The organism is Dyella koreensis (assembly GCF_044904565.1).
Classification (GTDB): Bacteria; Pseudomonadota; Gammaproteobacteria; order Xanthomonadales; family Rhodanobacteraceae; genus Dyella_D; species Dyella_D koreensis.
Window position 1 is genome coordinate 55421 of record NZ_JADIKD010000007.1, and the last position, 56964, is coordinate 112384.

Here is a 56964-nt window from a genome sequence, read left to right on the forward strand (position 1 = left end):
GCAAGTTCTCGTTCCTGCTGCCACTGGCGAGCAAGCTGGGCATCGGCAAGAAGTGGATGGTGCACGAAGCCGAACCCTACGGCCTGCGCGACGAGCGCATTCGCGCGCAGATCAGTTCGCTGATGCTGGGTGGCGACAGCGCGGCCGCCGGCCTGCCGGGCAACCCTTGGCCGTCGCTGGCTGAGATGTACAAGATGGCGGCGGCGGTGCGGCGCGATCTGCCCAAGGTGACCGCACCCTGCCTGGTTGCGCATGCCACTGAAGATGACATTGCAAGCCTCGACAATGCACGCTTGGTCGAGCGCTCGGTGTCGGGCCCGGTGGAGATGCTGCTGCTCGAAGACAGCTATCACATGATCACCATCGATCGTGAGCGCCGCACGCTGATCGACCGCTCCGCCGAGTTCTTCGGCAAAGTCGCCGATACTTACGAACCCGTCGCGCGCGCCGCGGCCTGAGGAGTTTTCATGACTCCGCTGGCTGTCTTTTTGTGGCTGCTCAACGTCACGCTCGATACCGTCGGCCAGCTTGCCTTCAAAGCCGCCGCCGGTGACCCCGCCGCGGGTGACGGCCTGGCGCGCTGGCGCTATATGGCGTCGCGCCCGTGGTTGTGGGTCGGCCTGATTTCCTACGTCGCCGAGTTCCTGGTGTGGATCGCCTTCCTGTCGCTGGTCGACCTGTCGGAAGGCGTGCTACTCGGCTCGATCAATATCGTGGTGATCATGATCGCGGGGCGCATTCTGTTCCGCGAAAAACTCACCCCGCTGCGCGTCACCGGCATCCTGCTGGTCACGGCCGGCGTATGCATCGTGGGGGTGGCTAGTGGAGGCTGATCGTTCGAAGCCCGCGCGTATGGGGCCTGATCGTATGAAGCGTTTTTACTTCTTCGGCTTCCTGATCCTGGTGGCGTTCGACACCGTGGTGCAGCTGAGCTTCAAATACGCCGGCAACCATGCCTTTCCGCCAGAAGCGAACTGGGCGTGGATCGTGCGCGTGTTCGGCCATCCGTGGATCTATCTCGCGGTGATCGGCTACATCGGCAACTTCTTCACCTGGATGACGCTGCTCAAGCATGCGCCGATCGGCCCGGCTTTCGCGGTGACGCATCTGGAAGTGGTCAGCGTGATGCTCTTCTCGATCTGGCTGTTCAACGAGCCACTGACCTGGCCGCGTGTGCTCGGCGCACTGGTGATCGTCGCCGGTATCGTCTGCCTGGCGCTCGCCGAAAGCGGAGCGCATCCTGAGAACGACGCGCCCACCGAAGCGAAGGGCGCGCTGGGCGTCGCCGCGGGAGACTGAGCGCATGCGCCGCGAGCTGCCGCCTACTGCCGGTCTGCCGCTGCGCTTTCGCGATCTGCTGCCGGGCGGCGCGTCATTCGCCAAGCGTATGGCGTCGTGGCTCGGTGTGGAACAGGTGCAACTGGAATGCTCCGGCACCGCCGCGATGGTGGTGGCGCTGACCGCCATGCACCGGCTGCAGCCGGATCGCCACGAAGTGATCGTGCCCGCCTGGACCTGCCCGCTGGTGGCGTGGGCAATCCATCGCGCAGGCCTCAAGCCACGGCTTTGCGATCTCACGCCAAATCATTTCGACATGGACGCCACGCAGCTTGCCGCACTCTGTGGCAACGACACGCTGGCCATCGTGCCCACGCATCTTGCCGGCCGCGTGGCGGATGTGCAGCTTGCCGTCGATCTGGCCCATGGTTGCGGCGCTTATGTACTGGAAGACGCCGCCCAGGCATTGGGCGCGCAGCAGAGCGGCCATACCGTCGGCCTGCTCGGCGACGCCGGCTTCTTCAGCCTGGCGGTAGGCAAGGGGCTGACCCTTTATGAAGGCGGCGTACTAATCGCGCGTGATGCGGTGCTGCGCGACGCCTTTGTACGCAGCCGCGAGGAAGTCATTCGTCCCAGTTGGCGCATGGGCCTGCAGCGGGCGTTGGAGCTGATCGGTTACACCGCGGTCTATCGCCCATCACTGCTTGCACTCGCCTATGGAGACCCGCTGCGCAAAGCGCTGGCGGAAGGTGACCCGGTCGCGGCTGTCGGCGATGATTTCGGGCCGGATATTCCGCTGCATCCATTGGGCCGCTGGCGCCAGGCCGTTGGCGTTCGCGCGCTTGCTCGTTTGCCGGCCTTCATCGATACCACGCGGCAACAAGCCGTACGACGCATCGCGCGACTGCGCGAGTTACCGGGTATCACCGTGTTCGGAGATGCCGAAAACACGCAGGGCGTCTGGCCTTTCCTGCTACTCACCTTGCCAACCGAGGCCAAGCGTGATGCCGCATTGCAAACGTTGTGGACAGCCGGCTTAGGTGTCAGCCGCCTCTTCATTCACGCCCTGCCCGACTACGGCTATCTGCGCGATGTCGTGCCGGATACCGACCTGCCCCATGCGCGCGACTTTGCCGCGCGCTCGCTCACCATCACCAATAGCCCATGGTTGCGTGACGACGAATTTGATCGGATCACTCAGGCGTTGATGCGCGCGCTGACACACTGATGGCGCCCACATGGCGTCGACCGCCATGGAGCGCCATCGAAACTGCCGCGACTCAGAACGAATAGACCACCGAGGCGCCTACGCCCCAGTCCGGGCTTCCATCGCTGAAGCCTTTGCTGACATAAGCCTGGGCCTTCCACGCACTGGCGAACTTGTACGAGTAGTAACCCGTCAGCTCGCTGCGTGAAGCGCCGGCGCTGGAGGCCTTCTCGCGATAGTCGTAGTAGGCGCCGATGCTGCTCTGCTGATTCAGCTTGTAGCTCGCGCCCACATTGGCGCCGAACACATTGTTGAGCCGGATGTACTGCGAACTGCCGAGCCACGTGTAGCTCACGCCGCCAAACACCGTCCAGGCGCCAAAACCCTTGTACAGATCCACTGCCGCTGTGTAGTCGTTCTTGCCGGTGCCGAGCCCCTTGTCGGCATCGGCCGTGCCGAACTTCACTTTGCCGGTGAGATCAATACCGAAGTTGGCTGCCTTGTTGCTGTAAGCCTCGTAAGTGGCCGCGGCAATCACATCGCCCAGGCCCGAAGCCGAGCCATTGCTCGTGGTGGGTGTCGGAGTCGGAGTCGGCGCAACGGCAACCGCTTGCTTCTTGCCCTTGCCACGGCCCTTCGGGTTGCCGTTATTGACCGTACCGACGCCCGGAATCACATCGCTGGGACCGGTAACGTGGATATACGGCACCGTCAGCTTGAACGACCAGTCACCCGTGTCGTAGCCCAGCGTAAAAGGCACCTGGGTGATATCGGTGGTGGTCGACGTACCGTACTTGCCGGAGGTGTAGTCGACACCCGCGCCAACCTTGACAGTGGCGTCATCGGCATGGGCGTGCTGGGCCATCATGCCCAGCACGCCGAGGGCACAAAGCGTGCTCGCGTTCTTCAAATTCATTTGGAATTCCCTTGGGACAGCAACGCGGGAGGCCTCGCACGGGCCTCCCGTAGATTTATTTTTAGTGATGAATCAGCGCCCGCCGTGTTCCGGCTTGTCGGGACGCTCGGGTTTGTCAGGACGGTCAGCTTTGTCCGGGCGCTCGGGCTTGTCTGGACGATCGACCTTGGCGATCTTGTCAGGGCGATCCGCCTTCTCAGCCTTGTCTGCGGCGCGCTCGGCCTTATCGGCCGCCTTGTCAGCTTTTTCCGCTGCCTTGTCTGCAAGCTTCTCGGCCTTGTCCGCTTTCGCGTCTTTGTCGCCCTTGCCGCCGTGCGCGATGTCGTCGCGATCCGGCACCGGCCCCTTGGCCTTGGCCGCGCTCACGATCTCGCCGACCTTAAAGCCCATCGTGTGAGCGATCTGCCCCCAGCCTTCGCCTTTCGCGCGCAATGCCAATACGCCGGGCAACTGCACCACCCCTGTGGTCGTGGTGAGTGCGCCGCCGTTCAAGGCCGCTTCGAGCTGCGCGGCGGTCGGCTGCGTGATCCCGGCCCGGGTCAGTTCCGCCTGAGCAAGCGCCAGCGCGATATTCACGTTGCCGTAGCCGAGCTTGCCGGTATCGGGAGTAAACGTGGTCTGCACCGCCGGGCTGGTCGCCGTCGCCGGTGTCACCAGCGCGATCGGACTGCCGTTGCGCAAACCATCCACCAGCGCCTGCGCGTTGCTCGTCGAGCCCGCGAACGTAGTGTAGGACGCGGCCAGCTTGCCGCTCTCCTGTGTCGAAACCGTCGACGGTGTATCGGCAGCAACGGCCACCTGGCCGGTCACAGCGAGACCAATGGCCGCGCCCAGCACGGACAACGCGAGTAGATGTCTTTTCATGATTCGCCCTTGGAACTAGTGGATGGAATCCGCTCCCGACGAGGTGCCCCAAGGGTCATAGATGAACTCCGCATCCGCCGTCGGCAAAACATCCCCCAGGCCGACAGCCTCGGGGCGCATCCTTGCCGATGGAAAGGCGAACTGAAAAGACTGCGAAATAAAGCCATTCAGCGCAGAGAAGAACTCGAAGCCACCGATGCAGCAAAGTGCGGATCAGTATGCGCGGCATATCTCGTTTTGAAGCCGCAAAGCTTGCACGGGCCTGTCGAACAGCTGTCGTTCAACAAAAGATTTCGCTCAACGAAAAGCGGAGAAACCATCTACCCGTAACGCAGCATTCCGCAAATTCCCACGCTCGCCATCGTATGAACAGGCATGGAAATCGGCGACGCCTGGATCGCCAGTACGCGTCAGACGCTGCTTTCCGCGATCGCCGCCAGCAGCCGCGTATTCAACGCGCGCTGCTGCATCTGCCACGCATCCAGTTCGCTCTGCGGGATCGGCTCCTGGCCGTCCATACCGCTGAGCAGGCGCTTCCACCAGGTGCGATAGGTATAGGCGGAGACTTCGCCATTGATGTCGCTGGCGATAATGCGGCCACGCAGCGCCTCGATGATGGCCATCGCGTGATGCTCTTCGATGCGCCCCTGATCCCAGTTGGTACGCGCCGTGTCGATGCTGAAAGCGTCCTTGTCGATCGACAGATACGTGGCCTGCGGCGCACGACGCAACTGCTGAGTGAAGGCACAGGTCAGTGCATCGGGATCATCGAAACGATGGAACGCATGCGTCAGTCCCCATCGCGTGGCCCAGCCAACATCCACGTCCATGCACCAATAGCTCAGCTTGCCCGCGCGCAACGGTTGCAGGTAGTTCTCCCAGGCATGCTTGGCGCCGATATCACCTGAGGTAATGCCGACTACATGCACGTGGCTGACATAGGGCAGCATGGCCACCTTGCGCACCCACGATCCGCAATGAATACCCCACGGAAAACGCATGTTGTCCGGATGGTTGTCGAACACCACCAACTGGAACGGTCCGCGCGCGCGCTGCCGCTCCACCAGCGGCCAGGTCAGATGGTGATAGTCGCCCGAGCCCATCAGTACCGTGCCGTAGTCGGCAGGTGCCGTGGCATCGATATGGCGTCGCAGGCGTTCGAACGTGCGCAGAGTGCAGCCGAAGCGGATCGCCTCCTGCCAGTCGACCAGCGACAGGGTCGTGGCACCGGGGATTTCGCCCACGGAGCCATCGAAATCCAGAATCAGCGGATCACGTTTGCGCATCGCCCTGCTTCGCCCATTGACTGTCGCTTTCGAAGAAACGCCCCACCCGCCGTGCCAACGCGCGCAGCAACGGATTGCGCAAATAGATGGCATGCCGGGTCAGGGTAAAACTGGCGCCGAGGTAGGACTTGATCTCGGGATCGGTCCAACCGGCCACGTAATGCGTCAACCCCTGCTCGCGCGCCCATGCCAGATTATGGAACCAGCTGGTGAAATACAGGTTCTGCTCCCGCGCTTGCGGGTAGACGAAACCCACATACTTGTCGATCAACTTGCCGTCGACCACGAAACACAGATTCCAGCCAATCATCTCGCCCTGATGGCGATAGACGAACGCAACGCCTCCATGACTGGCATCGCGAAGCACTGCGGCAAAGAAATCGCGGCTGAGCTTGTCGAAATGGATTTCACTCTGCGCGTACACGTTTTCGTAAAGGCGGTAGTACGCATCCACCACCGCGTCGTCCGCGAAACGGGCATCACCGCAGGCCACAGTCTCCACATCCACGTCGTCGCGCTTGCGCAACTTGCGACGGATATCTTTGCGCCGCCCCGAAGATAACCGGGCGAGGTATTCGTCCTCGCTGGCGAAGTCGATCGGCACGTAGGCCAGCGCCTGCCCTTCCAGCAACACAAACCCCTCGTCCTGGCAGGCTGCGGCGAAACGCGCGGACCAGTCGCGGCTGGATGCATCGCATAGCGGCGAGTCCTGCGGAATGTCCTTCACGATCATCAGGCGCTGTCCGCGACCGAGACGGGCACGCAACTGCGCCGGCAAACCGCCGGCATCGGCCGAACGGGGAAACAGCGCGTACTCCGACACCGTGGTTCCCACAAACGCTGTACGCCAGCGCAGCAACCGCCCCCACCACCGATAACCCGGCGCCCGCACCACCCGCTGACGCACCTCCGCATCCGCCGTCGTCAGCAGATCGAACGACGCCACAAAGGCCGGCGTCCCCGCCGCCTCCAGCACCTGAAAACCGATCGGTGGATGCTCGACAAAACCGGCGACCAGCGCATCCGGTTCGAGCTGATTGAGATACCGCACAAAGGGATTCCGCGAAGCGTAAGCGCATAGCATACGACCCAACGGGTAAAAGCAGTGCCGGCGGACATTCCCTCCCTGCCTTTGATCTTCGGTCCTGGGTCCCTGTGCGGCAGTGCGGGATGGACGAAAAGGCTCGCAGGGAGAGGGACGCCGCCCGGCGCCGTCCCATAAGATTCACGAAAGGCAACCCATGCAGGATGCCCGCCGGACCCCATCCTGACGCCAGCATTTCTGGACAAGGCGGCGACACTTCGTCAGGCTTGAAATGATCGGCCCCGGGCCGGCACCCTCACCATTTGGCGCCATGGAATCCAGGACAACAATCATGAGCAACGTACAGCAGGAAACCTTCGAGATCATCGCCAAGCAGGCGAAGATCGAGATCGACACTATCAAGCCCGAGTCCACGCTCAAGGAGCTGGGTGTCGCCTCGCTGGACGCCATCGAGGTGATCTTCGATATCGAGGAGCACTTCGACATACAACTGCCCAATGAAGATGCCGATTTCGACAACGGCACCGTGGGCCAGCTGGTCGCCGCTGTCGAGCGCCAGATCGCCACAAAGAAGAGCACCGAATAAGCCACATGCGCCGTCTCGTCATTACCGGCATGGGCGCCATCTGCGCGCTCGGACACGATGCGCCTTCCACCTGGAAGGCCATGGCCGAGGGCCGCAGCGGTATTGGCCCCATCCACCACATTCTGCCCGGCCAGTTGCGCAACGGCGGCATCGCGGCCGAGGTCAACGACTTCGATCCGGCCAACTACTTTGACGAGTCGCGGCTCAACCAGCTCGACCCGGTCAGCCAGTACGCGCTGGTCGCGGCCCGCGAGGCTATCCGCCAGTCCGGCCTGACTTTCGAGGGCGAGCGTGCGGCGCGCACTGCCGTAGTGGTGGGCACAGGCGTAGGCGGCGAGACAACACGCGACGATCAGTACGAAAAGCTTTACGGCGAACATGCCGGGCGTTTCCATCCGCTCGGCATCATCCGCATGATGATGAATGCGCCGGCAAGCCAGATCAGCATGGTGCATGGCATCACCGGCCCGGCCTTCGCGCTGGCCAGTGCATGCTCCTCGTCCAACCACGCGTTTGCGCAGGCGGCGATGATGATCCGGGCTGGCCTGGTGGACGCTGCGGTGGTCGGTGGCACCGAGGCCTGCATCACACTCGGCACTCTGCGCGCCTGGGAAGCCATGCGCGTGCTGGCGCCGGATACCTGCCGTCCCTTCAGCAGCGGTCGCCGCGGCATCGTGCTGGGCGAAGGCGCAGGCATGTTCGTGCTGGAGACGCTGGAACAGGCGCAGGCACGCGGGGCCAACATTCTTGCCGAACTGACCGGCACCGGCATGAGTTCGGATGCGGGCGACATCGCCGCGCCGTCCGAGCTGGGTGCGGCCACGGCCATCGCCAATGCGCTACGCGATGCCGAGATGTCGCCGTCGGAGGTCGACTACGTCAACGCACACGGCACCGGCACCATCGCCAACGACAGCACCGAAACGCGGGCGATCCATCGCGTCTTCGGCGAGCATGCGCGGGCGCTGGCGATCTCTTCTACCAAGCCCATGCATGGCCATGCCCTGGGCGCCGCTGGCGCGCTGGAAATGATTGCCGTGATCGGCGCGCTGCGCGACGGCATTGTGCCGCCGACCCTTGGCTACCTCGGCCCGGATCCGGCCTGCGATCTGGATTACGTGCCCAACGAGGCCCGCCAGATGCCGGTGCATGCGGCGATCAGCAACTCCTTTGCTTTCGGCGGGCTTAACGCTGTGGTGGCGGTGCGCCGCATGCCCTGAAAACAGCAGTACGGCAGCTGTACGCAAGTTCGTGCGCACGGCTGCCGTTAATCCGTAGCGGCTTGATTGGCCGTAGCGTCTGCTCACCGTGCACCGGGCACGGCTACCACCGCAGAGGCTCCGTCATGTCGAAGAAAATGCTCTCCGCCGCACTGGCTCTCAGTGTATTCGCGTTGCCCATGTCCTTTGCCTTCGCCGCTCCACAGAGCCACGGTGGCGGACACGGCGCACCGGCCACGCACATGAATCGCGATGCCCACGGTGATGCGGTATCTGCAACCGCTGCTGCCGCGCGCGCTTCCGATAGCAAGGTAGGCTCCGAGGTCAGCTCGGTCGCCAACGACAAGAACAAGGGCAAGCACGAAGCCCACGGCCATAGCAAGAACAGTCACGGGCACTGACCGGCTCGTATGCGAGGCCAGGGACGGCCTCGGTTCTTCGTCACACCAGCAAAGGCAGCAACTGCTCCCTACTGAGTCGCGCTATGGGTAGCTCGCCGGGTTGCGCCGGATCGATCCAGCACAGCGATTCGATCTCCGCCCTTGCCTCGAATGGGCCATCGGCCTTCACTTCGTAGATCACTGCCTCGACTGTGCAGCCTGGCTCGTTCGCGGCTGGCGCACTGAAACGGCCGAGCATACGTGCACCGTCCCGCTGCATGGTGCAGCCCAGTTCTTCCTGCAGCTCACGGGTCAGCGTGTGCAGATCGTCGCGATCGCCCGCATCGCGTTTGCCACCGGGCTGCTGGAACACGGCAGCGCCGCGCTTGCGCACCAGCAAGACGCGGCCTTCGTCATCGCGAATCACCGCCGCGACAATCTCGATCCGTCGTGTCGCCAAACCGTCGCTCATAGTCGCGTGTACGACCAGGACTGCATGCGGCCGTCTTTGTAAGGCATCACGCCATGGAACGGACGCGGATCGCCATCGAACACCAGCGGCAGGAAATGGCGATCGCCTTCCCACATCGGCAACTCCATCAGGCGGTCCACCTCCACCCATTCCAGCGTGCCTTCATGGTTGCCGGCATGCGGCTCGCCGCTATAGCGGTCGATGATGAAGATGAAACCCAGCCAGTCCTCACCATGCTTGCCGAAACCCGGCCAGTTGAGCGTGCCGCGCAGTTGCATCGACTCACAGTGGATGCCCGCTTCTTCGTGGATCTCGCGGCGCATGCAGGCGGCGATATCCTCGCTCGGCTCCATCTTGCCGCCGAGGCCGTTGTACTTGCCGAGGTGCATATCGTCCTGGCGCGCATTGCGGTGAATCATCAGTACCTGGCGGCGATCGGGCGAGAGCACGTAGCCCAGCGTGGCGACAATGGGGGTATAAGGCATGGTCTGGTGCGCAACCAAAAACAGCAGTTTACGCATTGGGACTGAATGACGCAGCTCACCGGGCTTGCGCGTATTGCACTCACCCGGCGACCATCGGCATATGTCAGCCCCTGCCATCCACCGCCCGCTTAGCCGCGGACTGCTCCCGTGCTGGCTCATGATCCTGGCCCTGCTGGGTGGCCTCGCCGGCTGCTCGCGCCAGGCACAGGCGGTGGACAGTGACGACGTGGTGTTCGATAGCCAGACTTTCCGGGTGGTCAACGTGGACCTGGAACGCGAGACGCTCAGCCTGCACTGGAAGGATCCGGAGAGCAGCCAGCCCTATGGCGACATCGAAACCCTGCGCCAGTGGGGCATCGCGCACGACCGGCGCCTGTTGTTCGCCGCCAATGCGGGCATCTACGACCGCCAGTTCGCCCCGCTGGGCCTGTACGTGGAACACGGCAAGACGCTAGTGCCACTGAACCTGGTGCGCGGCAATCCGGCGGCGGGCAATTTCTCGATCCAGCCCAATGGCGTCTTCGTGATTTATCCGGATGGCACCGCGGCGGTGCGTACCAGCACCGACTACAAGGCGGATGCGAAGCCCGCGCAGTGGGCCACCCAATCCGGGCCGATGCTATTGATCAATGGCCAGATCAACGACCGCTTCGTCGACGACTCCGCCAGCCTGAAATGGCGTAGCGGCGTGTGCGCCAAGACACCGCACAGGGTGGTGTTCGCAGTAAGCGAAGCGCCGGTGAATTTCCATACCTTCGCCCGCCTGTTCCGCGATGAACTTGGCTGCCGCGACGCGCTGTACCTGGATGGCACCATCTCGCAGTTCTATGTGGATGGCGACGGCTATGCCGGCGCACCGACCTTCATGGTCAAGCCCTACGCAGGCATCTTCGCGGTCTTCACCAGCGACAAGCCGTAACGCCTTCCGCATCGCGGTCCGGCCGCGGGTACACTCGCTCCACTCCTTCCAGAGGCTGCCGGTTCGATGACGACCCCACGACGCTTCCGCTGGCTGCGCTTTCTGTGCCTGACCCTGTTGATCCTGGTGATCGGCGTACTCGCCACGGGCTGGTATCTGCTGGCTGGCAGCCGCGCGACGTTGGATGGCGCCTTGACCGCCCCTGGATTGCAAGACAGCGTAAGCATTGGCCGCGACGCGCTGGGCGTGGCGACAGTGCAAGGCAAGAATCGTGACGATGTGAGCTTCGCCCTGGGCTACGTGCATGCGCAGGAACGCTACTTCGCCATGGACCTGATGCGCCGCCTGCCCGCCGGTGAACTGGCTGAGTTGGTTGGCCCCGCCGCGATCGATACGGACCTCAACCATCGCCGCCATCGCCTGCGCGCCACCGCCGAAGCGGCGTATGCGCAACTCCCTCAAGACCAGAAGAACGTGCTGGACCGCTACACCGCCGGCGTCAATCAAGGGCTGGCCGATCTGCACGTAAAACCCTGGGAATACTTCCTGCTCGGCACGCAACCGCAGCCGTGGCGTCCGCAGGACAGCTTTCTGGTCATCGCGGCGATGTACCTGGACTTGAACGGCGATGGGCGCAATGAGCGTGAACTCAGCTTCGCGCAGATGCGTTCTGTGCTGCCCAAGCTGCTGGTCGATTTCCTGCTTTCGCCCGACCCCGACTGGGAGGCGCCGCTCAAAGGCGACCTTTCGCGCCCACCGGTGATTCCGGGCGAAGATGTTTTCAACCTGCGCGACCTGCCTACGGCATCGCAAGCGGATGCGCGTGCGCTGGCTACCGCGCTTGCGCCAGCGCTGGATCAGTCGCTTCCCGGCAGCAACAACTTCGCCGTCGCTGGCAACCTCACCGAGAGTGGTGCCGCCATCCTCGCCAACGACATGCATCTGAGCCTGCGCGTGCCCAATATCTGGTTCCGCGCGCGTCTGCGTTACGCCGATTCCACCGCGCCGAACGGGCAGCGCGACGCCGTTGGCGTCACCCTGCCCGGCACGCCCGCGCTGGTGGTGGGCTCCAACGGCCAGGTCGCATGGGGCTTCACCAACAGCTATGGCGACTGGCTGGATTGGGTGCGCGTACTGCGCGACCCCGATAATGCGGCGCGTTACAAGGTGCCCGAAGGCTGGGCCACCATCGAAACGCATGATGAAGTCATCCGCATCAAGGGCGAGCCATCGCGCACGCTCAAGGTCGAGAGCACGCGCTGGGGACCGATCCTGGCCAAGGACGCCGATGGCACCGCGCTGGCGCTGGCTTGGATCGCCGACCTGCCGCGTGCCTACAACCTGGACATGATGCAACTCGAACACGCCACCAGCGTCGCGGCCGCACTGGATCTCGCGCCGCGCATGGGCATGCCGCCACAGAACCTGCTGGCTGCCGACAGCGCCGGCAATATCGGCTGGACCGTGACTGGCAACAGTATTCCGCTACGTGCCGGTTTCGATCCACTACTGCCCTCCGACTGGTCACAGCACGGCACCGGCTGGCAAGGCTGGGCGGCACCCGCGCAGTATCCACGGATCGAACATCCCACCGATGGACGTCTATGGACGGCCAACAACCGCACCGTCGATGGCGACGACCTGACCTTGCTTGGCGAAGGCGGGCATGACCTCGGCGCCCGCGCCCAACAGATCCGTGACGATTTGCGTGCCCGCAACAGCTTTGCACCCGGCAACCTGCTCGACATCCAGCTCGATCATCGCGCTGTGTTGCTGACGCGCTGGCAGCGCCTGCTGCAAGACACTCTCGCAGGCACACATGATCCTGCCCTGGAACAACTACGTCAGCTCACCGCATCGTGGCGAGGACGCGCCGCGATCGACAGCGTGGACTACCGCCTCGTGCGCGCCTTCCGCACCAAAGTGCACGAAGCGGTCTTGGCACCCTTCGTGGCGCAGGTAAAGCAGCAGCACCCCGACTTCACCTGGCCTCATCCAGGCAACCCGGAAGCGGCGGTATGGGCGATGGTGCGGGACCACCCCATGCACTTGCTGGACGCCCGCTACGCCGACTGGAACGCCCTGTTGATCGATGCTGCGCATCAAGTGGTAGATGAACTTGGCCAGCAACCCGGCGGCCTCGCCGCGCGCAACTGGGGCGAAGTGAATCGTACGGCCATCCGGCATCCCTTGTCGCGCTCGCTCCCCGGCTTCGTTGGCCGCCTGCTCGACATGCCGGACGAACCACTTGCCGGCGACGACAACATGCCACGCGTTGCGAAGCCCGGCTTCGGCGCCTCCGAGCGGATCGATGCGATGCCAGGCCATGAAGCGCAAAGCATCCTGCATATGCCCGGCGGCCAGAGCGACAACCCGCTGTCCCCTTACTACGGTGCAGGCAACGAGGATTGGGTCAACGGACGTCCGACGCCATTGTTGCCTGGCCCTGATCAACACAGTTTGACGCTGACACCGGACAAGACGCATTGAATTTGTCTCGATTCCGCATGCCACTCAGATTCATCCATGCGGAATCATTGTAGCCAGTGATATTCGAAGCACAAATAATCTATTTGGACGTCCAAAAGGGCTATCCAAAATTTTCACAGGATGATGGGATAGGAGATGCAGCATCCCGGACAGGCCATCGGGCTGCGCAAATAACACGGCCTAACCTTCTCAGGAGCATTGACATGGAAATCAACAAGACGCGGTCCCGCACGCTATCAACGGCGACCAAGCACCTCGCTAGCGCATGCACACTCGCTGCCATGCTGAGCGTAGGCCAGGCATACGCGCAGCAATCCACGTCGCTGGACAGCGCGGTTTCCACGGCCACCAACTGGGCCGCGCAAGCCGACAACGGCCAGGCCGACGCCATGTGGCAGGCCAGCAATCCGGCCATGCAGAAGAGCGTCAGCAAGGCGGACTGGAGCAAGTACGTCGACGGCCTGAAGAAGCAGTTCGGCGCCACGCAAAGCCGCACCTGGTTGCAAATCGGCCGCATAGAGAACCCCAACGGCCTGCCGCCTGGTGAGTACGTGAATGTGGCCTTTGCTGCCAAGCACGCCGCGGCCCCCACCCTGGAAACCGTCTCACTGGCGAAGACCGCCAGTGGCTGGTCGCCGGTGGGTTATGTGGTCCGCCCGATCCCCGCAACCCAACCGCCAGCAGCCGCTCCCGCTGGCACCAAGCCCGCCAAGTAAGGTGGGTTCGCGGCAACGGCGTACCGGTGGTGCGCCGTTGCCGCAGTGTTTACCCCAGCAAGCGCTCGCAGATGGCCTGATAGAAGCTGGGAAGCTTCTCCAGGTCGCTCACCGAAACGCACTCATCGACTTTGTGGATGGTTGCGTTGACTGGTCCCAGTTCCACCACTTCAGCACCCAGCGGCGCGATAAAGCGTCCATCCGACGTGCCACCGCCAGTGCTCTGCTCCGGCTCGATACCGCATAGCTCGCGGCACACATCGACTACCGCGCCGCGCAACACGCCATTAGCTGGACTGAGAAACGGCTCGCCGGAGAGATTCCAGTCAATCCGATAATCCAGGCCATGTTTGCCAAGCACCGCCTCGGCACGTGCTCGCAGATCTTCGGCGCGGCTGGCGGTGCTGTAGCGGAAATTGATCAGCGCAGTGAGCGTGCCCGGAATGACGTTACTTGCACCGGTGCCAGCATTGAGATTGGACACCTGAAATGACGTCGGCGGGAAATCCGCATTGCCTTCGTCCCAGCGTTCCGCCGCAAGCTCGGCCAAAGCAGGGGCAAAGGCGTGGATGGGATTCTTCGCCTTCTCCGGATACGCCACGTGACCTTGCACGCCATGCACTGTCAGCGTGCCGGAAAGCGAACCGCGACGCCCCACACGAATCAGGTCCCCTAGCGTCGCTTTCGATGAAGGCTCGCCGACCACGCACCAGTCGATGTGCTCTCCGGTACTACGAAAATGCTCGGCGACCCGGCGCACTCCATCGAGATTGGTCGGCCCTTCTTCGTCGCTGGTCATCAGAAATCCTACGCGGCCGCGATGATCCGGATGCGCCGTGACGAACTGCTCCAGCGCCACCGTCATAGCAGCGACGGAACCTTTCATGTCGGCGGCGCCGCGGCCATAGAGATGACCGTCGCGCACGACCGGCTCGAAGGGGTCGCTTTGCCACTGACTGACAGGTCCAGTGGGCACCACGTCGGTATGACCGAGAAACACCAGCAGGGGGCCGCCTTCGCCATGAGTGGCCCACAGGTTATCGACCTCGCCGTAGCGCAGGTGCTCAATGGTGAAACCCACGCGAGCAAGCCGCTCAGCCAACAGTGCCTGACAACCGGCGTCGTCAGGCGTGACCGATGGGCGGCGGATCAGTTCGGCGGTGAGATCGAACACGGCAGACATGGCAATCCTTGAAAATGAGACGTAGGCCGCCGCATAGGCTAGGCCCTGTTCCCGGACACTGTCGACGCCATGAGTGCGGCGAGCGATTGGCTCACTCCGACTCGGCTTCGCGTTGCCCAAGATAGATCAGCGCACCAAGCAACAATGCCACGAACCGGAACGACGTCTCGATGCCGTTCCACTGCGAAGACATCCACATGCCGAACCATTCGCCGCCAATCGCCATGAAGCCGACCAGCCACAGCGACAGGCCTGTGCTCAGCCCCATCACCGCCAGCCCTTTCGATCGCTGAAACAGGGCCGCAGGGGTGTGGCGCCGACGCCACATGCGCCACACCCCGGCCCAGCAAAGCGCCGCCGTGGCCACCTGTACGGCGATGATCAGCACATAAGCGCCATGCTGCAGTAATGGCGAAGTGATCGCGCGATAGTGAATGCCGGAATCCGGGAAAATCGTATCCATCGCCAGCACGTGCCGAACGAAGGCGAAGTTGGTGCCGTAGTCGGTGATGTTGCCGAGAGCCACCAGACTGATCAGCAGAGCAAGCGCCGCGACCACCACGATTTTCGACAAGCGCAGCGGCACGTCAGCGTGCGAACAGTTTCTTGAAGCCGTTGTCGCTGAAGCCCACGCTGACCGAACCATCGGCCTGCACCACCACGGGGCGGCGGACCAATGCCGGATATTCCTTCAGCAGCAGCGTCCACTCGGGATCGCTTTCGGGGCTCTTGCGCTGTGGCAGCAGATTGCGCCATGTGGTGCCGGCTTTATTAACCAGCTTCTCCCATCCACCGAGTTGCTGCGCCCAGTCTTTCAGCGTGGCGGCAGGGACCGGGTTGGCGCGATAGTCGACAAAGGTGTGCCCGACCTCAAAGCGGTTGAGCCAGTTGCGCGCCTTCTTGCAGGTATCGCAGTTCGGCAGACCGTAAAGCGTGAGACTCATTCCGCGCTCCGCAGCAATTCGTTGATACCGGTCTTGCTGCGCGTCTTCTCGTCCACCTGCTTGACGATGATCGCGGCGTAGAGGCTGTGCGAGCCATCCTTCGAGGACAGGCTGCCAGCCACCACCACACTGCCCGCCGGCACACGACCGTAGCTGACTTCACCTGTGGCGCGGTTGTAGATGCGAGTTGACTGGCCAAGGAATACGCCCATGCCGATCACACTGCCCTTCTCCACCACTACACCTTCCACTACTTCGGAGCGCGCGCCGATGAAGCAGTTGTCCTCGATGATGGTCGGATTGGCCTGCAGCGGCTCCAGCACACCACCGATACCGACACCACCGGAAAGATGCACGCCCGCACCGATCTGTGCGCAGGAACCGACGGTGGCCCAGGTGTCGACCATGGTGCCGGCGCCAACGTAGGCGCCGATGTTGACGTAGCTCGGCATCAACACAGCGTCTTTCGCAATGTGCGCACCGCGTCGTACCAGCGCACCGGGCACAACGCGCGCGCCCAGACCCAGCAACTCGGCATCGTTACCATGCGCAAAGCGCAGCGGCACCTTGTCGAAGGCCAGTGCCGAGCCGCCATCGACCACGCGATTGCCATTGATGCGGAAGTACAGCAACACAGCTTTCTTGATCCACTGATTCACCACCCAGCCGCCGTTGCCATCCGGCTCTGCCACGCGGCGCTCGCCGGATTCGAGCAGCTCAAGCACCTGCTCCACGGCGGAGCGCAGATGGGTGTCGATTTCCGACTGGGTGAGGTCGTTGCGGCGCTCGAAGGCGTCGTTGATCAGGGATTCGATGCTTTGCATGGTGGGTTCGGATATCTGACGAATAACCTGACCATGCTAACGGGATTGGAAGCCAGGGACGAGGGGCGGATAGCGGAAACGACGACCTATCCGACGATACGAGCCCGCAGGCGTGCGTCTTCGCCGCCGCCCCTCACCCCGCGCGTTTGGCCGTCCCCAGCCGTCCGAGCAACGCGTGCAGCAAGCGGTCCTGCTGCGTCAGGCCCAAGGGCGCATTGCGCCGGTCGCTGATCAGGAAAAAGTCCTCCACGCGCTCACCGAACGTGGCGATGCGCGCGTCGTGCACGCGCACCTCGGCCTCCACCATGGCCTGGGTCACCGCCGCGAGCAGGCCCGGACGATCACTGCAGATCAACGAAAGGCGCGTGCGATCACCGGCAGCGCTGAAAGCGATCTTGGGCACCGCCTGAAAATGCTTCAGATGGCGCGACATGTTGCGCCGGGACGGCTGGTGCGTATGCCCCGGTTGCGACAATGCGCGATGCAGCCGCTGCTTCAGTTCTTCCGCGCGGTCGGCGCTGGCGGGTTGCTGGCTGTCAGTCTCCAGCAGCAGGAACGTATCCAGTGCCATGCCGTTGCGACTATTGAGAATGCGCGCCTCCATGACCGAGAAATGCAGGCGATCGAGCATGGCCGTCACTGCGGCGAACAGGCCGTCGCGATCCGGCGTGTAGACAAATAGCTCGGTGGTACCGCGCACCGACAGCGGATGCACTTCGATCAACGGCGTAGCGCCGTGCGAACGCAAAATGGCCGCGGTCTGCCAAGCAATCTGCTCCGGGCGGTGACGCAGGAAGCTTTGCTCGGGGAAATCCATCCATACGCGCAGACTGGCCGTTTCGGGAAAACCTTCGGTCAGCAGCAGCGCGAGTGCCGCATCGCGGCATTCCTTGACGCGAGCCGCGGCGTCACGCGGCAGATCATCGTCACTGGCGAGTGCATAGCGGGTAGCCGTATAGAGGTCCGCCAGCAGACGATCCTTCCAGGCATTCCATAGCTTGGGGCTGGTGCCGATGATGTCGGCGATGGTCAGCAGGTAGAGCAGGTCCAGTCGCTGGCGATCGCCAATCGCCTCACCGAAACGCTGCACCACCTCCGGGTCGGTGATGTCCTGGCGCTGCGCGGTCACGCTCATCAGCAAATGCCAGCGCACCAGCCACGCGACAAGTTCAATGTCTTCGGCGGGTAGGCCGAGCTTGGCGCAGAAGGCGCGTGCGTCTTCCTCGCCGAGGACGGAATGGTCGCCGCCGCGGCCCTTGGCGATATCGTGAAACAGGGCCGCGAGCAGCAGCAGTTCCGGCTTTTCCAACGTGGGCCAGATGCCGCACGCGATTGGAAATTCACTGCGTGCCGCCGGATCAGCGAAGCGCGCCACGTTGCGCAAGACGCGCAGGGTGTGTTCGTCCACGGTGTAGACGTGAAACAGGTCGTACTGCATGCGCCCGAACACTTTGCCGAAGGCCGGCAGGATCGCCGCCAGCAGGCCGTGCCGGTTCATTCGCCACAACGCTTCCTCCGCCGGCGCGCCCATGCGCAGCAGCTTCAGAAAGGCGGCCATCACCTCGGGATGATCGGCCAGCGAGACGCCGAAGTACGCCGTAGCCTGATGGATGCGCCGCATCGTTTCGGCAGTAAATCCGACGATGCCCGACTCACCCAGGCGCAAGGTGAATACCTCCACCAATGCGGCCGGCCGGCGAACGAACAGATCGGGATCGCGCACGGCGATGCGCGATCCATAGCGCAGAAAGTCATCGCCCACCGGTTGCGGCTCAGCCGGCGGCTCCAGCATTTCCTCGAAGCGTTCGGCGATCTGCACGCCGAGACGCTCGACCTGACTGGCCGCGCGGTAATAGCCCTGCATGAATTGTTCGACGCCGAGGTTCTTCTCATGCTCATCCTCGAAGCCTAGTCGCGCAGCCAGGGCGCGCTGGTAGTCGAACAGAAGGCGCTCTTCGGCGCGCCCCGCTTCCAGATGCAGCGCGAATCGATAGCGACGCAGGGTGGCTTCCGCCTCCTCCAGCGTGGAGCGTTCGGCGGGATCGAGCAGGCCTTCGTCGACCATGTCGTCGAAGTCCTCCGCATGCGCCAGGCGACGCCCCAGCCAACGCAACGCATCGAGCGTGCGCAGGCCGCCAGGGCCGTCCTTCAGATTCGGCTCCAGGTTGTAGGCCGTGTCGTTGTAGCGCGCATGGCGTGCGTCGCGCTCGGCGAGGCGCACCGCGAGATAAGCAGCCGGCGGCCACAGCACTGGATCGTCAACGATGGACTTGAGGCTCTCCTCAAGCGCCGGGTCGCCAGCCAGCCGCTGCGCGTCGAGCAGACTGGTGAAGACGCTGGCATCGTGTCCGGCCAGCGCACGGCACTGCGCCGGATCGCGCACGGCGTGTCCCACTTTCAGGCCGATATCCCACAAGGTGGCGAAGCATTGTTCCAGCGCGCGCAGACGAGCGGGCTCAGCCTGCTCGACCAGCGCCAGCAGATCCACATCCGAATAGGGAAACAGCAGGCCGCGACCGAAACCACCCACGGCAAACAGCGCCGCGCCGTTCACCTCGCCCAGGCAGGCCGTCCATACGTGCACCACGATGCGTGCGACCGAATCGCCGCGACGCCGCGCCAATGCGCTGGCATCGGCACCATCACGGAAAGCGGTGGCCAACGCGCGGTCCACATCGCCCAGCAACTGCCGCAGCGCGCGGCGCGCCTCTGTCGACACGCCCGAGCGCGGCACCGCCGCAGGCAGGCGTGGCAAGGGCGGAAGCACGATGGCGAGGGGCATGTCGAGTCAGTCAGTGCGCGGGGAAGACATAACGCAAGTCTGCCACGCGCCTTCGCCCGACGCGCCTACTCCCTTGGCTCAGGCATCCGGCCAGGGCGTGAGGATCTCAAAGCCATCGTCCGTCACCGCGATGGTGTGCTCCCATTGCGCGGACAGCGAATGATCTTTGGTCACGACAGTCCAGCCGTCTGGCAACTGACGCGTCTGCGGCTTGCCGGCATTGACCATGGGCTCGACGGTGAACGTCATACCCTTCTTCAACTCCAGACCGGTATTGGGCTTGCCGTAGTGCAGGATCTGCGGCTCGTCGTGGTAGACCTTGCCGATGCCGTGACCGCAGTACTCGCGCACCACCGAGAAGCCGGCGGCCTCGGCGTGCTTCTGGATGGCGTGGCCGATATCGCCCAGGGTCGCACCCGGGCGCACGGCCTGGATGCCCAGCATCATGGCTTCGTGGGTGGTTTCCACCAGGCGCCTGGCCAGCACAGAGGGGGTGCCGACGAAGTACATGCGACTGGTGTCGCCGTGCCAGCCGTCCTTGATGACAGTGACGTCCAGATTGACGATGTCGCCTTCCTTCAGCACCTTGCCCGGGCTGGGAATGCCGTGGCAGATCACGTGGTTGACCGAGGTGCACAGGGTCTTGGGAAAGCCGTTGTAGCCGACGTTGGCCGGCGTGGCCTTCTGCACGTTCACAATGTGCTCGTAGGCGAGGCGATCCAGGTCTTCAGTGGTGACGCCGGGCTTCACATGCTCCTTGAGCATGGCCAGCACTTCGGCGGCCAGCTTGCCGGCCACGCGCATGCCTTCGATGTCTGCAGGGGATTTCAGGGTAACGGCCATAGTTCCACTCAAATGGCGCCGCAAGCCCTGCGGTTCAACAATCCGCCGGCTGCTTGCCGCTCAGCCGGGGTGCCGGCTATAATTTCGGAGTTTTGCTGACCACATGTAACTGTTTTCACAGTCCCCTGTGGCCCTCGCAAAGCGAAAAGTGATTGTAACCGCGCTGCGGCATGATCACCCAAGTCCCTGATTGGCAAGCCAATGGGACAAACCAACGCCACACACGCATCGGCACCGCCTTCGGGGTGCCGCGGTCATTTCCACCACGCCCCCAAGGGGCACGGAAAGCCCGCGGTCGAAGCCGGGGATGCGTGGAGGTCCCAACCCCCGGGCCACCAGGCCCATAAAATTTGGAGTAACACCATGGCTCAAGTCACCATGCGCCAGATGCTCGAAGCTGGCGTGCATTTCGGTCACCAGACCCGCTACTGGAACCCGAAGATGGCTCCGTACATCTTTGGCGCCCGCGGCAAGATCCACATCATCAATCTGGAAAAGACCCTCCCCCTCTTCACCGACGCGATGAACTTCCTGTCGGGCCTGGCCCAGAAGCGCGGCACCGTGCTGTTCGTCGGCACCAAGCGCTCCGCCCGTGAGGCCCTGGCCGAGGAAGCCGCACGCGCCGGCATGCCGTTCGTCACTGCCCGCTGGCTCGGCGGCATGCTGACCAACTTCCGCACCGTCAAGCAGTCCGTGGCCCGCCTCAAGGAGCTGGAAGCCGCCGAGACCGATGGCAGCTTCGACAAGCTGGTCAAGCACGAGGTGCTGGCCCGCCGCCGTGAGCGCGAGAAGCTCGAGAACTCGCTGGGTGGCATCAAGGACATGAACCGCCTGCCCGACGCGCTGTTCATCATCGACATCGGCCACGAAGACATCGCCGTTCAGGAAGCCAAGAAGCTCGGCATCCCGGTGATCGCGGTGGTCGACACCAACTACAACCCGGAGCTGGTGGATTACGCCATCCCGGGCAACGACGACGCCATCCGCGCGATCCAGCTGTACGCCCGCGCCGCCGCCGACTCGATCCTCGAAGGCAAAGCTGCCGCTCCGGCCGCCGCCCAGGGTGATGCCAACGAATTCGTCGAACTCGACGAGGAAGGCAACCCGGTCGCCAAGGATGATCGCAAGGCCGCCGCGCCGCGCCGCGACAACCGTGGCCCGGCCAAGAAGGGCGCCGGCGCTCCGCGCCGTGACGGTGCTCGTGGTGGCCGCGGCCGCCAGGGCGACGAGGCGGACGGCGAGTAAGCCATCCCTGCCCCGGCCAGCAATGGCCGGGGCGTTTCAAAGCTTTTGAGGAACTCAGATGACTGCTATTACCGCAAAACTGGTTAGCGAGCTGCGCGAGCGCTCGGGCGCCGGCATGATGGACTGCAAGAAGGCGCTCACCGAGACCAACGGCGACATCGAAGCCGCCATCGAGCATCTGCGCAAGACCGGCCTCGCCAAGGCCGACAAGAAAGCCGACCGCGTCGCCGCCGAAGGCCGTGTGTCCACGGCCCAGGCCGGTGGCAAGGCCGTGCTGGTCGAGGTCAACAGCGAAACCGACTTCGTGGCCAAGGCGCCGAACTTCATCGAGTTCACCAACGCCGTTGCCGAAGCCGCACTGAAGGCCGGTGCCGGCGACATCGACGCCGTGAAGGCCGCCGCTTTCCCGGGTGCCGACAACGTTGAAGCGGCCGCCAAGACCCAGACCGCGACCATCGGCGAGAAGATCGATGTGCGCCGCGTGGCCCGCGTCGAGAACGACGGCCCGCTGGCCACCTACTCGCACGGCGGCAAGATCGGCGTGATCGTGGCGCTCAAGGGCGGCTCGGAAGAGCTGGCCAAGGGCATCGCCATGCACGTCGCCGCGATGAACCCGCCTTACGTCAAGGCGGAAGACGTCCCGGCCGACTTCGTCGCGAAGGAAAAGGACATCGCGCTCGCCGCCATGTCGGACAAGGAAAAGAACAAGCCTGCCGACATCCTCGACAAAATCATCTCCGGCAAGATCAACAAGATCGTCTCGGAAGTGACGCTGGTCGGCCAGCCGTATGTGCTGGACACCAACATCACCGTCGCCGACGCGCTGAAGAAGGAAGGCGCCGACGTTGTCGCCGTGGTCCGCCTGGCCGTGGGCGAAGGCATCGAAAAGGTGCAGGAAGACTATCTGGCCGAAGTGCAGAAGGCGATGCAGGTTTAAGCGTCGCTCTGCTGTTGCCATCGAGAAAAGCCGCGGACAACCGCGGCTTTTCTTTTGCGCGGTTTTTTAGCCGCATGCTTTCATGCGAAACGCAAAAGCCTGGTTTGGACTGATATACGGCCCAGCCAACGACACCGTGCATGAATACAGCGCGTCTCGCCACACACCAAGCAAGCGACCGAGCTTACGCATGCTTCGAGCTGTCGCTACAATACGCGCGTTTTGCCACACACAATCCGGAGATCTCATGAGCGACCAGCTTAAGTACCGCCGCATCCTGCTCAAACTCTCCGGTGAAGCACTGATGGGCGAAGCCGACTACGGCATCGACCCCAAAGTCATCGGCCGCCTGGCCGACGAAATCATTGAGATCCAGAAGGCCGGCATACAGATCGGCCTGGTCATCGGCGGCGGCAATATCTTCCGTGGCGCCGGCCTCGCCGCCGCGGGCATGGACCGCGTCACCGGCGACCATATGGGCATGCTCGCCACTGTGATGAATGCACTGGCCATGCAGGACGCCATCGAGCGCCGTGGCGGCTATGCCCGGGTGATGAGCGCCATCCAGATCCACGACGTCGCCGAGGACTACATCCGCCGCCGCGCCATCCGCCATATCGAGAAGGGCCGGATCGTGCTGTTCGCGGCAGGCACCGGCAATCCGTTCTTCACCACCGACTCGGCCGCCGCGCTGCGTGCCGTTGAGATCGGCGCGGACCTGTTGATGAAAGCCACCAAGGTCGACGGTGTGTATACCGCCGACCCGGCCCGCCATAGCGACGCCACGCGCTACGACCACCTCACCTACGACCAGGTGATCGAGCGCAAGCTGGCCGTGATGGATACCGCCGCCATCGCCCTCTGCCGGGACCATGGCATGCCACTGCGCATCTACGACATGACGGTGCCTGGCAACCTGATGCGCATCATGCGTGGCGAGCCGATCGGCACCCTGGTGTCGGACCAGTAAACCGCTTTCCGGAGTTCGCTGGCACCGTCCGCCATGGGCCGGTGCCGCGGGCTTACCGCCGGCCCTCGCCTGCTATACTTGTGGGCTAGCACGCTCAAGGGTGATTTCCCATGCTCAACGACATCAAGACCGATGCCCAGACCCGCATGGGAAAGAGCATCGACTCCCTCAAGCACAGCCTGACCCGCCTGCGTACCGGTCGCGCCAGCACGGCGTTGGTGGACGGCATCAAGGTGCCCGCCTACGGGTCGGACATGCCGCTCAATCAGGTCGCCTCGGTGTCCCTGGGTGACTCTCGCTCGATCATCATCACGCCGTTCGACAAGAGCCTGGTCGGTCCTGTCGAGAAAGCTCTGCTGGCATCGGATATCGGCATCACCCCGACCACCGCGGGCACCGTGATCCGCCTGAACATGCCGCCGCTTACCGAAGAGCGCCGCAAGGAACTCGCCAAGCACGTGGCGCACGAGGGTGAGGACGCCAAGGTCGCCATCCGCAATGTGCGCCGCGATGCCATGCAGAAGGTCAAGGATCTGCTCAAGGACAAGCAGATCACCGAAGACGATGAGCGGCGCACCGAAGACGAGATCCAGAAGCTGACGGACCGGTTCGTCAAGGACGTCGACGCAGTCGTCAAGACCAAGGAAGAGGAGCTGATGGCGCTCTGAGCGCCATCACGCTTAGCCACATGACCGCTGCCGAGGCTGCGCGGATTCCGCGCCACATCGCCATCGTGATGGATGGCAACGGCCGCTGGGCCAAGGCACGCCATCGTCCCCGCAGTTTCGGCCACAACGCCGGCCGCAAGGCCCTGCGCGAAGTGGTGGAAGGCTGCTTGCGCCAAAAGGTGGAGGCGCTGACCGTGTTCGCCTTCTCCAGCGAAAACTGGCAGCGTCCGCAAGACGAGGTCGGCGCGTTGATGGAGCTGTTTATCCGCGCGCTGGATAAAGAGGTCGACGAGCTGCATGGCCACGGTGTGCGCATTCGCTTCGTCGGCGACCTCAGTGCTTTCGAGGGCTCGCTGCGCCAGCGCATGAATCAGGCCATGGCGCATACCGCCGGCAATGACAAGCTGCATCTGAACGTGGCGGTCAATTACGGCGGCCGCTGGGACATCGTGCAGGCAACGCGCAAGGCAGCGGAATCGGTAGCGCGCGGCGAATTTCGCGCCGACGAAATCGACGAAAAGCTGCTCGGCCACTGGATGAGTCTGGCCGAGCTGCCGCCGCTGGATCTGTTCATCCGCACCGGCGGCGAGTTACGCATCAGCAATTTCCTGCTGTGGCAGGCGGCTTATGCCGAGCTGTACTTCACCGACACCCTGTGGCCGGACTTCGACCAAAGCTGCCTGCAGCAGGCGATCGAGGAATACGCCCGCCGCGAGCGCCGCTTCGGACGCACCGGCGACCAGGTCGCTCACGCCAAGGCGTAACCAAGGACCCGCATGCTGCTCCAGCGCACCCTCACCGCACTGCTGCTCGCGCCGCTTGTGATCCTGCTGATCCTGTGGTCGCCGACCACCGTGTTCGCATTGATCGTGACCATCGCTTTTCTTGCCGCCCTGTGGGAATGGACGCGCTTGTCCGGCATCAAGGATTCCTCGGTGCGCCTTGCATTGCTCGCCGTCGCGGCAGTGATATTCGCCCTGCTGTGGTGGACCCGCGATAGCGTGCTGTGGCCACTCTTGCTGGGCGTGGGCGTGGCATGGTGGATCGCGGTTTGCCAATGGCTGCGCCATTTCGCCTTTGGTGCCGCACCAACGCGTGAGAATCGCCTGTTCAAGCTGGGCGCCGGTGCCCTGGTCATCGTGCCGGCCTGGGTTGCCGCGCTGACCCTGCATCAGGGCACACCCTATGGGCATTGGTGGACCTTTCTGGCGCTGGGCATTGTGTGGGCGGCCGACATCGGCGCTTATTTCAGCGGCCGCATGTTCGGCAAGCGCAAACTCGCGCCCACGATCAGTCCTGGCAAGACCTGGGCGGGCGTTTACGGCGCCTTCGTCGGCGGGGCCCTGGTGGCTGGCGTGGGCGGCTCGCTGCTCGACGTTCACGGCAGCCAGCTGGCAGGTCTGATCCTGCTTTCCGCCGTCACTGTGATCGCCTCGATCATTGGCGACCTGCTGGAAAGCCTGATGAAGCGCCACGCTGCTGTGAAGGATTCAGGCAATCTGTTCCCCGGCCACGGCGGGCTGCTGGACCGGCTCGATAGCGTGTTCGCCGCCCTGCCCGTGTTCGCCGCAGGCAAGCTGCTGCTCGGCCTATGAGCTCGATCCGCCATATCGCCGTGCTCGGTGCCACCGGCTCGATCGGCGGCAACACGCTCGATGTTATTGCAAGGCACCCCGAGCGCTTCCGCGCCAGCGTGCTGACCGCGCATCGCCAGGTCGACCCACTCGTGGCTCTGTGTGCGCAACATCGCCCCGCCCTGGCCGTGATCGGCGATTCGGCGCTGGAGGGCGAGCTGGCCCGCAAGCTGGCCGCCGCCGGCGTTCATTGCGACATAGCCGCCGGACATGACGCGATCACCGCGGCCGTCTCCGGAAATCGGTGCGACACCGTGGTCGCCGCCATCGTCGGCGCCGCCGGCCTGGATTCCACCCTCGCCGCCGCGCGCAGCGGCAAGCGCCTGTTGCTGGCCAACAAGGAATCCATCGTCATGGCCGGCCCGCTGCTGCTGGCTGCGCTACAGGAAGGCGGCGGCGAGCTGATCCCGGTGGATTCGGAGCACAACGCGATCTTCCAATGCCTTCCTGGCGGCCGGCCGAACCTTGGCCAGAGCGGCGTGCGCCGGCTGATCCTCACGGCCTCCGGCGGCCCCTTCCGCGGTCGTACGCGCGCGGAACTGTCGGCCATCACGCCGGATCAGGCCTGCAAGCACCCGAACTGGGTGATGGGCCGCAAGATTTCGGTGGATTCGGCCACCCTGATGAATAAGGGTCTCGAGGTCATCGAGGCCCACCACCTGTTCAACGCCTCCGCCGACATGATCGACGTGCTGGTGCACCCGCAGAGCCTCGTGCATTCGCTGGTCGAGTACATCGACGGCTCGGTACTCGCCCAGCTAGGCAATCCTGACATGCGTACGGCCATCGCCCATGCGCTGGCATGGCCGGAGCGTGTCGATGCTGGCGTCGCGCCGCTGGACCTGGCCGCACACGCGGCACTGCATTTCGAGGCGCCGGATCTGCCCACCTTCCGCTGCTTGGCACTGGCCTTCCAGGCACTGCGCGCGGGCGGCGACGCTCCGGCGATCCTGAATGCGGCAAACGAAGTCGCGGTAGAAGCTTTTTTGACCGGTGCGCTGCCCTTCCTGTCGATCGCCGACGTTGTCGAGAGCGTACTTACGGAACTGCCGCCGCAAGCCGTGGTCGATGTCCAGTCCCTGACTGAACGCGACCGGACAGCCCGCGAGGCCGCCCGGCGCATCCTACGCAACGCATGCTGATAAGCTCTTGCAGATGAATCCTTTCTTCGGCTCCGTGTTCTGGTTACTTGTCACGCTTGGCGTGCTGGTGACCTTTCACGAATTTGGCCACTACTGGGTCGCCCGCCGCTGTGGCGTGAAGGTGCTGCGCTTCTCCGTGGGCTTCGGCAAGGCGATCTGGAAGCGCGTGGGCCGTGACGGTACCGAGTATCAGATCGCCGCGATTCCGCTCGGCGGGTACGTGAAAATGCTGGATGCCCGCGAGGGCGACGTCGATCCGGCCGATCGCGGCCAGGAATTCACCGGCAAGCCGGTATGGCAGCGCATCGCCATCGTCGCGGCGGGTCCCGGCTTCAATTTCATCTTCACCATCGCCGCGTTCTGGCTGATGTTTGTGGTGGGCCGTCCAGACATGGCCCCGATCGTCGCAGCGGCACCGCAGAGCATGGCGGCGGAAGCCGGCATCCACACGGGTGACCGCATCCTCAGCATCGACGGTAAGCCGATGACCACGTGGAGCGACTCGATGGACGCCGTGGTCAACGCCACGCTCGGCCGCGAGCCGCTGGCCATACATGTCCGCGGCACCGACGGCGCCGAGCGCAATGTGGTGCTACCGCTCAACCAACTCCCCGCTGGTCAGGACGTGGGCCAGTACCTGGATAAGCTGGGCCTGAAACTCGCCCCCCTTCCCGCTGTTGCTGCGACGGTCCTGCCCGGCAAACCGGCGGCAGCTGCCGGCATGAAGAGCGGCGACCGCATTCTCAGCGTCAACGGACAGAGCGTCACCGATTACCCCGACTTCCAGCGGCTGATCCCCCAGGAAGCAGCCAAGTCCCCGACGCTGAACATGATGGTCAACCGCGATGGCAAGACCTTGCCGCTGACGGTTACCGCGCGGGTGGAATCCCTGGAAGGCCAGCCCACCAACTGGGTCATTGGCGTGTCCTCCTACGAGCGCGAAGCCGCCGTCCTTCGGTACGGGCCGCTGAAGGCGATCGCCGCCTCGCTGCAGGCCACCTGGAACGGCGCCACGCAGACGTTCAACCTGATCGGCAAGATGCTTAGCGGGCAGGCCTCGACCAAGAACCTGTCCGGTGTGATCGGCATTGCCCAGGTCGCCAACGCGTCGGCGAACATGGGTCTGGGCTGGTTCCTCAATTTCCTGGCCATGGTCTCGCTCAGCCTGGCTGTGTTGAACCTGCTGCCGATTCCCGTCTTGGACGGGGGTCACCTGCTGTATTACCTTATCGAGTTGGTCAAAGGCAGCCCGTTGAGTGAGCGCGCAATGATGGCCGGGCAGTACATCGGCCTAGCATTGCTGTTCACCCTGATGGGCCTGGCGTTCTACAACGACATCCATCGCGCCCTGCCCTTGTGACGTGTGTGCCCAACGCCAGCGTCGGGGGACGGTGGGCCCGCTGTGGTGCGGTGGCGACACCGGCTGTCGCCCAGGTCGCGGTGCAACGCGTTGAAATGTCTTCGGCCACATCCCTGGTGGATGCGGTTACTTCTTTGAGGCAGGGAATTTCCCGGCTTCACTCATTGCTCGGGGTGGCCACAGCGGCTGCCCTGTCGGAATAAAACAACGGAATCGACGATGAAGCGTATCGCCGCATTGATCCTGCTCGCCTCACTCTCCGCAAGAGCGCTCGCGTTCGAGCCCTTCATCGTTTCCGATATCCGTATTGACGGCCTCAGCCGCATCTCGGCGGGCACGGTACTCAACTATCTGCCGGTGAACAAAGGCGACCGCCTCACCAACGATGCGGCCCAGCGCGCCATCCGCGCGCTGTACCAGACCAAGTTCTTCAGTGACGTCGAGATCGACCGCGAAGGCGACATCATGGTGATCAAGGTGGTGGAGCGCCCCTCCATCGCCAAGCTCACCCTGCGCGGCAACAAGGACATCAAGGAAGACGACCTGCGCAAGGGCCTGAAGGAGATCGGCCTGTCCGAAGGCGAAACCTTCGACCGCCTCTCGCTCGACCGCGTGCAGCAGGAACTGATCCGTCAGTACTACAACCGCGGCAAGTACAACGTGTCGGTCGATCCGCACGTGACCAACCTTGACCGCAACCGCGTGGCGATCGACATCGAGATCCGCGAAGGCAAGGTCGCCAAGATCAAAGAGATCAACATCGTCGGCAACAAGGCGTTCACCGACAAGGAAATCCGCAAGGATTTCGAATCCGACACTTCTAACTGGATGTCCTGGTACTCCAAGGACGACCAGTACTCGCGCGAAAAGCTGTCCGGCGATCTGGAGAAGCTGCAGTCCTACTACATGGACCGCGGCTACGCCGACTTCGGCGTGGACTCCACCCAGGTCACCATCGCCCCCGACAAGCGCGCGATGTACATCGCCGCCAGCGTGAAGGAAGGCGAGATCTATACGGTTTCCGACATCCACCTGCTCGGCGAGCTGGTGCTGCCGGAAGATACGCTGCGCCAGCTGGTGTTCCAGAAAAAGGATCAGACCTTCAACCGCAAGGCGATCGAAGCCAGCTCGGATGCCATCAAGGGCATTCTGGCCAGCATCGGCTACGCCTTCGCCAAGGTCACGCCAGTGCCTAAGCTGGATAAGGACAAGCGTACCGTCGACCTCACCTTCTTCATCGAGCCGGGCAAGCGCGTATACGTGCGCCGCGTAGTGTTCCAGGGCAATACCCGCACCGAAGACGACGTGATGCGCCGCCAGATGCGTCAGCTGGAAGGCAGCTGGTTCTCGCAGCCGGCGATCGACCGCTCGAAGATCCGTATGCAGCAGCTGGGTTACTTCAAGAAGGTCGACATCGACAAGAAGCTGGTGCCGGGCACCGAGGATCAGGTCGACCTGACGGTGAAGGTGGAAGAGCAGTCCGCCGGCAGCCTGATGTTCGGTGTGGGCTACTCGCAGTACTCGGGCATCATCCTGTCCGCCTCGGTGTCGCAGAACAACTTCCTCGGTACCGGTGACAGCTTCTCGGTCGCCGCGCAGCGCAGTGACTACACCACCAGCATCAGCGCCAACTACTTCAACCCCTACCTCACCGACAACGGCGTGGGTATCGGTTACAACGTCGGCTACACCAAGAGCAACTACGGCGACACCAACTACAACTTCGTCAACTACGAAAGCAGCACGAAGTCGTTCTCGACCTTCCTCAGCCTGCCGATCACCGACTTCGACAATGTGCGCGTCGGCATGGGCCTGAGCAGCAACAAGATCAACCTGACCTATCAGACCCAGGATCTGAGCACCGGCCAGATCGTCACGCAGCCGCTGTCGCCGCAGGTGCTGATCGACTACCAGAACGCGATCGGCCATAAGACGATCCATTCCTGGACCGGCACCCTGGGCTGGACCCACGACACCCGCAACGGTTACTGGGCTCCCACCCGCGGCGGCATGATCTCGCTGACGTCGGACATCGCGCTGCCCGGCTCCACCGTGCAGTACTACAAGCTGTTCGGTGAGGCCAACCATTACTGGCCGATCGGCGCCGGCTTCGTGCTGTATCTGGATGGCCAGGTCGGCTATGGCAAGACCTACGGCCAGAAGTACGACTTCGACGGCGGCACCACCTACACCAAGGGCCAGAGCGTCGACTTCCCGTTCTGGGAGAACTACTACGCGGGCGGCGTGCGCGACGTGCGCGGCTTCCAGGACAACACGCTGGGTCCGCGCCTGTGCGTGGGCACCGACTCGAACGGCAGGCCGATCCAGCCGGACAGCAAGGGCCAGTGCAACAACAGCGTGTACACCTACGCCCAGCCGGTCGGCGGCGCGTTCAAGGTGCTGGGTACGGCCCAGGTGTTCCTGCCGCTGCCGTTCCTCAAGGACGTCAATACCGCACGCGTGTCCTGGTTCGTCGACGTGGGTAATGTCTACAAGGACTATTCGAGCTTCAAGGCCAGCGATCTGCGCGCGTCTACCGGTCTATCCCTGCAGTGGCAGGCGCCGATCGGTCCGCTGATCATCAACTTCGCGGTGCCGATCCGTTCCAAGGAAGAAGATCGCCACTACGAAGAGCGCATCCAGTTCACCTTCGGCAGCCAGTTCTAAACCTCGCCGAGGCGTCACCCCAGAAAGCGCGGCCCGTCCGCGCTTTCTTTTGCCCGTCGACGCGACACAGACGTAGCGGGGGCCCCCGCCCTACAATGTCCCGTAACGTCCCGGAGCCCGCATGAGCACGATTCAATACACCGTGGCCGAACTGGCCGACCGATTCGGCCTCACCTTCAAGGGCGATGGCGCGCGCGTCATCGACGGCGTCGGCACACTGGCCGGTGCCGGTCCGAGTCAACTGAGCTTCCTTTCCAACAGCAAGTACGGCGCACAACTGGCCGATTGCCGGGCCGGCGTTGTGGTGCTGCGCCAGGAAAACATCGACGACTGCCCCACTGCCGCACTGGTCGCAGCCGATCCGTACGTAGCCTACGCAAAGATCGCTGCGCTGTTCGAACGCCTGCCGGCGGCACCCGTCGGCATCCACGCCAGTGCCGTCGTTGCGGCCAGCGCGCAGGTGTCGCCCACGGCAAGCATCGGTCCTTGCTGCGTGGTGGAAGAAGATGCCGTCATCGAAGATGGCGCCGTACTTGGTCCACACTGCATCGTCGGTACCGGTTGCGTTGTCGGCGCACAGTCGCGACTGGTGGCACGCGTCACGCTAGTGACCCGCGTGACGCTGGGCAAGCGCGTGCTGGTGCACCCTGGTGCGGTGATCGGCTCCGACGGCTTCGGCCTCGCTTTCGACCGCGACCACTGGATCAAGCTGCCGCAACTCGGCGGCGTGCGCATCGGCGACGATTGCGAGATCGGCGCCAACACCACCATCGATCGCGGCGCACTGGACGACACGGTGCTGGAAGAAGACGTGCGGCTGGATAACCAGATCCAGATCGCCCACAACGTCTACGTGGGCGCGCATACCGCCATGGCCGGCTGCGCCGCCGTGGCCGGCAGTGCGAAAATCGGCCGTTATTGCATGATCGGCGGCAACGCCGGCGTGCTGGGTCATCTCGAACTGGCTGACCGGGTTACCATTACGGCCAAGAGCCTGGTCACGCACTCGATACGCGAACCCGGCGAATATTCCTCGGGGGTACCGTTGCAGGACAACCGCCAGTGGCGGCGCAATGCGGCCCGTTTCAAGCACCTGGATGAATACGTGCGCCGGCTCTCGGCGCTGGAGAAGGACAGTAACAATGAGTGAGCAGACCGTGCCCTTCCACCTGCCAGTGAACGTGGAGCAGATCCAGCATCTGCTGCCGCATCGTTATCCCTTCCTGCTGGTGGACCGCGTGATCGAGCTCGATCCGGACAAGCGCGTGGTCGCACTGAAGAACGTGACCATCAATGAACCGTTCTTCCAAGGTCACTTCCCCGGCCACCCGGTGATGCCGGGCGTGCTGATCGTCGAAGCCATGGCGCAGACCGCCGGCCTGCTCACCCAGATCAGCAGCCGCCTCAAGGGCAACACCGGCAGCCCGCTGTTCTACCTGGCCAAGGTGGACAACGCCCGCTTCAGCGCTATCGTGTCGCCGGGCGATCAGCTGCGCATGGAAGTCACCCTCAAGCGCCTGCTGCGCAGCATGGGCCTGTTCGAAGCCCGTGCCACCGTGGACGGCAAGGAGGTAGCCTCCTGCGAACTGATGTGCGCGGCGAGGTCCGAAAAATGATCCATGCCACCGCGCAGATCGACCCTACCGCGAAAATTGGCGCCAACGTCAGCATCGGCGCCTATAGCGTGATCGGCGCCGAGGTGGAGATCGGCGAAGGCTCGGTGATCGGTCCTCATGTGGTGATCGAAGGCCCCACCCGCATCGGCCGCGACAACCGCATCTGCCAGTTCGCCTCGCTTGGCGGCGCGCCGCAGGACAAGAAGTTCGCCGGCGAGCACACCGAACTGGTGATCGGCGACCGCAACCTGATCCGCGAATTCGTCACCATCAACCGCGGCACCGGCGACGGCGGCGGCATCACCCGCATCGGCAACGACAACTGGCTGCTCGCCTATGTGCACGTGGCGCACGATTGCCAGATCGGCAACAACACCGTGTTCTCCAACTACTCGGCGCTGGCCGGGCATGTGGAGATCGGCGACTTCGTGATCATGTCCGGCTTCTCCGGCGTGCATCAGTTCTGCAAAGTCGGTGCGCACGCCTTTATCGGCATGGGCTGCCTGGTCGGTTCCGACGTGCCGCCGTTCGTGATGATGGCGAATGAGCAGCGCGGTCGCCCGCGTGGCATCAACAGCGAAGGCTTGAAGCGCCGCGGTTTCGAAGCGCCGCGCATCGCCGCCATCAAGCGCGCCTACCGCACGCTGTACATGGCTGGCCTGACCCTGTCCGACGCGCGCGAGCAGCTCGTCACGCAGGCGCAGGACAGCGAGGATGTGCGCGCCATGCTGGATTTCCTCGATCACAGCGAACGGGCGCTGGCGCGCTGATATGCGCGCAGCGCATATCAGCGAATCGAATATGCGCTTTTGCCTGGGTGGTTGAGCCATGCCCCAAGATGCAAACAGCACGCCATTGATTGTCATCCTTGCCGGCGAGGACTCCGGCGATCAGTTGGGCGCCGATCTGATCGCTGCCCTGCGCCAGCGCTATCCGCTGGGGCACTTCGTCGGCATCGGCGGTGCACGCATGCAGGCACAGGGTTTCGAGTCCTGGTACGACATCCGCGAGCTTTCGCTGTTCGGCTTCGCCGAAGTGGTCAGTCACCTGCCGCGTCTGCTGCGTTTGCGCAAGGAACTGGTTGCACGCCTCATTGCCGCCAAACCGGCGGTCGTGGTGGGCATCGATGCGCCCGACTTCAATCTTGGCGTAGAGCAACGCGTGCGCGCCGCAGGCATCCGTACCGTGCACTATGTCAGCCCATCGGTATGGGCATGGCGCGAGAAGCGCGCGGAGAAGATCGGCCGCAGCGCCGACCGCGTGCTCTGCCTGTTCCCGATGGAGCCGGAGATCTATGCACGACATGGCGTGGACGCACGCTTCGTCGGCCATCCGCTGGCCGACCGTTTCGCGCTGGTCTCCGACCGCATCGGAGCCCGCGACTTTCTGCAGCTGCCGCAGAACGCTCCCGTGCTGGCGGTGCTGCCGGGCAGCCGCCCCTCCGAAGTAAGTCGCCTGGGTCGCATCTTCCTCGACGCCGCACGTCAGGTCGCCGCTCACCTGCCAGGGCTGCGCATCGTGGTCCCGGCCGCCAACGCGCAAGTACATGCCAGCCTCAAGGCCATGTTCGGCGATGCGCCGCAAAACGACGACACGCCGATCTTGCTGCAAGGCCACGCGCACGAAGCGATGCTGGCGGCCGACGTTGTGCTGCTCGCCTCGGGCACCGCTACGCTTGAAGCCATGCTGGCCAAGCGTCCCATGGTGGTGGGCTATCGCGTATCGCCCATGAGCTACCGCATAGCCCACGCGCTGAAGATGCTCAAGACCGATGTATACGCCCTGCCCAATATCCTGGCGCGCGCCTGCGGTCTGGGCGAGAACGCGATGCTGGTGCCGGAATTGATGCAGGACGATTGCACGCCAGACAAACTCGCTGCGGCCACCCTGGCGCTATTCCACGACAGCCAGCGCCGTGGCGACATCGTTGCCGCCTTCGAACAGCTGCATCACGCCCTGCGTGGCGAACTGGAAGGTCAGGCCGGAGACCATGCCGCCGATGCGATCGTCGAACTGATCGAACGCCCCCGTGGCTGATCGCCATATCGCTGGCGTCGATGAGGCCGGTCGCGGCCCGCTCGCGGGTCCGGTGGTGGTCGCCGCAGTGATTCTGGATCCGGCCCGCCCTATCAGCGGACTCAACGATTCCAAGAAGCTCAGCGAAGCGAAGCGCGAGGCGCTGTATCCGCAGATCATCGAACAGGCGCTGGCCCATTGCGTGATCGCGATGAGCGTCGAGGAAATCGACCGGCTGAATATCTTTCAGGCCACCATGGCCGGCATGAGCCGTGCGGTCGCCGGCCTTTCGCCGGGCGCGCACGAAGCACTGATCGATGGCAACAAGCTGCCGAAAGACCTGCCCTGCCTTGGCCGCGCGATCGTCGGTGGCGATGCGCTGGAACCGGCCATCAGCGCAGCTTCCATCCTGGCCAAGGTCACTCGCGATCGCATGATGATCGCGATGGAGAACGTGCATCCCGGCTATGGTTTCGCCGTGCACAAGGGGTATCCCACGCCCGCACATCTCGATGCCCTGAAGCGTCTCGGCCCCTGCGCCGAACATCGGCGAAGCTTTGCGCCCGTCAAGCTGCTGCTGGATCAGGGCGTGCTTTTCTGACGCTTCACCGCACACCCCGAAAAGACGTCCAGCCATCTATTCGCACGCCGCCGCGCGTTCTCGCCGCAAGCATTAACAGCGCCAAAAACGCCGCATTCTTGTCGTGCCCTTTGACACGCGCCATTCCCCGCGCAGCGGCATAAAATACGTCCATCGAGGCAAACATGACCTTCGGCAGGGTTCGCCTTCAGAGAGGAACTTAAGCCTGTAATTCAGCATCTATCCATGCGAATGCACGCGGTGCTTCAACCCTTCCGGCATCGCCTGCATCCTACCGATAGAGCAACACGAAGTAGCGCTGACTGCATCGTCGACCGCAACACTCAACGCCCTGACATCGCGGCGCAGTCACAACTTCGAATGAAGCAAGGATGCATGGTGCCATCCCGCATGCCTTCCGCGCAGCGGAACCCGTGCGGCAAACCCAGCGGCGCATCCAGGCGAGCCGCAGGAGTCCCAGCCATGATGCTTCCCAACACCTCCACCAGCACGCTGCCCGATGGCACGCCGACGCTGTCCGATACCGTCAGGCCCGAGGCCGTAGCCGCGGAACCCGCTCCTGTCATGGCACCGGGAGAGAACCCGCACGTCGACTACAACCTTCATCCGTTGAAGGTGGCGAGTCTCGAGCATTACATCGATCAGCCGGAAGGCGCCGAGCGGTTTCGTGTCTCCTGACGCCTGCTACTCAGGCTGTCAGCGCCCAGTGCGCAGTCGGCTGTGACGGAACCCGTAGCCGGCATAGATCAGCATGCCGATCGTCGTCCAGCCGGCAAGCAGCAGCCAGTTGGCTGTATTCATCTGCGCCAGCAGGAAAAGGCAGACCAGCACGCCCAGGCTGCACACCACGGGCGCCGCCGGCACCCGGAAGCCGCGAGGCAGGTTCGGATGGGTCCGGCGCAGTACCAGCACGCCGATGCACACCGTGGCGAAGGCCAGCAAGGTTCCCATCGACAACAGATCGCCCAGCAGGCTCAGCGGAAATACCGCCGCCAGCACGCCACCTATCGTACCCACCAGCAAGGTGGTGCGATGCGGGGTCTGGTGCTTCTCATGCACAGCGCCGAAGAACGTCGGCAGCAGGCCGTCGCCGGCCATGCTGTAGAGAATGCGCGATAGCCCCATGTGCATTACCAGGATCACCGAAGTGAGGCCTGCCACCGCACCCACCTGGGTCAGCAGTTTCAGCCATGACAACGACGGATGCGCCGCCAGCGCGGTCGCGACCGGCTCCGCGGTACCCAGCTGCGCGTAAGGCACCAGGCCAGTCAGCACAGCAGCCACGATGATGTAAAGCACGGTGCAGATCGCCAGCGAGATCAGGATGCCCGCCGGCACGTTGCGCTGCGGATTGCGCGTCTCCTGCGCGGCGGTAGCCACCGCATCGAAACCGATATAGGCGTAGAACACGCTGGTGGCCGCGCGGAACACACCGCTCCAGCCGTAGTGATCGCCACCCTGGTTGGCCGGCACGAAGGGATGCCATAGCGCCGGGTCGACATACTGCAAGCCCATCACCACAAACAGCACCACCACGATCACCTTGAGCGCTACCACGATGGTGGCGAAGAAAGTTGACTGCCGGGTCCCGCGATACAGCAGCGCGGTCAGCGCCGCCACCACCAGCAGGGCCGGCAGGTTCAGCAGCGCCCCGGTGGCCTCCAGGCGGCCGTCCTTGAAGCTCAGCGGCGCGTGCACCAGCGCGTCCGGCACATGGACACCCAGGCTGTGCAGCAGGCCTACCCCGTAACCGGACCAGCCCACCGCCACCGAGGACACCGCCAGCAGGTATTCCGCCACCACGTTCCAGCCGATGAACCAGGCCAGCAGTTCGCCGAAGGTGGCGTAGGCATAGACGTAAGCGCTGCCGGAAACCGGCAACATCGCCGCGAATTCGGCATAGCTCAGCGCAGCCAATGCAGCGGCCAGCCCGGCCACCACGAAGGACAGGGTCAGCGCCGGGCCGGCATGCTCGGCGGCGGCTTGGCCGGTGATGACGAAAATGCCCGCGCCGATCACTGCTCCTACGCCCAGCACAATCAGCTCTTTCAGGCCCAACGTGCGGCGCAACGCATCATCGGCAGTGAGCGAGGCCTCGACGGGCTTCACGGCAAGCAACGAACGGATCAACGACATCGACGACGGCCTCGGAACTGGGCGCAGGGAGCCCGGAACCATGCCAGCCGCTGCCAGCGGTGGCAACTGTACGCAGGCGACTTGTCAGGAACCAGCCGGCGCTGGCAGGGCCGGGAGATGCGCTAGCATGGATCCGACGTCATCGGTGTCGGGGGACCCCGTGCGTTTGACCTGGTGTGTACTCGCCCTGCTGCTCACCCAACTGGCACTCGCGTGCCTGGGTGTCGACGCGCAGGCGGCAAGCCCTCGCTGGGTCTTCATGGCGATCCAGGTGGTCACACTGTTCGCCGTGTTCCGGCGCTACCGGCAAGAGCCGGCCCCCATCGCGCCGATCTGGCTCCTGCTTGCCGCCGCGGTCGGCATGCAATGGATCTGGGCAGCCACCAACATGCTGGCCACGCTGATCCACAGCGAAGGGAGCTTTCTCACCAATCTCGCCGTCGTGTTCTCCGGGCTCTACATGATCCCCTGCATGTTCCTGATCGCCCGTTCCTTCGATCGCGGCGAGCCAGCCGCCGTCGCGCTGGTGGATCTGGCGTTGCCGCTGATCGTGGCCGCCCTGCTCTGCACGCTGATCTTCAGCGCAATGCCAGGTGGCCCCGCCGCTACGCCCGGCAGCATCATGCTGATCATCGATCATGCGGACGCCATCGATTTTTCGCTGGCCGTCATGGCGGGGCTGCGCATGCTCGGCACGCGCAGCCTGCACAAACGTTTCTTCTATTACGCGGCCACGGTTTTCCTCGGCATCAATGCCATCGCCGCCACCATCTACAACCGCGTCGAACTGCACGGCCTGCCGCCGTGGACCGGCGTAATGATCGGCCTGGCCTATGTCGCGCTGGTCATCGTGCTTGCGCGTCCCGTGCCGCCACTGCTGCGCAGCTATCGCCCCGCGCGCCGCATGGTGCAGACCGTGACGTCATTTGCGCCGGTCGTGCTGTCCCTGGGCGTCCTGCTGCTGGCGGTAAGCGTATCCCGCTTCAACTATCCGCTGGGCATGGCCGCCGCCGGCACCTCGGTTGTTCTCTACGCGCTACGCGTGGCCATCATCCAGAGCCGCCACCAGGACCTCCAGCGCGCTGCGCAGCTCAGCAATCAGCGACTGCAGCAGCAGGTGGGACGCGACCCGCTGACCGGTATCGCCAACCGCGCCATGCTGATTCCGCGCCTGCAGGCGGTGTATGCCCAAGGCGCACCGTATGGCAGCACCTGCTCGCTGCTGATGATCGATGTCGACCACTTCAAGTTGTTCAACGACAACCAGGGACATCTCGCCGGCGACGTCTGCCTGACCCGCGTCGCCCATGTGCTGGCCAATCACCCGCTTCCGCCGGACAGCCTGGTGGTGCGCTTCGGTGGCGAGGAATTCGCCATTGTGCTGCCGCATACACCGCCGGAAGCCGCGCACCTGGTCGCCGAGCGCCTGCTCGACGCAGTGGAACGCCTGCGGATTCCCCACACACATAGCGAAACCGGCTGGCTCACGGTCAGTATCGGCGCCGCCGCGCAACACTGCGCCGAGGGCGATCCCACCAGCCTGATCGAAGCCGCCGATCGCGCGCTGTACCGGGCCAAGAGTGCCGGCCGCAACCGTTGCGAGGCCGATCCGACCGCCCCATCGACGCCGGCGTGCGACGTCTCCTGAAGGCACGAGGGCACAGGGAGCGGCCGCCACGCTGGCATCCGGCAAACGCGTGATAAGTCAATCTTGCCCACCACCATGGCGGCGGTTAGCCTTCTCCTACTCACCGCGTGAGTCTGCATGACCGTCCGCTTCGCCCACCTCCATCTGCACAGCGAATACTCGCTGGTCGATTCGACCATCCGCATCAAGGCGCTGGTCGAAGCCTGCGTGCGCGAAGGCATCCCCGCCGTCGCGCTCACCGACGAGACGAACATGTTCGCGCTGGTGAAGTTCTACAAGGCCTGCAGCGCGGCCGGCATCAAGCCGATCGGCGGTTGCGACCTGTGGGTAAGCATGCCGGACGATCCGCGGCCTTCGCGCCTGACCTTGCTGTGCCAGAACCGCGAGGGCTATCTCAATCTCTCGCGCCTGGTCTCCCGCGCCTGGCGCGATGGCCAGCACAGCGGCCGGCCGCTGGTCGACGCGAGCTGGCTCACTCCCGATGCCACCAAAGGGTTGATCGCGCTGCTCGGCCGCGAGAGCGAAGCCGGCCGCGTGGCGGTGAACCAGGGCGCCGGAGCCGCGGCAGTCCGGCTGCGTTCGTTCGCCCGGCAATTCGCCGATCGCCTCTATCTCGAACTGACCCGCTGCGGTCGCGACGGCGAAGAAAACTGGAACGCCGCCGCGCTGGCGCTGGCCGCCGAGCTGGATCTGCCGGTGATCGCCAGCAACGACGTGCGCTTCCTCAAGCAGGACGACTTCGAAGCACACGAAGCGCGCGTCTGCATCAACCAGGGTCGCGTACTGGCCGATCCCAAGCGCCCGCGCGACTACAGCAACCAGCAGTACCTGAAAACGCCCGAGGAAATGATCGCGCTGTTCGCAGACATTCCCGAAGCGATCGAGAACACTGTCGAGCTCGCCAAGCGTTGCACGCTGGAACTGTCGTTCGGCACCTATTACCTGCCCGACTTTCCGGTGCCGGAAGGCCACGACCTGGCCAGCTATATCCGCGAGATCGCGCGCGAAGGCCTGAAAGAACGCCTCGCCGACGCGCCCCTGGCCGAGGGCCATACGCTGGCCGATTACGAAGCGCGGCTGGAACGCGAGCTGGACGTCATCATCAAGATGGGCTTCCCCGGCTACTTCCTGATCGTGGCGGACTTCATCAATTGGGGTAAGCAGAACGGCATTCCGGTGGGGCCGGGACGTGGTTCGGGCGCAGGCTCGCTGGTGGCCTGGGTGCTGAAGATCACCGACCTGGATCCGCTGCAGTTCAACTTGCTGTTCGAGCGCTTCCTCAACCCAGAACGCGTGTCGATGCCCGACTTCGACATCGACTTCTGCATGGATCGCCGCGACGAGGTGATCGACTATGTCGCGCGCAAATACGGACGCGACCACGTCAGCCAGATCATCACCTACGGTTCGATGGCCGCGAAGGCGGTGCTGCGCGACTCCGGCCGCGTGCTCGGCATGGGCTACAACCAGGTCGACCGTATCGCGAAGCTGATTCCGCCGCGCCCGCTCGACCTTACGCTGTCGGATGCACTCGGCCGCTCGGAGAAATCGAAAAAAGAATCCGACCGTGTCGTCAAGGAATTCTGCGAGCTTTACGAGCAGGACGAAGAAGCCAAGTCGCTCATCGATCTCGCGCTGAAACTGGAAAGCCTCACCCGTAACGCCGGCAAACACGCCGGTGGCGTGGTGATCGCGCCGACGCCGCTCACTGATTTCGCCCCGCTGTACTGCGAAGCAGGCGGCGGTGGCGTGGTGACGCAGTACGACAAGGACGACGTCGAAGCCGTCGGCCTGGTGAAGTTCGACTTCCTCGGCCTGCGCACGCTCACCATCATCGATTGGGCGGTGAAGGCGATCAACGCGCGCCGTGCGAAGTCCGGCGAAGAACCGCTGAACATCGAAACCTTGCCGCTGGATGACCCCGCGCCGTACGAGCTGCTGAAAAAAGCGCAGACGGTCGCGGTGTTCCAGCTCGAATCCACGGGCATGCAGCGCATGCTCAAGGATGCCAAGCCCGATCGTTTCGAGGACATCATCGCGCTGGTGGCGCTGTATCGCCCCGGCCCGATGGACCTGATTCCCAGCTTCGTCGCGCGTAAGCATGGCCGCGAGGAAGTCGAGTATCCCGACCCGCGTGTCGAGCCGATCCTGAAAGAGACCTACGGCATCATGGTCTATCAGGAGCAGGTGATGCAGATGGCGCAGATCGTGGGCGGTTACTCGCTCGGCGGCGCCGACCTGCTGCGCCGCGCGATGGGCAAGAAGAAAGTCGAGGAAATGGCGAAGGAACGCGCCAAATTCCGCGAAGGCGCGGCCAAGGACGGGCTAAGCGCCGACAAGTCCGATTCCATCTTCGATTTGATGGAGAAGTTCGCCGGCTACGGTTTCAACAAATCGCATGCGGCGGCTTACGCTCTGGTGTCGTACCAGACCGCATGGCTGAAGGCGCACTACCCCGCCGAGTTCATGGCCGCGACGATCTCGTCGGACATGGACAACACCGACAAGGCGGTGACCTTCCTCGACGAATCGCGCGCGATCGGTCTCACCATCCTGCCGCCGGACGTCAACGCATCGGACTTCATGTTCGTTGCCGTCGAGCCCAAGGTAATTCGCTACGGCCTCGGCGCCATCAAGGGCGTCGGCCAGGGTGCTTGCGAGGCCATCGTCGAGGAATGCCGCCGCGGCGGCGCCTATAAAGACCTCGCCGATTTCTGCCGGCGTGTCGATCCGACAAAGCTCAACCGCCGCGTGCTGGAAGCCTTGATCCTGTCCGGTTCGCTGGATGCGTTGGCGCCCAATCGCGCCAGCCTGATGCTGCAGCTGCCCAATGCCATGAAGGCGGCCGAGCAGCATCTGCGCGACAAGCAGTCCGGTCAGAACGATATGTTCGGCGCAGCCATGGGCATGGCGGCACCGGTGGTACAGATCGACCTGCCCACCGCGCCGGAATGGCCACTGGAGCAGAAGCTGCAGGGCGAACGCGACACGCTCGGCCACTATCTCTCCGGCCACCCCACTGATCCATGGCGCGAAGAACTGGCGCAGCTCTCCACCTGTCCGCTGGGCGAAATTGCCGATCGCTATCAGCCGCCGAAGCCGCGCAAGAACGATGGCGATGACAACCGTTTCCGCCGCGGCCCCGACACGCCATGGACCGTGGCCGGCATGGTCACGGCCATCCGCAAGCGCGGTGACAGTGATGCCTTTGTGCGACTGGAAGACGGCACCGGCATTATCGAAGTGAGTTTCTTCGGCGAGCTTTACCAGCAGGTCGCGCCACTGCTCACGCGCGACGAAATGCTGGTGGTGGAAGGCGGCCTGCGCATCGACGATTTCTCCGGCGGCGGCTTCGCCCTGCGCGCTCGCAGCGCCTACACCCTGGGCGACGCCTGCCGACGCTTCGCGCGTGTACTGCATCTAAAACTGAACGGGATTACGCCCGGCTTCGTCGAGCAGCTGCGCCATACCCTGGCCGGCTATCGCAATGGCCGCGCCACCGTGATGCTGCACGGCTATCACAACGCCATCGCCCAGGCCGACCTCGAGCTGGGCGAAGAGTGGCGCGTGGAAGCGATACCGGAATTGCTGCGTGCCGTACGCGCGGTGCCGGGGGTGCAGGCGGCGCGGGTGCGTATCGTGAAGCAGACGGATTGAGGGCGGGAACGGGCAAGAGTCGGGGCTTCATGACCGCACCGTATTTTCCCTCTTCCCTGTTACCTGCTCCCTAGCCCATACGCCCCCGTTCTCGCCTTTTCCGCCGGCCCGGTATACTGCGCCGCTTCCGTGTTACGAATTGCACCGAATGAACCCCAACTTCCTCGATTTCGAACAACCCATTGCCGAACTGGACGCGAAGATCGAAGAGCTTCGCCACGCCAGCCACGGGCAGGCGTTCAATATCGATGACGAGGTAAGCCGCCTGCGCGAGAAGCTGAAGGTGAAGACAGCGGAGATCTTCCGCAACCTCAGCTCCTGGCAGATCACCCAGCTGTCGCGCCACCCGGGCCGCCCGTACACGCTCGATTACATCGGCGTGATCTGCGACGAATTCCACGAGCTGGCCGGCGACCGCGCCTACGCGGACGACGCCGCCATCGTGGGCGGCATCGGCCGCATCAATGGTCGCCCGGTGGTGATCATCGGCCATCAGAAGGCGCGTGATACCAAGGGCAAGGTACGCCGCAATTTCGGCATGCCGCGCCCGGAGGGCTACCGCAAAGCCCTCCGCCTGATGAAATTGGCCGAACGTTTCAAACTACCCCTACTCACCCTGATCGACACCCCCGGAGCCTATCCCGGCGTGGGTGCCGAGGAGCGCGGCCAGAGCGAAGCGATCGCCCGCAACCTGCTCGAGATGGCCGACCTGCGTGTGCCGATCGTCTGCACCGTGATCGGCGAAGGTGGCTCCGGCGGCGCGCTTGCCATCGGTGTGGGCGACCGCACCGTCATGCTGCAGTACTCGACCTATTCGGTGATCTCGCCGGAAGGTTGCGCTTCCATCCTGTGGAAAAGCGCCGAGAAGGCCAAGGACGCTGCCGAGGCCCTGGGCCTTACCGCACCGCGCCTGCTGGAACTCGGCCTCATCGACAAGATGGTGCGCGAGCCGCTGGGCGGCGCACATCGCAATCCGCACTCCATGGCGGTGCGCCTCAAGGCCGTGCTGCTCAACCAGCTTGATGAGCTGGAAGCGCTGCCCATCGACGTGCTGCTCGAGCAGCGCTACCACCGCCTGCGCGGCTACGGCGCCTACACCGAGTAAACCTCGTGACCGAAGGTGTGCGTGGCATCGACCACATCAATCTACGCGCACCTTCCGACCTCATCGAACGGCTACGCCGTTTCTACATCGACATCGTCGGCCTGCACGAAGGCCCGCGCCCAAGCTTCCGCTCCGGTTCGCGCGGCTATTGGCTGTATGCCGGAGAGGAGCCGGTGATGCACCTGAGTGTCAGCGTCGAGGGCGATGCGCAAGCGCAGCCGACCGGCTGGTTCAATCATGTCGCTTTCGCTTGTACCGACCTGGACGCCGCCCGCGCGCGGCTTGATACGGCGGGCCTGCCCTATCTCATCGACGTGGTCGATGAACTCAACCAGGTACAACTGTTCTTGCATGATCCAGCCGGCACCGGCGTCGAACTGAACTTCAGCGGCGCCAAACTGAACACCCGCGTATCGCGCTGAGTCCATCGCCTCACCGGTTTGAACCAAACGCCGTCCGCACGGCATTTACTCCTTGCAAGGCACGGAAACCTCGCCACGCCATGGCCCCAGCACCGCCTGGCGCTGCCGATCGTTTGAGGAGTACGGCCTACCCGGAGAGCGTTGCCGATCCGGGTGCCCGAGTCTGTCCGCCTGGGACCCCGTCAGCACCCGCTTCCCGACGCCCGCCGTTCTGCTTTCGCGCATCGATACGGAGGAGTTCCAGATGGCTCGCTTCCAGTTTCGCTTCACCGCATCCCGGCTCGGCCTGGCCCTCACGATGCTGGCCAGCATCGTGGCCGGCGCATTCGCCACCACCGCCGCGCATGCGCAATCCGGATTCGGCAACATCCTTATCGCGGACCAGTTCAACAACCGCGTGATCGAGGTCAACCGCTACACCCACCAAGTGGTCTGGCATTTCGGCAACGGCTCGGACCTGCCCGGCCCCCACAGCATCGTCGGCGTGAACGACGCCGAGCGCATCGGCCCATTCACCCTGATGGCCGGCACCGGCACACCGCCAGGCTTGCCGGGCTGCAGCGATACCGTGAACGGTTGCCCGGACAACCGCGTGATCATTACCGATCCCTCGGGCCAGATCATCTGGCAATACGGTCAGGCCGGCGTAACGGGCTCCGGTCCGAACCAGCTCAACACGCCCGTGCACTCGCTCTTCGTCAGCAACTTCCCTGGCCACCCCGGACCACACGTGTTGATTACCGACCAGGGCAACCAGCGCATCATCCTGGTCAATCTGCGACATCAGATCGTCTGGCAATACGGCACCACTGGCATTTCCGGCGACGGTCCAAACCAGCTCAGCAATCCCAACAGCGCCGAGTTGCTGGAGAACCACCATGTGCTGATCGCCGATGAAAACAACAATCGCGTCATCGAGATCACCACCGGCCTGAACCTCGTCAAGACATTCACCGATCAGGGCACCGTGAGCGGCGCGGCCTTTGCCAGCCGCCTGCCCAATGGCGACACGCTGATCACCGACTCCAACAACAACCGCATCGTGGAAGTGAACAGCAACGACCAGACGGTCTGGCAGTACTTCACCAACACCGATCCGGCGAGCAACCCGGCGCCACTGCCGACGCGCGCCGTGCGGCTACGCAACGGCGATACGTTGATCAGCGATCAGTTCAACCATCGCGTCATCGAGATCAACAAAGCCGGCAACATCGTGTTTCAGCAAGGTGCGCTCAATGTCGCAGGCAACGGCTTCAACCAATTGAATGGCCCGTACGACGCCAAGGTCATTGGCGACTTCACCGGACTTACACCTCCGTTCGACTTCTGACGCATACCAGACCAGTCACCATCCATCCCTCAGCAGCCCCGGCCACGACGCCGGGGCTGCCTGTGTTGAACGACTTGACGATCCACCATGGCGAGCATGACGCACCAAGGCGCTATCATCACCAGCGCCCATCACGCCGGAGGCCGCCATGGCCAGCGACAGCATCAAGCTCGCCGTCCTGATCGATGCCGACAACGCCCAGCCGTCGATTGCCGACGGTCTGCTCGCCGAGGTAGCCAAATACGGCACGGCGCATGTGAAGCGCGCGTACGGCGACTGGACCAGCAATCATCTCAAAGGCTGGAAGGAACAACTGCTCACGCAATCGATCCAGCCGATCCAGCAGTTCGGCTATACCAGCGGCAAGAACGCCACCGACTCGGCGATGATCATCGACGCCATGGACCTGTTGTATTCGGGGCGCTTCGATGGCTTCTGCATCGTATCCAGCGACAGCGATTTCACCCGCCTTGCCGCGCGTATCCGTGAGTCGGGTTTGATCGTCTACGGCTTCGGCGAACGCAAGACACCCGACCCGTTCGTCGCAGCCTGCGACAAATTCATCTACACAGAAATCCTGGTCGCCAAGCCGGACGAAGAGCAGCCGCTGAAACCGCGCACAGCGGCGCAACTGAAACAGGACAGCGGCCTGGTCAATCTGTTGCGCAACGCGGTGGATGCCGCGTCCGACGACGATGGCTGGGCCGGGCTGGGCGGCGTCGGCTCGATCATCACCAAGCAGCGTCCCAACTTCGACGCACGCAGTTACGGCTACGGCAAGCTCAGCGAGTTGATCTCGGCGACGACACTGTTCGAAATGGACCGGCGCAGCCCCGGTGAAGGCCGGCCCAAGGTGATCTACGTCCGCAACAAGTCGAAGAAACCCGAACCCCGTGAGTAAACCGCAGCACCTCGCCGATGTGCTGTGGCGGGCTTTGAGTGATCGCCCCGACGGCTCACTATGCGTCGCCTTCAGCGGTGGACCGGATTCGACAGCCCTGCTGCACGCCCTTGCCCAACTGCGGGAAGCACGCGTGCGCCAATTACGCGCGATCCACATCGATCATGGCCTGCACGCGGACAGCGCCCATTGGGCGGAACAGACACGACGTTTCTGTTCGGTGCTGGAGGTGGAATGCACCGTGCTGTGCGTGCAGGTCGATCCCGTCAGCGGTGAAGGCCTGGAGGCCGCGGCAAGGCATGCGCGTTATGCGGCACTGGCCAACGCGTTGCAGACTGGCGAGTGGCTGCTGCTAGGCCACCACCGGGAAGACCAGGCCGAAACCGTGCTGCTCAAACTATTACGCGGCGCGGGCCCGGAAGGCCTGGGTGGCATGCGCGAAACGCGCCCATTGGGCGCGGGCCAGCTGTGGCGGCCACTGCTCGCGACATCGCGCGCCGTGCTGCGCAGCTATGTCGAGCAGCATCACTTGCCTGTGATCGACGATCCATCCAATGCCGACAACCGGCTTTCCCGCAACTATCTGCGCAACGACGTCCTGCCCCGCCTGACTCAGCATTGGCCGCACGCGACAGATTCGATTCTGCACAGTGCGGCGCATTGCCGTGCCGCCGACGACGCCTTGCGCGCGCAGTGGTTGACCGAACTCGAACGCCTGCGTGATCCTGTCACTGACAGCCTGGATGCCACCGCCTGGCTCGCGCTGCCAAGCGCCATGCGCGACCCGCTGCTCGATCACTGGCTGCATGCGCGCGGCCTTAGCGCCCCCACGGTGACTCAGCGTCGCGAGATAGAGCGGCAATCGCGCGAAGCGCGTGCAGAGCGTCTCCCATGCATCCACTGGCCGGGTACCGATCTGCATCTATGGAAGGGACGCCTGTGGGCGCGTGCGCCACGCCTGCCAGTACCGGAGTCTTGGCAGGTGTCGTGGCATGGAGAACTCTTGCCGTTGCCCGGTGGCGGTAGCCTGGCATGGTCCGGGCCACCGCTTGCGGCACCGCTCACCGTCCGCCTGCGTCGCGGTGGCGAGCGCCTGCGCCCAGCCGGGGACCGCCATACCCGCGAGCTGCGCGATCTGTTCCAGCAGGCTGTCATGCCACCCTGGCAGCGCGAAGTCTGCCCACTGATTTACGCCGGCGACACGCTGATCGCCGTAGCCGATCGCTGGCGCAGCGAACAGGGCGATGCTCTCTTCCGCGAGGCCGGCGGCGAACCACGCTGGCGGCCAGCTGACTGAACCGCGTTAAGCCCCTCAACATTCAGCAGCAATTCTCGCGATGCGGCCTAGCGTGGATACGGTCATCACGGGGAGTCACTTGCCATGTCTCGCAAGATCCTACTAAGCACTGCCCTGCTGGCTCTCGGCGTTGCCTGCGCCGCACCGGTATGGGCCGGCGGCCCGCCACCCTGGGCACCCGCACACGGCTGGCGCGCCAAACATCACTACACCTACTACCCGGAGGGCGAGATCTACTACGCGCCTGACACTCGCATGTGGTTCTGGCTGGATGGTGGCAGCTGGCGCAGCGGCATCAGCCTGCCACTCGATTTCCAGGGCTATGTCCGCACCGGCGGCGTCAGCATCGACCTAGGCGACGAGCGGCCATATGTCGAACACACCTACGTGGTCGAACACTACGGTGGCCGCCCGCTGCACTACCGCGATCGAGACGATCGCTGGCGCGACAGGGACCGTGGCGACAACCACGACCGGGGCCATGATCGCGACCGTCACGACGACGATCACGATCATCACTGAGACCCATGCAACACCCGCGCGGATTGATTCCGCGCGGGTGCTGAGTTAGTTTTGCGGGCCATGGCCAAGCCCGCTCCCGCACCTGCCGAACCCGCTCCCGCCGCCGATTTCGAACACTCGCTGGACGAACTCGAGCAGCTGGTGGCACGTATGGAAGGCGGCGACCTGAGTCTCGACGAATCCCTTGCTTCCTTCGAGCGCGGCATCGGCCTCTATCGTCACTGCCAGCAGGCCCTGGAACAGGCCGAACTGCGCGTCAGGCTGCTGCTGGATCCCGAAGCCCCCGACAGCGCAGAACCGTTTGAACCCGAACTCTAAGAACCGTCCCTCACCATCGGCATGGCTCGCGTTGCTCGCTCATGGCGGCCAGATGGCGTTGCGTGGCGCAGCGCCTGACTGGCCGTCAGGTCAAGCCGCGCGACGCCATCTGGCCGCCATGAGCGAGCAACCCTCCGGGCCGGATTTGTTTGCACCCAGGGCTACGTCATCGTTCGGTCGTGTATCGACATACACTCCCTCACTCTTCCTTGCCCTGAGCGCAAACAAATTCCGGCGCGAGCCATGCCGATGGTGAGGGACGGTTCTGTATTAAGCCCTGCCCTCCAGGCGCTGATCGCGCGCGCCGAACAGGCTCTGTCGCAAGCCCTACCCGCCGAAGACCGCTCCCCCGTCGAACTGCATCGCGCCATGCGTTATGCCGTGCTGGGTGGCGGCAAGCGCCTGCGTCCGTTGCTGGTCTACGCGGCCGGCCACGCACTCGGCGAAGAGGGTGTGCGACTGGACGCGCCGGCCTGCGCCGTCGAGCTGATCCACGCCTATTCGCTGGTGCACGACGACCTGCCCGCGATGGACGACGATGACCTGCGCCGCGGCCGGCCGACTTGCCACATCGTATTTGGCGAGGCCATGGCGATCCTGGCCGGCGATGCGCTACAGGCGCTGGCCTTCGAACTGCTGGCGCACGACGGGCATGCCCGCAACAGCACCGAGATGCTGCGCGTGCTCGGCCACGCCTGTGGCGCCGAAGGCATGGCCGGCGGGCAGGCGCTGGACCTGGCCGCGGTCGGCCGCAAACTCAGCCTGGTCGAACTCGAACACATGCACGCCTGCAAGACCGGCGCCTTGATCCGCGCCTCGGTGCGCATGGGAGCGCTCGTCGCCGGCGCCGATATGGCTACGCTTGCCGCACTGGATCGCTATGCCCATGCGGTGGGCCTGGCATTCCAGGTGCAGGACGACATCCTGGATGTGGAAGGCGAATCCGCCGTGATCGGCAAGACAGCCGGCAAAGACGCCGCCGCCGATAAGCCGACGTTCCCCTCCATCATTGGCCTCGATGCCTCACGCGCCCGTCTGGCCGAACTCACCGCCACCGCGCTCGATGCCATCGCACCGCTCGGCGCGCGCGCTGAACTACTGGAAGAACTGGCGCGTTACGCCGCCAGACGCCATCACTAATCGCTACGCATAAAAAAAAGAGGCAGCCAACTGGCTGCCTCTTTCGTTATTGCGAGACGCTGCGTTTATTTGATCAGCCGCAGACAGAACGGGTAGCGATACCGCTCACCCTCATTGGACTTGATCGTTGCCATGATGACCAGCACCAGCCAGGCAATGCCGATCACAATGCCGGCGGGAACGGTCAGGATCGCACCGATACCCAGCGTCAGCAGGGTAATCAACAGCAGTACCACGCTGATGATGGCCATGGTGATGTTGAAATTCAGCGCTTCCTTGGCCTGGTCATCCACAAACGGCATGGTCTCCTTCTTCAGCAGCCAGATGACCAGCGGGCCAATAAATACGCCTACGCCAAACCAATGACCGGTCAACAGGCAGCCCAGCAAGGCGGAAAGATGCGCCAGCATCGCCCATTGCCGTTGCTCGGGGCTCGGCATATCCGCAGGCGGCGGGGTGGGTTCGCTGGACGAAGGCGGTACGGATTCGGGTGGAACGCTCATGCGTATCTCCTGAACGTGCAGGGCGCCGGCCACGCGCCGGTGGCGCTGATGCTAGCAAGGGCCGCTGGCATTTGCCGAGTGAGCTGACGACCTAGAAGAGGCCGGAAAAACCGGCCCCCTCCCTGGCCATTACTCACCCGCGATGGTCATCCGGTCGACGAGGATCGACCCGGTGAGGATGTGCGAGCGCGGATCCACGTCCGTGCCCACCGCCTGGATGCCGGCGTACATGTCGCGCAGGTTGGCAGCGATGGTGATTTCCTCCACCGGATAGGCGATCTGGCCGTTCTCGACCCAGAAGCCCGCCGCACCACGCGAGTAGTCGCCCGTGATGGTGTTCACGCCCTGACCCATCACTTCGGTCACCAGCAGGCCGGTGCCGAGGCGGCGCAACATGCCAGCGAAGTCGTCGCGCCCCTGGTCGACGGCGCCGGCTTCCACCATCAGGTTATGGATGCCACCGGCGTTGCCGGTGGATTGCAGACCCAGCTTGCGCGCGGAATAGCTGCCCAACACGTAGCGCGCGAGTACGCCGCCTTCGATAAGGGCGCTGTCCGCGGTCGCCACGCCTTCCGCATCGAATGCACCGGAACCCTGCCCGCGCTTCAACAGCGGCCGCTCCACGATCTGCATCCACGACGGCATCACTGCCTTGCCGGCGTGATCCAGCAGGAAGCTCGCGCGTCGATACAAGGCACCACCGCTTACCGCACCGATCAGATGGCCAATCAAGCCACGCGCAATCTCCGGCGCGAACAGCACGGGACTCTGCCTCGTGGTCAGTTGCCGTGCGCCTATGCGCGCCAAGGTGCGTTGGGCCGCCTTGTCGCCCAGCGTCTTGGCGCTCATGAAATCGTCCGCGCTGCGCACGCTGTCGTACCAGTAGTCGCGCTGCATGCCATCGTCATCACCGGCGATCAGCGACACCGACAACGAGTGGCGCGTGCCGCGCTCGCGCCCGACGAAGCCGTGCGAGTTGGCGTACACCGACAGGCTCTCGCCCATCTGCACGCTGGCGCCGTCGGAATTGCTGATGCCGGCGTGGGCGCGACCGGCATCCTCGATCTGCTGGCCCAGCGCGATCGCCTGCGCGGTATCGATGGCCCACGGATGCCACAGGTCGAGATCGGGAAAAGCCGTCGCCATGCGCGCAGCATCGGCGAGTCCGGCAGCCGGATCTTCCTCAGTAAAGCGGGCGATGGCGCAGGCCTGATCCAGCGTGGCCTGCAGCGAATCCGGATTCAGGTCAGCGGTACTGGCCGAGCCCTTGCGCTGGCCGAAGTACACGGTGAGGCCGAAACCGCGATCGCGGGTGTGCTCCACCGTTTCCACCTCGCCCAGGCGCACATTCACGTTCAGCCCGGTGTCGATGCTGGCCGCCACTTCGGCCTGGCTGGCACCGGCAGCCCGAGCCCGGCGGATCACTTCTTCGGCCAGGTTGGCGAGGCGGTCCAGATCCTGCTGGCTACGATCGGAGGAAAGAGGGGTTACGCTCACGTGGGCTTCCTGAAGGCTGGCAGGTAGAATACGCGGTCCGAACCGCGCAACTTCTCGAGATGGGGGCACCGCGGCCCAATGCAAAGCGTCCACGGTGGAGATCGCATCATGTTGCCGGAGACCGGCTTCTACCGTCACTACAAGGGACAGCGCTACCGCGTGCTGGGCACTGCCCGCCACAGCGAAACGCTGGAACCGCTGGTGGTCTACCAGGCACTGTACGGCGAGCATGGCTTGTGGGTCCGCCCCGCGGCCATGTTCTGCGAAACGGTGGAAGTGGATGGCCAGACCGTCCCCCGTTTTGCGCTGGAACGCGCGGAACCCGGTGTTGCTACCGGCCCGGAAGCCGCCCGCTAAGCACGACGAATGACTTGAAGGGATATCCCTCGTGAACCGCACTTACACCGACAACCCTGAGCACGATTACGGCCCGACGCGCACCCAGCAGCGACGCGATGCGCTGGCCGTGCTCGAGCTCGCTGGCCAACTGGTCGAGTTGCCGGCAAGCCGCCTGGCCAAGCTCGACTTGCCCGATGACGTGCGCCGCGAGATCGACAACACGCGCAAGATCACCGCGCACATCGCGCGCAAGCGCCAGCTCGGCTTTCTCGCCAAGGTGATGCGTCGTCACGAGAACGAAGTTTTCGACGGAGTGCGCGCCGCGCTGGGTGAGAACCGCGAACGCCAGCGCCAGGAAACAGCAGCGATGCATCGCCTCGAAGCGACACGCGATCGCCTGCTCGCCGACAACGACGACAACGCACTCTCGGAGCTGATCGCCAAGCACCCGCAGATCGACCGCCAGCACCTGCGCTCGTTGATCCGCCAGGCACGCACTGAAAAAGAGGCGAACAAGCCGCCGCGTGCGTATCGGGAAATTTTTCAGCTACTGAAAGATCTGGCTGCCAGCGAAGACTGAGCCGCGCATCTCTGTAGGAGCCCACCCTGTGGGCGAAAGCCCTGCGAAGCAGGGCCACTCTGATGCGTCGAGGTAGAGGCGCGCCCCCTTCGGGCGACTAACACCGTACAAACCGGCAATCCTGCCGGTTTGTCGCGCACAGGGTGCGCTCCTACATCAAGCTTAGGAAGCCGTGCCACCCACCGTCATGCCGTCCACCTTCAGTGTCGGCTGACCCACACCGACCGGCACGCTCTGTCCATCCTTGCCGCACACGCCGACACCTTCGTCCAGCGCCAGGTCGTTGCCGATCATCGACACGCGCGTGAGCACTTCCGGCCCGGAGCCGATCAAGGTGGCGCCCTTCACCGGTCGAGTGACTTTGCCGTCCTCGATCAGATACGCCTCGCTGGCGGAGAACACGAACTTGCCGTTGGTGATGTCGACCTGGCCACCGCCGAAATTCACGGCGTACAGGCCACGCTTCACCGAACGGATAATCTCTTGCGGATCGTGCTGGCCAGCCAGCATGTACGTGTTGGTCATGCGCGGCATCGGCAATTGCGCGAAGGATTCACGGCGGCCATTGCCTGTGGGCGCCATACCCATCAGACGCGCGTTGAGCTTGTCCTGCATGTAGCCCTTGAGGATGCCGTCCTCGATCAGCGTGGTGCACTCGGTCGGCGTGCCTTCGTCGTCGATGCTGAGCGAACCGCGACGCCCTTGCAGCGTGCCGTCATCCACCACCGTGACGCCCGGCGCCGCCACGCGCTGACCGATACGGCCGGCGAAGGCGGAGCTGCCCTTGCGGTTGAAGTCGCCTTCCAGACCGTGGCCGATGGCTTCGTGCAGCAGCACCCCCGGCCAACCCGGGCCAAGCACCACAGTCATGCTCCCGGCGGGTGCATCCACCGCGTCGAGATTGACCAGCGCCTGGCGCACAGCCTCATTGGCAAACGCCATCGCACGGCCGTTCTCCAGCAACTCGCGATAGCCGTAGCGGCCGCCGCCACCACTATGTCCCTGCTCGCGGCGGCCGTTCTGTTCGGCGATCACTTGCACGTTCAGGCGTACCAGTGGGCGCACGTCGGCCGCCAGGGTGCCGTCGGAGGCGGCGATCAGCACGGTATCCATAGTGGCCGCCAGGCTTACGATCACCTGCTTCACGCGCGGGTCGCGCGAGCGCGCATAGGCATCCACTTCGCGCAGCAGAGCGATCTTGTCCGGGTTGGGGAGGCTTTCCACCGGGTCGATGGCCGGATACAGCTGCCGGGCGCCATGCAGCGCCAGCGGCTTGCCGGCGCCGTTGCCGCCCTGCGCAATGGCGCGCGCGGCCTTGGACGCCTCCAGCAACTGCGGGAGCACGATCTCGTCGGAGTAGGCGAAGCCGGTCTTCTCGCCGGAGATGGCGCGCACACCCACACCCTGCTCGATCGAATGGCTGCCATCCTTGACGATGCCCTCTTCCAGCACCCACGACTCACTGCGCGAATGCTGGAAATACAGGTCGGCGGCGTCGATGGACGGTCCCATCAGCTGCGTGAAAACGCGGTCGAGGTCGGTGGAAGCCAGGCCACCCGGTGCCAGCAAGCGGCGCTCGGCCTGTGCGATCAGGGAATCCATGTGGTCATCGCCATGTGAACAAGGAACAGACTTTAGCAAGTGGGGCCGGCTTCATTCCGTTTAAAGCTGCCAATCGCCGGCCGGCCAGCTAACATTCGCCATCCCCGGCGCTGCCGGGTCCATGGAGTGAAGGATCACCGGATGAGCGATTTCTCCAAACGCGAGCTGGCCCACAAAGTCATCGACCGCACCCTCAAGGCACCTGTCGAGGAAACCCGCGAGCTGCTGCACCGCGACGGCGAACTGAAGCCCGGGTTGGGCAAGGTGAGCGGCGTGATCGCGCTGTCACTGGGCTTCCTGAGCCTGCTCGGCGTGCTGGCCTTCCATTTCCCGCAGTACCTGACCACCCCGGACCTGCGCCACAAATATTCAGTGGATGTGCTGCGCCAGCTGCTGCTGGTCGCGCTGCTGATCGCTGGCGGCATCTCACTGGGCAACTTGATCCTCGGCCGCATGCGCAACATCAATCTGGTGGCGTTCGCGATGGTCATCGTCGCTACCGCACTGGGTGGCTCGCGAGTGCCGGTGGGCAATTTTCCAGAGCACACGCCGTATATCGGCCTGGACTGGTTCATCCTCGACCTGCTCGGCTCGACCCTGATCTTTGTGGTGATCGAAAAACTGTTCCCCCTGTACAAGGGACAGTCGCTGTTCCGCAAAGAGTGGCAGACCGACCTCAAGCATTTCGCGGTGAATCACTTCATCGTTGGCCTGGCGCTGCTGGTGGTGAACTTCCTCCTGCACCATTTGTTCGGCTGGCTGGTGCGCAGTGATTTCCAGCAGACCGTGCAACATCTTCCCTTCGTTCCGCAGCTATTGCTGTGCATCCTGGTGGCCGATCTCGCGCAGTACTGGACCCATCGCGCATATCACGAAGTGCCCTTCCTGTGGCGCTTCCACGCCGTGCACCACAGCGTGAAAACCATGGACTGGCTGGCCGGCTCGCGTCAGCACATGCTGGAGTTGATCGCTACTCGTGTCTGCGTGCTGGCGCCGCTCTACATCCTCGGCTTCAGCGAGTCGGTGATGAATGCATACATCATCGTGGTCGGCTTCCAGGCAGTGTTCAATCACGCCAACGTGCATTTGCCGTGGGGTCCGCTGAAATATCTGGTGGTGACTCCGGATTTCCATCATTGGCATCACGCCTCTGACGACGAGGCGATCGACAAGAACTACGCCGCGCACTACGCCTTCCTCGATTACCTGTTCGGCACCGCGGTGAAGTCGACCAAGAAATTCCCGGAGAAGTACGGCGTGGTCGGCGACTACATGCCGGACGGTTTCGTCCGGCAGCAGATGTTCCCGTTCCGCGGCAGTACCAAGCCGACCGAGTAACGCTCGATCTAATAAGGCAAGTTATCGGCCACCGCTGCTGGTGGCAGCGGCCGGCGCAACCGGCGGCCCCTGCATCGGCACGGCGAGTGCCGCCGGCACTTCGGATGATCCCGTCTTCTCGATCACCGGCTTGTCCCACGGCCCGCTGATCCGGTAGTGCATCACTGCGACGCGGTTCAAGCCGCGTCCCAGCAACCCCTGCGCGACGAAGCCCGCCGCAGCACCAATCGGACCACCCACCACCGCGCCGACGATCGGCAGGCTGTTGCCAACGTGCGGCACCACGACCACCTGCTGGTCGTAGTCCTTGGTGCGCAGGCCGGTGCGGCCCTTGATACTGATTTCGGCCGCGGGACCGCGGATTTCCAGGTTCTGGGTGGTCGCGTTGCTGCCTGCCAGCGCGAAGTCGCCGGCGATGGAATCAAAAGCGAAGCCCTTGCTGAACACGTCGCCGAAGTCGAGCGTGAGCCGGCGCGGCATCTCGACCACCGAAACTAGCCCGAACAGGCGGCCCACACCCGGCGCCACTTCGGGAATGCTGCCGTTGGTCACCTGCACACTGAGCTTGCCCTCCATATTCGCCAGTTCCATCGCGGAAGGCGCGCCGGGCCAGGTTGCATCGAGCAGCGAGTGCGTCTTGCCGCCGTTGAACAAACCGGCGAAGCCGAACGCACCGAGCATCTCGCCAAGATTCTCCGCGGCAAAGTCGATGCGCAGATGCGTATGACTGTTGGTCGCCGTGCCGTCCCAGTCGCCGGAGGCATTGATCTGCACACTGCGTGACAAGGCGCGCAACTGATCAATATGCATGCCGCGATCGGTCGGCCAGGTTTCCAGCCGCGCCTCGCCCAGCTTCGACTCGCCGAATCGCAAATCGCCGACCCAAAGGTGGAATGGCGGCAGCGCCGACGGCGTCACGCCGGTATTGGCGGGATTCCCCACCGGCACGTTCGCGCCGGGCTTGTTGTCGGGCGTCGTGCTCTTTGGCCAATACAGCCGCTGCAGGCGCGCGGTGACGCCACGCTTGTTCAAGTCGGCCGAGGGCACGGTGAAACGGCCGGCGATATCCGCACTGTCCACATCCACATTCAGCTCATCCGCTTGTGGCGTGGCCTGGATGCGCATGGAAGGAAAGGTATGGCCGAACACTTCCGCCTGATCGACGGTGACGTCGACGTTTTCCAGACCCGGGCCATTACTGCTGCTGCCAGCCACCGTGCGTTGCACCCACCCGGTCACATCCAGCTTCGACGCACGGCCGCGTATGCGGATGCCCTTGTCGGGCACCGTGTCGGGCATGCGCGTACCGAAGTTGAAGGTGGCGCCGAGTGGA

The 56964-nt window shown here is 64.0% G+C and carries 55 protein-coding genes (2 of these 55 only partly in view); 38 read left to right on the plus strand and 17 right to left on the minus strand.

Annotated elements, in window-relative coordinates; genetic code table 11:
- The 4 genes in view from ISS97_RS03955 to ISS97_RS03970 are tightly spaced (at most 34 nt apart) and all read left to right on the plus strand, a layout consistent with a single transcriptional unit that may run on beyond the window.
- Positions 1-458: the 3' portion of an alpha/beta hydrolase gene (locus tag ISS97_RS03955; RefSeq protein WP_379986310.1), read on the plus strand. The gene continues 382 nt to the left of window position 1, outside the view; only the last 458 of its 840 coding nucleotides appear in the window; its start codon lies beyond the left edge, outside the window; its stop codon occupies positions 456-458.
- A gap of 9 nt (positions 459-467) precedes the next feature.
- Positions 468-833 (plus strand): EamA family transporter, encoded by a 366-nt coding sequence (locus ISS97_RS03960; protein ID WP_379986308.1) that lies wholly within the window; start codon positions 468-470, stop codon positions 831-833.
- A gap of 34 nt (positions 834-867) precedes the next feature.
- On the plus strand, positions 868-1299 hold the full coding sequence (locus ISS97_RS03965; protein WP_379986306.1) for a DMT family transporter: 432 nt from the start codon (positions 868-870) through the stop codon (positions 1297-1299).
- A gap of 4 nt (positions 1300-1303) precedes the next feature.
- Positions 1304-2506 (plus strand): DegT/DnrJ/EryC1/StrS family aminotransferase, encoded by a 1203-nt coding sequence (locus tag ISS97_RS03970; RefSeq protein WP_379986304.1) that lies wholly within the window; start codon positions 1304-1306, stop codon positions 2504-2506.
- Between the two features lie 52 nt (positions 2507-2558).
- Here ISS97_RS03970 and ISS97_RS03975 read toward each other — a convergent pair whose 3' ends face one another.
- From ISS97_RS03975 to ISS97_RS03990, 4 genes are all read right to left on the minus strand, one after another.
- Positions 2559-3401, minus strand: a complete 843-nt coding sequence (locus tag ISS97_RS03975) for a transporter (RefSeq protein ID WP_379986303.1) — start codon at positions 3399-3401, stop codon at positions 2559-2561.
- Positions 3402-3473: 72 nt separating this feature from the next.
- The gene (locus tag ISS97_RS03980) at positions 3474-4265 is read right to left on the minus strand and encodes a hypothetical protein (RefSeq protein WP_379986301.1); all 792 of its coding nucleotides are present in this window, start codon (positions 4263-4265) and stop codon (positions 3474-3476) included.
- A 410-nt stretch (positions 4266-4675) separates the two neighbouring features.
- Entirely contained in the window at positions 4676-5551 is an 876-nt protein-coding gene (locus tag ISS97_RS03985; protein WP_379986299.1) for a hypothetical protein, read from the minus strand.
- The gene (locus tag ISS97_RS03990) at positions 5538-6602 is read right to left on the minus strand and encodes a GNAT family N-acetyltransferase (RefSeq protein ID WP_379986298.1); all 1065 of its coding nucleotides are present in this window, start codon (positions 6600-6602) and stop codon (positions 5538-5540) included. Before ISS97_RS03990 ends, ISS97_RS03985 begins: the two co-directional genes overlap by 14 nt.
- A gap of 325 nt (positions 6603-6927) precedes the next feature.
- On the opposite strand from ISS97_RS03990, the gene ISS97_RS03995 reads away from it, so the two are divergent.
- From ISS97_RS03995 to ISS97_RS04005, 3 genes are all read left to right on the plus strand, one after another.
- On the plus strand, positions 6928-7182 hold the full coding sequence (locus tag ISS97_RS03995) for an acyl carrier protein (RefSeq protein WP_379986296.1): 255 nt from the start codon (positions 6928-6930) through the stop codon (positions 7180-7182).
- Positions 7183-7187: 5 nt separating this feature from the next.
- On the plus strand, positions 7188-8402 hold the full coding sequence (locus tag ISS97_RS04000) for a beta-ketoacyl-[acyl-carrier-protein] synthase family protein (protein WP_379986295.1): 1215 nt from the start codon (positions 7188-7190) through the stop codon (positions 8400-8402).
- Positions 8403-8527: 125 nt separating this feature from the next.
- Entirely contained in the window at positions 8528-8803 is a 276-nt protein-coding gene (locus ISS97_RS04005) for a hypothetical protein (RefSeq protein ID WP_379986293.1), read from the plus strand.
- Between the two features lie 40 nt (positions 8804-8843).
- On the opposite strand, the gene ISS97_RS04010 is transcribed toward ISS97_RS04005, so the two are convergent.
- Both ISS97_RS04010 and ISS97_RS04015 read right to left on the minus strand, forming a co-directional pair.
- Entirely contained in the window at positions 8844-9254 is a 411-nt protein-coding gene (locus tag ISS97_RS04010) for an NUDIX hydrolase (RefSeq protein ID WP_379986291.1), read from the minus strand.
- On the minus strand, positions 9251-9739 hold the full coding sequence (locus tag ISS97_RS04015) for an NUDIX hydrolase (RefSeq protein ID WP_379986398.1): 489 nt from the start codon (positions 9737-9739) through the stop codon (positions 9251-9253). Before ISS97_RS04015 ends, ISS97_RS04010 begins: the two co-directional genes overlap by 4 nt.
- 157 nt (positions 9740-9896) lie before the next feature.
- Between ISS97_RS04015 and ISS97_RS04020 the strand changes: the two genes are divergently transcribed.
- The 3 genes from ISS97_RS04020 to ISS97_RS04030 all read left to right on the plus strand — a co-directional run bounded on the left by ISS97_RS04020 (position 9897) and on the right by ISS97_RS04030 (position 13864).
- The gene (locus ISS97_RS04020; RefSeq protein ID WP_379986289.1) at positions 9897-10658 is read left to right on the plus strand and encodes a phosphodiester glycosidase family protein; all 762 of its coding nucleotides are present in this window, start codon (positions 9897-9899) and stop codon (positions 10656-10658) included.
- A gap of 66 nt (positions 10659-10724) precedes the next feature.
- The gene (locus tag ISS97_RS04025) at positions 10725-13148 is read left to right on the plus strand and encodes a penicillin acylase family protein (protein WP_379986288.1); all 2424 of its coding nucleotides are present in this window, start codon (positions 10725-10727) and stop codon (positions 13146-13148) included.
- Between the two features lie 203 nt (positions 13149-13351).
- Positions 13352-13864, plus strand: coding sequence for a DUF4019 domain-containing protein (locus ISS97_RS04030; protein ID WP_379986286.1), 513 nt, complete (start codon positions 13352-13354; stop codon positions 13862-13864).
- A gap of 49 nt (positions 13865-13913) precedes the next feature.
- Here ISS97_RS04030 and dapE read toward each other — a convergent pair whose 3' ends face one another.
- The 6 genes from dapE to map all read right to left on the minus strand — a co-directional run bounded on the left by dapE (position 13914) and on the right by map (position 20440).
- Positions 13914-15047, minus strand: a complete 1134-nt coding sequence (dapE, locus tag ISS97_RS04035) for a succinyl-diaminopimelate desuccinylase (RefSeq protein ID WP_379986284.1) — start codon at positions 15045-15047, stop codon at positions 13914-13916.
- A 91-nt stretch (positions 15048-15138) separates the two neighbouring features.
- The gene (locus tag ISS97_RS04040; RefSeq protein ID WP_379986283.1) at positions 15139-15621 is read right to left on the minus strand and encodes a DUF2165 family protein; all 483 of its coding nucleotides are present in this window, start codon (positions 15619-15621) and stop codon (positions 15139-15141) included.
- Between the two features lie 13 nt (positions 15622-15634).
- Complete coding sequence (locus ISS97_RS04045; RefSeq protein WP_379986281.1) at positions 15635-15991, minus strand: arsenate reductase; 357 nt, start codon at positions 15989-15991, stop codon at positions 15635-15637.
- Entirely contained in the window at positions 15988-16815 is an 828-nt protein-coding gene (gene dapD, locus ISS97_RS04050) for a 2,3,4,5-tetrahydropyridine-2,6-dicarboxylate N-succinyltransferase (protein WP_379986280.1), read from the minus strand. Before dapD ends, ISS97_RS04045 begins: the two co-directional genes overlap by 4 nt.
- 133 nt (positions 16816-16948) lie before the next feature.
- Complete coding sequence (gene glnD / locus ISS97_RS04055) at positions 16949-19597, minus strand: [protein-PII] uridylyltransferase (protein WP_379986278.1); 2649 nt, start codon at positions 19595-19597, stop codon at positions 16949-16951.
- A 78-nt stretch (positions 19598-19675) separates the two neighbouring features.
- Complete coding sequence (map, locus tag ISS97_RS04060) at positions 19676-20440, minus strand: type I methionyl aminopeptidase (protein WP_379986276.1); 765 nt, start codon at positions 20438-20440, stop codon at positions 19676-19678.
- Between the two features lie 363 nt (positions 20441-20803).
- Here map and rpsB point away from each other — a divergent pair, with 363 nt between their 5' ends.
- The 15 genes from rpsB to ISS97_RS04135 all read left to right on the plus strand — a co-directional run bounded on the left by rpsB (position 20804) and on the right by ISS97_RS04135 (position 35974).
- Complete coding sequence (rpsB, locus tag ISS97_RS04065; RefSeq protein ID WP_379986274.1) at positions 20804-21685, plus strand: 30S ribosomal protein S2; 882 nt, start codon at positions 20804-20806, stop codon at positions 21683-21685.
- 58 nt (positions 21686-21743) lie between these two features.
- Positions 21744-22622, plus strand: a complete 879-nt coding sequence (gene tsf / locus ISS97_RS04070; RefSeq protein WP_379986273.1) for a translation elongation factor Ts — start codon at positions 21744-21746, stop codon at positions 22620-22622.
- Positions 22623-22869: 247 nt separating this feature from the next.
- Positions 22870-23592: a UMP kinase gene (gene pyrH, locus ISS97_RS04075; RefSeq protein WP_379986272.1), complete on the plus strand. Its 723-nt coding sequence runs from the start codon at positions 22870-22872 to the stop codon at positions 23590-23592.
- A 110-nt stretch (positions 23593-23702) separates the two neighbouring features.
- Positions 23703-24260, plus strand: a complete 558-nt coding sequence (gene frr, locus ISS97_RS04080; protein WP_379986270.1) for a ribosome recycling factor — start codon at positions 23703-23705, stop codon at positions 24258-24260.
- Positions 24261-24280: 20 nt separating this feature from the next.
- A complete protein-coding gene (gene uppS / locus ISS97_RS04085; RefSeq protein WP_379986269.1) occupies positions 24281-25024 on the plus strand; it encodes a polyprenyl diphosphate synthase in 744 nt (247 codons plus the stop codon).
- A 12-nt stretch (positions 25025-25036) separates the two neighbouring features.
- Positions 25037-25855 (plus strand): phosphatidate cytidylyltransferase, encoded by an 819-nt coding sequence (locus ISS97_RS04090; protein WP_379986268.1) that lies wholly within the window; start codon positions 25037-25039, stop codon positions 25853-25855.
- On the plus strand, positions 25852-27036 hold the full coding sequence (locus ISS97_RS04095; protein WP_379986266.1) for a 1-deoxy-D-xylulose-5-phosphate reductoisomerase: 1185 nt from the start codon (positions 25852-25854) through the stop codon (positions 27034-27036). The genes ISS97_RS04090 and ISS97_RS04095 overlap by 4 nt, the downstream gene beginning before the upstream one ends.
- 13 nt (positions 27037-27049) lie before the next feature.
- Positions 27050-28396: an RIP metalloprotease RseP gene (rseP, locus tag ISS97_RS04100; protein WP_379986264.1), complete on the plus strand. Its 1347-nt coding sequence runs from the start codon at positions 27050-27052 to the stop codon at positions 28394-28396.
- Positions 28397-28615: 219 nt separating this feature from the next.
- Entirely contained in the window at positions 28616-31063 is a 2448-nt protein-coding gene (gene bamA, locus ISS97_RS04105) for an outer membrane protein assembly factor BamA (protein WP_379986262.1), read from the plus strand.
- Between the two features lie 121 nt (positions 31064-31184).
- Positions 31185-32213, plus strand: a complete 1029-nt coding sequence (lpxD, locus tag ISS97_RS04110) for a UDP-3-O-(3-hydroxymyristoyl)glucosamine N-acyltransferase (RefSeq protein WP_379986260.1) — start codon at positions 31185-31187, stop codon at positions 32211-32213.
- The gene (gene fabZ, locus ISS97_RS04115) at positions 32206-32679 is read left to right on the plus strand and encodes a 3-hydroxyacyl-ACP dehydratase FabZ (RefSeq protein WP_379986258.1); all 474 of its coding nucleotides are present in this window, start codon (positions 32206-32208) and stop codon (positions 32677-32679) included. Before lpxD ends, fabZ begins: the two co-directional genes overlap by 8 nt.
- Complete coding sequence (gene lpxA, locus ISS97_RS04120; RefSeq protein WP_379986257.1) at positions 32676-33449, plus strand: acyl-ACP--UDP-N-acetylglucosamine O-acyltransferase; 774 nt, start codon at positions 32676-32678, stop codon at positions 33447-33449. The genes fabZ and lpxA overlap by 4 nt, the downstream gene beginning before the upstream one ends.
- Positions 33450-33507: 58 nt before the next feature.
- A complete protein-coding gene (lpxB, locus tag ISS97_RS04125) occupies positions 33508-34716 on the plus strand; it encodes a lipid-A-disaccharide synthase (protein ID WP_379986255.1) in 1209 nt (402 codons plus the stop codon).
- A complete protein-coding gene (gene rnhB, locus ISS97_RS04130) occupies positions 34709-35296 on the plus strand; it encodes a ribonuclease HII (protein ID WP_379986254.1) in 588 nt (195 codons plus the stop codon). Before lpxB ends, rnhB begins: the two co-directional genes overlap by 8 nt.
- Before the next feature lie 462 nt (positions 35297-35758).
- Positions 35759-35974 carry a hypothetical protein gene (locus ISS97_RS04135; protein ID WP_379986252.1) on the plus strand — a complete coding sequence of 72 codons (216 nt, stop codon included), beginning with the start codon at positions 35759-35761 and terminating at the stop codon, positions 35972-35974.
- An 18-nt stretch (positions 35975-35992) separates the two neighbouring features.
- On the opposite strand, the gene ISS97_RS04140 is transcribed toward ISS97_RS04135, so the two are convergent.
- Complete coding sequence (locus tag ISS97_RS04140) at positions 35993-37432, minus strand: amino acid permease (RefSeq protein ID WP_379986251.1); 1440 nt, start codon at positions 37430-37432, stop codon at positions 35993-35995.
- Positions 37433-37559: 127 nt separating this feature from the next.
- On the opposite strand from ISS97_RS04140, the gene ISS97_RS04145 reads away from it, so the two are divergent.
- The 10 genes from ISS97_RS04145 (at position 37560) to ISS97_RS04190 (ending at position 49772) form a co-directional block, all read left to right on the plus strand.
- Positions 37560-39080 carry a GGDEF domain-containing protein gene (locus ISS97_RS04145; protein WP_379986250.1) on the plus strand — a complete coding sequence of 507 codons (1521 nt, stop codon included), beginning with the start codon at positions 37560-37562 and terminating at the stop codon, positions 39078-39080.
- A gap of 117 nt (positions 39081-39197) precedes the next feature.
- Entirely contained in the window at positions 39198-42737 is a 3540-nt protein-coding gene (gene dnaE, locus ISS97_RS04150) for a DNA polymerase III subunit alpha (RefSeq protein WP_379986248.1), read from the plus strand.
- 148 nt (positions 42738-42885) lie between these two features.
- Positions 42886-43842: an acetyl-CoA carboxylase carboxyl transferase subunit alpha gene (gene accA, locus ISS97_RS04155; RefSeq protein ID WP_379986246.1), complete on the plus strand. Its 957-nt coding sequence runs from the start codon at positions 42886-42888 to the stop codon at positions 43840-43842.
- A 5-nt stretch (positions 43843-43847) separates the two neighbouring features.
- Positions 43848-44264: a VOC family protein gene (locus tag ISS97_RS04160; protein WP_379986244.1), complete on the plus strand. Its 417-nt coding sequence runs from the start codon at positions 43848-43850 to the stop codon at positions 44262-44264.
- 244 nt (positions 44265-44508) lie between these two features.
- Entirely contained in the window at positions 44509-45594 is a 1086-nt protein-coding gene (locus ISS97_RS04165) for an NHL repeat-containing protein (RefSeq protein WP_379986242.1), read from the plus strand.
- Between the two features lie 148 nt (positions 45595-45742).
- Positions 45743-46495 carry an NYN domain-containing protein gene (locus ISS97_RS04170; RefSeq protein ID WP_090454315.1) on the plus strand — a complete coding sequence of 251 codons (753 nt, stop codon included), beginning with the start codon at positions 45743-45745 and terminating at the stop codon, positions 46493-46495.
- A complete protein-coding gene (gene tilS / locus ISS97_RS04175; protein WP_379986240.1) occupies positions 46488-47792 on the plus strand; it encodes a tRNA lysidine(34) synthetase TilS in 1305 nt (434 codons plus the stop codon). Before ISS97_RS04170 ends, tilS begins: the two co-directional genes overlap by 8 nt.
- Positions 47793-47876: 84 nt before the next feature.
- Positions 47877-48314, plus strand: a complete 438-nt coding sequence (locus tag ISS97_RS04180; RefSeq protein WP_379986239.1) for a hypothetical protein — start codon at positions 47877-47879, stop codon at positions 48312-48314.
- A gap of 60 nt (positions 48315-48374) precedes the next feature.
- Positions 48375-48632: an exodeoxyribonuclease VII small subunit gene (locus ISS97_RS04185; protein ID WP_379986238.1), complete on the plus strand. Its 258-nt coding sequence runs from the start codon at positions 48375-48377 to the stop codon at positions 48630-48632.
- Between the two features lie 243 nt (positions 48633-48875).
- Positions 48876-49772 carry a polyprenyl synthetase family protein gene (locus ISS97_RS04190; protein WP_379986237.1) on the plus strand — a complete coding sequence of 299 codons (897 nt, stop codon included), beginning with the start codon at positions 48876-48878 and terminating at the stop codon, positions 49770-49772.
- A gap of 65 nt (positions 49773-49837) precedes the next feature.
- On the opposite strand, the gene ISS97_RS04195 is transcribed toward ISS97_RS04190, so the two are convergent.
- Entirely contained in the window at positions 49838-50275 is a 438-nt protein-coding gene (locus ISS97_RS04195; protein ID WP_379986235.1) for a DUF4870 domain-containing protein, read from the minus strand.
- A 129-nt stretch (positions 50276-50404) separates the two neighbouring features.
- Positions 50405-51772, minus strand: coding sequence for a metalloprotease PmbA (gene pmbA / locus ISS97_RS04200; protein ID WP_379986234.1), 1368 nt, complete (start codon positions 51770-51772; stop codon positions 50405-50407).
- Between the two features lie 108 nt (positions 51773-51880).
- On the opposite strand from pmbA, the gene ISS97_RS04205 reads away from it, so the two are divergent.
- Both ISS97_RS04205 and yjgA read left to right on the plus strand, forming a co-directional pair.
- Positions 51881-52129, plus strand: coding sequence for a DUF1653 domain-containing protein (locus ISS97_RS04205; RefSeq protein WP_379986233.1), 249 nt, complete (start codon positions 51881-51883; stop codon positions 52127-52129).
- A 31-nt stretch (positions 52130-52160) separates the two neighbouring features.
- Positions 52161-52691, plus strand: a complete 531-nt coding sequence (gene yjgA / locus ISS97_RS04210) for a ribosome biogenesis factor YjgA (RefSeq protein WP_379986232.1) — start codon at positions 52161-52163, stop codon at positions 52689-52691.
- Positions 52692-52853: 162 nt separating this feature from the next.
- Here the strand turns inward: yjgA and tldD are convergent, their stop codons facing one another.
- Positions 52854-54293 (minus strand): metalloprotease TldD, encoded by a 1440-nt coding sequence (gene tldD, locus ISS97_RS04215; protein WP_379986231.1) that lies wholly within the window; start codon positions 54291-54293, stop codon positions 52854-52856.
- Positions 54294-54434: 141 nt separating this feature from the next.
- On the opposite strand from tldD, the gene ISS97_RS04220 reads away from it, so the two are divergent.
- The gene (locus ISS97_RS04220) at positions 54435-55631 is read left to right on the plus strand and encodes a sterol desaturase family protein (RefSeq protein WP_379986229.1); all 1197 of its coding nucleotides are present in this window, start codon (positions 54435-54437) and stop codon (positions 55629-55631) included.
- A 21-nt stretch (positions 55632-55652) separates the two neighbouring features.
- Here ISS97_RS04220 and ISS97_RS04225 read toward each other — a convergent pair whose 3' ends face one another.
- Positions 55653-56964, minus strand: the final stretch of a protein-coding gene (locus tag ISS97_RS04225) for a YhdP family protein (RefSeq protein WP_379986228.1). The gene runs 2519 nt beyond the window's last position; only the last 1312 of its 3831 coding nucleotides appear in the window; its start codon lies off the right edge, out of view — the gene reads right to left on this strand; its stop codon occupies positions 55653-55655.

Excerpts from the sequence above, each read along its gene's own strand:
- ISS97_RS03960 (WP_379986308.1), top strand. The coding sequence starts at position 468 with ATGACTCCGCTGGCTGTCTTTTTGTGGCTGCTCAACGTCACGCTCGAT.
- ISS97_RS03965 (WP_379986306.1), top strand. The coding sequence starts at position 868 with ATGAAGCGTTTTTACTTCTTCGGCTTCCTGATCCTGGTGGCGTTCGAC.
- ISS97_RS03970 (WP_379986304.1), top strand. The coding sequence starts at position 1,304 with ATGCGCCGCGAGCTGCCGCCTACTGCCGGTCTGCCGCTGCGCTTTCGC.
- ISS97_RS03975 (WP_379986303.1), bottom strand. The coding sequence starts at position 3,401 with ATGAATTTGAAGAACGCGAGCACGCTTTGTGCCCTCGGCGTGCTGGGC.
- ISS97_RS03980 (WP_379986301.1), bottom strand. The coding sequence starts at position 4,265 with ATGAAAAGACATCTACTCGCGTTGTCCGTGCTGGGCGCGGCCATTGGT.
- ISS97_RS03985 (WP_379986299.1), bottom strand. The coding sequence starts at position 5,551 with ATGCGCAAACGTGATCCGCTGATTCTGGATTTCGATGGCTCCGTGGGC.
- ISS97_RS03995 (WP_379986296.1), top strand. The coding sequence starts at position 6,928 with ATGAGCAACGTACAGCAGGAAACCTTCGAGATCATCGCCAAGCAGGCG.
- ISS97_RS04000 (WP_379986295.1), top strand. The coding sequence starts at position 7,188 with ATGCGCCGTCTCGTCATTACCGGCATGGGCGCCATCTGCGCGCTCGGA.
- ISS97_RS04005 (WP_379986293.1), top strand. The coding sequence starts at position 8,528 with ATGTCGAAGAAAATGCTCTCCGCCGCACTGGCTCTCAGTGTATTCGCG.
- ISS97_RS04010 (WP_379986291.1), bottom strand. The coding sequence starts at position 9,254 with ATGAGCGACGGTTTGGCGACACGACGGATCGAGATTGTCGCGGCGGTG.
- ISS97_RS04015 (WP_379986398.1), bottom strand. The coding sequence starts at position 9,739 with ATGCCTTATACCCCCATTGTCGCCACGCTGGGCTACGTGCTCTCGCCC.
- ISS97_RS04020 (WP_379986289.1), top strand. The coding sequence starts at position 9,897 with ATGATCCTGGCCCTGCTGGGTGGCCTCGCCGGCTGCTCGCGCCAGGCA.
- ISS97_RS04025 (WP_379986288.1), top strand. The coding sequence starts at position 10,725 with ATGACGACCCCACGACGCTTCCGCTGGCTGCGCTTTCTGTGCCTGACC.
- ISS97_RS04030 (WP_379986286.1), top strand. The coding sequence starts at position 13,352 with ATGGAAATCAACAAGACGCGGTCCCGCACGCTATCAACGGCGACCAAG.
- dapE (WP_379986284.1), bottom strand. The coding sequence starts at position 15,047 with ATGTCTGCCGTGTTCGATCTCACCGCCGAACTGATCCGCCGCCCATCG.
- ISS97_RS04045 (WP_379986281.1), bottom strand. The coding sequence starts at position 15,991 with ATGAGTCTCACGCTTTACGGTCTGCCGAACTGCGATACCTGCAAGAAG.
- dapD (WP_379986280.1), bottom strand. The coding sequence starts at position 16,815 with ATGCAAAGCATCGAATCCCTGATCAACGACGCCTTCGAGCGCCGCAAC.
- glnD (WP_379986278.1), bottom strand. The coding sequence starts at position 19,597 with ATGCCCCTCGCCATCGTGCTTCCGCCCTTGCCACGCCTGCCTGCGGCG.
- map (WP_379986276.1), bottom strand. The coding sequence starts at position 20,440 with ATGGCCGTTACCCTGAAATCCCCTGCAGACATCGAAGGCATGCGCGTG.
- rpsB (WP_379986274.1), top strand. The coding sequence starts at position 20,804 with ATGGCTCAAGTCACCATGCGCCAGATGCTCGAAGCTGGCGTGCATTTC.
- tsf (WP_379986273.1), top strand. The coding sequence starts at position 21,744 with ATGACTGCTATTACCGCAAAACTGGTTAGCGAGCTGCGCGAGCGCTCG.
- pyrH (WP_379986272.1), top strand. The coding sequence starts at position 22,870 with ATGAGCGACCAGCTTAAGTACCGCCGCATCCTGCTCAAACTCTCCGGT.
- frr (WP_379986270.1), top strand. The coding sequence starts at position 23,703 with ATGCTCAACGACATCAAGACCGATGCCCAGACCCGCATGGGAAAGAGC.
- uppS (WP_379986269.1), top strand. The coding sequence starts at position 24,281 with ATGACCGCTGCCGAGGCTGCGCGGATTCCGCGCCACATCGCCATCGTG.
- ISS97_RS04090 (WP_379986268.1), top strand. The coding sequence starts at position 25,037 with ATGCTGCTCCAGCGCACCCTCACCGCACTGCTGCTCGCGCCGCTTGTG.
- ISS97_RS04095 (WP_379986266.1), top strand. The coding sequence starts at position 25,852 with ATGAGCTCGATCCGCCATATCGCCGTGCTCGGTGCCACCGGCTCGATC.
- rseP (WP_379986264.1), top strand. The coding sequence starts at position 27,050 with ATGAATCCTTTCTTCGGCTCCGTGTTCTGGTTACTTGTCACGCTTGGC.
- bamA (WP_379986262.1), top strand. The coding sequence starts at position 28,616 with ATGAAGCGTATCGCCGCATTGATCCTGCTCGCCTCACTCTCCGCAAGA.
- lpxD (WP_379986260.1), top strand. The coding sequence starts at position 31,185 with ATGAGCACGATTCAATACACCGTGGCCGAACTGGCCGACCGATTCGGC.
- fabZ (WP_379986258.1), top strand. The coding sequence starts at position 32,206 with ATGAGTGAGCAGACCGTGCCCTTCCACCTGCCAGTGAACGTGGAGCAG.
- lpxA (WP_379986257.1), top strand. The coding sequence starts at position 32,676 with ATGATCCATGCCACCGCGCAGATCGACCCTACCGCGAAAATTGGCGCC.
- lpxB (WP_379986255.1), top strand. The coding sequence starts at position 33,508 with ATGCCCCAAGATGCAAACAGCACGCCATTGATTGTCATCCTTGCCGGC.
- ISS97_RS04135 (WP_379986252.1), top strand. The coding sequence starts at position 35,759 with ATGATGCTTCCCAACACCTCCACCAGCACGCTGCCCGATGGCACGCCG.
- ISS97_RS04140 (WP_379986251.1), bottom strand. The coding sequence starts at position 37,432 with ATGTCGTTGATCCGTTCGTTGCTTGCCGTGAAGCCCGTCGAGGCCTCG.
- ISS97_RS04145 (WP_379986250.1), top strand. The coding sequence starts at position 37,560 with ATGGATCCGACGTCATCGGTGTCGGGGGACCCCGTGCGTTTGACCTGG.
- dnaE (WP_379986248.1), top strand. The coding sequence starts at position 39,198 with ATGACCGTCCGCTTCGCCCACCTCCATCTGCACAGCGAATACTCGCTG.
- accA (WP_379986246.1), top strand. The coding sequence starts at position 42,886 with ATGAACCCCAACTTCCTCGATTTCGAACAACCCATTGCCGAACTGGAC.
- ISS97_RS04165 (WP_379986242.1), top strand. The coding sequence starts at position 44,509 with ATGGCTCGCTTCCAGTTTCGCTTCACCGCATCCCGGCTCGGCCTGGCC.
- ISS97_RS04170 (WP_090454315.1), top strand. The coding sequence starts at position 45,743 with ATGGCCAGCGACAGCATCAAGCTCGCCGTCCTGATCGATGCCGACAAC.
- ISS97_RS04180 (WP_379986239.1), top strand. The coding sequence starts at position 47,877 with ATGTCTCGCAAGATCCTACTAAGCACTGCCCTGCTGGCTCTCGGCGTT.
- ISS97_RS04185 (WP_379986238.1), top strand. The coding sequence starts at position 48,375 with ATGGCCAAGCCCGCTCCCGCACCTGCCGAACCCGCTCCCGCCGCCGAT.
- ISS97_RS04190 (WP_379986237.1), top strand. The coding sequence starts at position 48,876 with ATGCCGATGGTGAGGGACGGTTCTGTATTAAGCCCTGCCCTCCAGGCG.
- ISS97_RS04195 (WP_379986235.1), bottom strand. The coding sequence starts at position 50,275 with ATGAGCGTTCCACCCGAATCCGTACCGCCTTCGTCCAGCGAACCCACC.
- ISS97_RS04205 (WP_379986233.1), top strand. The coding sequence starts at position 51,881 with ATGTTGCCGGAGACCGGCTTCTACCGTCACTACAAGGGACAGCGCTAC.
- tldD (WP_379986231.1), bottom strand. The coding sequence starts at position 54,293 with ATGGATTCCCTGATCGCACAGGCCGAGCGCCGCTTGCTGGCACCGGGT.
- ISS97_RS04220 (WP_379986229.1), top strand. The coding sequence starts at position 54,435 with ATGAGCGATTTCTCCAAACGCGAGCTGGCCCACAAAGTCATCGACCGC.